Raw genomic sequence first — 42,361 nt, 5'->3', positions numbered from 1 at the left:
CGAAGCTGTTCCATAAGTTCATCCGTGGTAATCCTTTCTTTTTTTAGGTTATCCTCCATGATCTTGCCGTCCTTAATGAGCACTGTTGCTTTGCCGTCGAATAGGTCTCTTGCCGTTTTGCTTTTCAGCTGTAAAAATTCAATCCCTAAAGAAACAACGGTCCAAACAGTCATCGAAACCAAGCCCAGATACCAATTGGACTCCAGATCCAACGAAACGTAAGCTGCAAGGCTGCCGATCGTGATTCCGGTGATATACTCAAACAATGAAAGCTGTGATACCTGTCGTTTACCCAATATCTTCGTTAGGACAAAAAGAACCCCCATAGACAATAACGTTCGCAAAGCGATTTCTACCCAATCCGGCATAATATCACCATTCCTTTCCAATCACATTAATCGACAAAAGTTAATATGTCCCTATTCCATTATTTTCATGCATTTCCATTTGAAAATTTTTCTAACGTATGCTTTTGTTGCGAGACGGAAATATTAATTTCGGTATTGGGAGAATGTAAGCATCTATTCCTATTACCCCTGAAACATTATCCTATCCTAAGGTAAAGGAGGTGACATTCCGTGACAGTTGCTTCTCAAGTGAAAACGTGCGTAGCATCTTTAAAAAGTGCTCAGGCGAGTCTGGAACAATTTGCTTTGGAAACACAAAATCAAGAAGCAAAATCGCTCTTTACGAATGCGGCCCAACAAACCCAACAAATCGTGCAGGACATGGCTTGTCTGTTTTCATCGGTGAACAGATTAGAAAAGAGATCAAACCCTACAAGTTGAGTAGGGTTTGATCTCTTTTCGCCACTATTCTTTTGTTTAGACAGCTAACCTTCTAGTCCCTGGGCAGCCGTTGAACCGCTAAAAAAACGAGAAGTATCACACCCATATATCCAAACAGCGGATAAAGATAAGTAAGTAAGGAGGTGAAACCGGCTTGACTAATCAAAAAACTAGCAAGTAATATGCCGAGAACTAACCAACTTTTAGGAAGATGATATAGACTTTGGATTTGACGAGAAATTCCGAAGACATTGCCTATCAATGTGGTGAATATTTCTCCATAGATTACGAGCAAAAACAATACATGAAAAAACTGCCCGAAATCTCGAATAATCTCGGCCATCGGAATATCGTATTGAAGAATCTCGGGCATCTTTGAGCTCATTGCAAAATGGCTGACAAGAAGCATAAAACCAAGACCAATGCCTCCCCAAAACCCTCCCCATTTTAATGCGCTTTCGTCATCCACCTCACTCCCTAGAGGAACCATAACGGCTAAAATAAAAGCAAAATTCAATCCTGCATACACAAACGGACTCACGAACCACTTCAAATTGTACAGTTGTTGGTTCTGCCAACCGACTATATCAAAAATATTGTCTATTCTGACAACCTTTACGACAAGGAGAATAGTGAAAAAAAGCATCATGGGAACGACTAACGAGTTTACGAACATAATTCCGCTGATTTCCTTCGTCATCACCAGATAACACAAAATGATGCTGATGATAATACCCAGTTGATAGGGTAGACGGAGTTGTTCTTCGAAAATGGTACCGGTACCTGAAAGCATCACGGCCGTTACCCCAAATAGAATAATAAAAGTCAAGGCATTTGCGACTTTGCCGAAACTCTTGCCAAACAGATAAACATTAAACTCCTGATATGAAAATGCTTTGATATGGTGAGCTAGAATCATCATTTTAGTGCCGATCCATACAAAAAGAAAGGTGCTGCATAAAATGCCTAATACCCCATAGGCTCCGTATACCGTGAAAAACTGCATAATCGACTGTCCTGAGGCAAATCCGGCTCCCACCACGGTTCCCGTATATGTCGCGGCGATTTGTATTATCATATTTGTTTTTTTCTTCATATTTCACCCATGTCCTGGTAGAGAATAGAATCATTAAATTCTATGCTTAAAAAAATTGCTTATTCCAAAAGGAACTCGTTGTCAGCCGTTATGACGAGAAACGATAGTGGTCCGGTAGATCATCAATTAACAAACTTGAGTCTTTAACAATGACATGGTAAATATGCAGCTCATGAATCTGGGCATGATTTTTGGAATCGGTAAACTTATGGTTTTGGCCTTTATTTATCTACCGAGGATGAATCTGTGCAATCAACGCCCCGCTTGGCGATGCTCGAAGCCAGCAGATATAGCCCGACATAGATCGGAAATGAATAGATATTGCTTCCAGTGAATGGAATGATATAAATCAGCCATTTGTGAGATCGGCTCGGCCACAAAAGCGGAAAAACCCCCAAATAGGAGAGCCTTTATCAGCGGGTTCCGGCTTGTACTGGTTTAAGAACATCACTGTGGCGGGAAGAAGTGAAAAATTCCTTGGAAAAATGGCCGACATGAACGGTAGGACTTCCCTGTGATAATGCCAGAGTCCCATGGCAATCCCAAGCTGGTTCGGCCATGATGACACGATAATCATCGTAAACCCGGATAGTAGAAACTGTCCCGTAGCCCTCTTATCCCGAAATCCGATTCAAAATAGCCAGGAGTTCGAATCGATCGAAGAGCTTGCTGAGATGTCTGTCCAACGTCTTGTCGACTTCTTGGTGCAGCACGGCAGGAACCGTTTCGAAAATCCTGAAGCGGTCGCCAAGCCTTGCAGAAAGCCGCTCGCTCTTCGTATCGATTGCCCCAAGCGATGGCGGACTCTTTCAATCTCGCTATGGCTTCGAGTATCCCGTTCCTGCAGGCCAACATAATGAGGACGCATCCTTTTCGATTCCTGTGAATACGGTCATTATATTCAGCAACTTCTGAACAGGCAATCCCGCCAGAAGTTGGACGTTACCTTTCAGCGGAAACACAATACTGTCCACAAAGCAATGGCTAAATGGAAACTCATCCCTCTCCTTGACATTTGTTGGCGTTTTTCAATTATAGCGGTTGATTCTTAATGCAGACAGGTTTTGAACAAAATTGTTTCAGTCCATCCCAGTTGCCCCAGATGCAATTTTTGCATCGATTCGGTTGTCTTGGGGCAGAGGTAGTCCGGTTTTCAACGCTTGTACTGGATGTTGGTGACATGCAGGTATCCACCTTTCCAAATTTATGCAAACAGCATTTAAGTTGTCCAGAAACGAATTATCCTATTCCGCCAAGCAGCAATCCGCATCGTGAAAGTTCCACTTTGATCCAATCTACTCCAGCCCCCGCATACAAATATCAAAGACCGGATCTGTCCATATTGGACAACAGCCGGGCTTTGGTCCTATTTCGCAGGATAAGTTGTCTTCGAAAATTATACTTTGAATTTTCCAACTAACGCGCGAAGCGAGCAAAGCAATCACTTTCTCTCCGGCGACTTGAATTTCAGTTTTTCCTGCTAGTCCGGGTTATCGGCGACAAGTCCGAACAGAGCGTCATAGTACGTCTGCCAGTTTTAATTCCCGTTATTATAAGGATCCAAATATTGCGCTTCTCCGATTATCACAAAACCACGCTGGCCCGTTTCCATATCGACAAGATCTTATTCGATGGATTGAGCCAGGCTGTGTACTTCCATATCATGATTCGTAATAAACTCGGTTTCCTTCTGGAATGCAGCCATCTGCATCCGGTTTGCCCAGAAAGCGAGGGACAAAAATCCGAAAGGCGCTGAAATCGAATACAAACTGACCGGACGCACAGGGGGGGACATCACGGTTTCCTCCCGGTTACGCGCATCCGTTGCAACGTCTTCAAATAAGCTGGCCTTGTACGCATTTTGGATAGCGGCAAACGAAGCACTGTATCTTTCCAGTCGCTAGCAAAAAACGGGCTAAGTGGTTGCAAGTACGGCTGCCCGAGCGAAGTCAGTCCATGCAGGTGGATGCAGAACCAGATCAAACCAAGACCGATACCCCACATGCCAAGCCATGCCGCCAGAATCAACAGTGAAAATTGAAGAAGCTTGCTCGCATTTGTCATTAAATAATTGGGAACGAGAAAGGAGGCATGGCGGAAATGGCGATTACAATCACCATCACGTTGCTTGCGATTCCCGCCTCCACGGCTGCTTGACCGATGACAATACCGCCTACGATGCCGAGTGTTTGGCTGGATTTGGTGGGCATGCGCAAACTGGCTTCCTTTAATATTTCCAGAGTCAGCAGCATGAGCAGCGCCTCCCAGAACGGTGGATATGGAATTTCACTCCGTGATTACATCAGAAGAAATAGCATCTCCAAAGGAACCACCTGATAATGATGAACCGTCACCGCTACGTAAGCCGGGGTCAAAAACAAAGCAATTACAAACGCGACAAAACGAAGTCCCCGCAGGAAGGTGCTTACCAACCAGCGATGTACATAGTCTTCTGGGGATTGAAACAAATTAAGCTCAAGCTTTTGTCCAACTGCTCGGTTAGGCTGTCTTTAGGGCCGTACACAATCGATTCCTGCTCGGAAGAATCGATGGCGCGGCCCAACTGATTCTGCTTTTTGATTGCACAAACGTTCCCGATTTCATCAAAAACAAGGATTCCTCCTTGCAAGATGAGCTCTTCGGTTTGCTGCAGCGTCGTTACGTCCACCCGATCTTCGGAAATCACCTTTTGTCCTGCTTGTTCGTCCGGGGCGTGCAAAAGGGGAAGCACGATGTCGCTTTCGACCTGATTTTGATCCACAAAGGAACGGATGTAGAACAGCTTGACTTTCCGCCCTCCCGCATCCAACTCATGCACTTGTGCATCGTGAATATCGTGAAACAATTGCTGCACGTGCTGCGGAGACAAGTTACCTGCAGGAGGTTGGGTATCGGCTTCTTTTGGCGTATCGCTTTTGTCTTGCTTTTTAAACCAACCGATCCAACGCATCGTCTCCCTGCCTTTCGCGTTCAGTCCATGTATTATTTTTCCCGATATAACAAAAAACATGCTTCGCAGTTCCGGGTTGTTGGCAGTCTTGAGATTATGAGTCGGTTCGTGAAAAAACCACCGATTTTACTACCGGTGGCTTGAATCGTGAACATTTTGCGAACACTGCTTCTCCCAGTTGTTGCAGAAGTCCTCATACACTTTCTCAACCTTGCTGTCGGATATCATGTGCCTGGCTAAAAAGTCGTACCAGAACTGATCGAAAGACAAGGGCATCCGGGTTCCATATTGGGAACGAAGGGTTACATAACGGTCCCAGATTTTGATTCGGAATGCTGCCAATTCATCACATCGCTCCACGTCGGTTCGCCTTTAAGCGGCGCTGGTGTCGCTGGATATTTCTGACGTTTTCGCTCTTTCTTCGGCCAGCTTTTGAAATTGTTTCGCTCTTTCCAGATGGAAAGCACGCAATTGGTCGTGATATTGAGCCATTTTCATGTGCCAGTCGTGCATTTGCCTGACATAAGCGGCGTGGTCATGCGTAAACATGGGCATTGCCTGTTTAGTAAACTGCATTCGAAACCATTCCTCCTTGGGTAGGTGAAGTTTGAACTTACAGCAACAGTCTATAGCAGACGTGTAGAAGCGACAACGGCATCCGCCCGGTTTCCAGTAATTTTTATCGGGTTGTTTGTCTAGACGCGGATGGAAACACAACCTCCCGTTCTTCAGCATAGGCTAAAAGGAAACCGAGATCGAGGAGGAGATTTCAACGTGTATGCTTATCCAAATGGAATGTACAGGGAAACGGCAAATTCCACATTATCTACAGTAACTTTGGTTGACCCGTATTTTTATCACACCTTGCGCTCGCTTCAAGGAAAGCCGGTGGTTATTGAAACGTTTCGAGGTCCTGTTCGGGGTACGATAACCGACGTGAGACCGGATCATGTTGGGCTGCAAACAGACAGTGCTTCTTTCTTCTTACGTACGCAGCAAATGATCTGGGTTATGCCTTCTTAGCGCTCCGGCGCGGCATGAGACAAACGTCCCCTGTCATAAAGATAATAAGAACCATCAATTTGGTAAGGGGATGATGTCCGCCATGTTCAAGCGCATCAATTTATTGCCCATTGCATTGCCTGTTCCCAAACATCCGGACGCCAACGCCGCGGCGGCCGTACAGGAACTATTAGGCGGCCGTTTCGGGGAGATGTCTACGTTGAATAATTATTTGGTTCAATCTTCGAATTTTCGTAGCAAGAGAAAGTTGAAGCCCTTCTATGAACTTGTGGCTAGCATTACAGCGGAGGAAGTCGGCCATGTGGAGTTGGTGATGAATTCCATCAATTTATGTTTGTCTGGTTCCACGTTCCCCGCAGATCCGGATGCGGCGCCTCTGCGCAACGGGGTTGACAAACGCAATACCTACCATTTTATTGCATCAGCTCAAACCTCGTTGCCCGGCGATTCGATGGGCAAAGCATGGAACGGTGATTATGTCTTTAACAGCGGCAATCTGGTACTTGATCTGCTGCATAACTTTTTTCTCGAATGCGGCGCCCGCACCCATAAGATGCGCGTGTACGAGATGACAGATCATCCTGTCGCCCGCGAAATGACGGGTTACTTGCTGGTCCGCGGGGGAGTTCATGTGCTTGCTTACGCGAAGGCGCTCGAAATCATGACCGGAGTCGACTTAAAAAAAATGCTCCCTATTCCCAATCTTGAGAATCGGGCATTTGATGCGACCCGCAAATACGAAGAACAGGGAATTCATCGAAAGTTATATACGTTTAGCGATTCAGACTATGAAGATATCGCTCAAATCTGGAAAGGATCCCACCCTTCCGACGGAGAGCGATTGGAAGTCGTCAGAGGAGTTCCCCAAGGAGGGGAAGTGCCCGATCTTGAAGAAGTGCCGGAAGAATTTGCCCCTGGCATCTCGAATGAGGATTTTATGCAGATTGCCCAACGGCTGCAAAAGCTCGCCGGATTGTAAGGTGTTGCGTTCCTATACGGGTAAGGGTTGCTGCTTATATGGCATGTATACGAAACCTTTATTTATGTTTATTTCTATTAGCCGTGCGCGACTCCCAGCGTGCGGCTCGTCACATGGTGGCGGTCAAGCACAAGCCTTTATTTGAATGGTTTCAATTGCCTATCCCTTAGTTCTTGAATTTTATTTTCTAAATATTCGATGCGAGATTTTAGTTGTGCTTTCTCTATGACATGTTTTCTGCATATTTCCAGAAGTTTCTCGTTCTTTTCCTTCTCATTCTGAAGCGCCTGCTTAACTTTTTCATACCGATTCTCAAGCAATCTTTTGCCGCTTGGTCTGGTTGACGTTTCGATTGCAGTAGCTGCAATTTCTTCTGCCCCTTTTTCAATTTCCATCTGCAGCAAAATGGCTTGATCACAGCGTTCCTTAAGATCAGGACGATTATAGATCGTCTTTCGCTCAATGCCAGCTTTTTTAGCAATCGCTGATATGGACAGTTTTTTCTTTCCTTTTCGGAGGTTTGTTATTGCTTGTTCGATACGCTCCAGTGTAACGAGTTTATTTTCTTTAGAAGGGTCACTCATGCCATTCCCTCCCATTCGCTTGGTGTGATATTGTAATCTGAATGATTATCAATTCCGGAATAATTCACCTGGGTTTCCAACTCATCAATAATTCCTACGAGGTATTTTTCAATTGTCTTTAACTTGTTCTCATAAGGACCTCCAGCAGGTGCAGATGCCAATTCGCTACGAATTTTTTTCAACCGGCCTTTATGAACTTCAAGAAAGTCCGGAGTAGTCAAAAAATTGCGGCATCCTAAACATACCCCGTCGCCTTCACAAGGTTCATTTCGCATTGGATGGTGAAGACAAAGTCCATGTGACAAAATTTGAATCTTATGCGCTTTACGCAATTTATCAACTTGTTCGATGGTCTTTCCTTTGAATGGGTTAATTACTTTAAGTTTTTCTTTTATTTGAAGAGCCTGCTTACCAACAAGAACTGCGCCTTCATTGAATACTTTCGCGAACTTGTTCCTTACATCCTCTTGAAGCAGGTGTGTATAGTGCTGTGTACCTCTAATGGACTTGTGATTTAACAATTCCCGTATGGTTTCCAGAGAGGCCCCGCCTTTTAAAGCATACGTAGCGCAAGCGTGGCGGAATGTATGAGATGAAAAATCAGCAATATCTCCATTTTTATATCGGAGATTGTGTTTTTGAAGCCAGGGTCTTAGAAAATTCTTTGACCAATTTGCATGGGAAACTATACCCACGGGATATCCTTTGACATTACGTATTCGATTAAGAAATAAATACGGTAAGCCCGATTCTTTTCTTAACGGATCCGTGTATTTTTCAACTTTCGTAATGGCTTGTACGACAAGGGCATTCGCTGGTTTATACACCCTCGTAGGTTCGGCTTGCAGTTTACCGGTGTTGTATACTAATTTAGTTTCTCCGCCAATTGGCTCAATGGAGGCATTATACATCGTAATGATTTCGCTAATGCGAAGTCCAAGCTGCAATCCAACTACTACGCTAGCTGCAACAAGTATATTTTCGTCCATATCTAAATCACTTACTGCTTTACGCAATATCTGATCGATCAACTGTTCGTCCGAAATTTTATCAATGTTTACTTGCTCTGCTTGCTTGGCATCCTTCTTTAACGCTTTGTTATTAATAATGAGCTCATTGTACATACCCTGAACAAATCGAACATCTTTTGGAACATCCCAGCCTTTAATATTTCCCTTTAATAAGATTTCTTTTAACGCCAATGCACTTTTCTTGATTGAAACAGAACTTATTAACTGACCGCTTGTCTCGCTTTTCGCTTCAGGCAAATACGTAAAATACATCTCCAATAAAATCTGATCAATTTCTGAAAACGACTCCACTTCCGGCGCATATTCTTTTATAAATTTAGAAAATCGAACAACACCGTCTAAATTTCGTTTGGCAGTTGAAAACTTGCCCGTGGTTAACTCATGATGCATAAACCATTTTATTACTTCTAGCATTTTGGGCTTATCAACAACAAATTCAAAATCAATCATAAGCCTCTTGCCAGACAAATGCTCTACATTAATAAATCCGTTAAAATCCCATACATTGTCTGAGAATTTACTATTACCGCAACGGAAATCTGATTGGGTTATTAGGGGGTTGTAATCAAACAATTGAAGCTTTATACTTTCAACCACTCTGCATCGCCTCCAAACGCCCTATAATCGTTTCTAAGGCGTATTCAACAGTCTCAAGATGATGTGTCGTCCCGATATACTCCTGAGCCATATATGCCTCTCTGTTGGCTCTGAGACGATCCAAATGGTCTTTATGAATTGGTAAGTGTTCGGGAGTCGTGATAAACTTAGGACAGATCACGCACATATTAAATTTAGAGCATATCTTGCCCTCATTATTTATCGGCTTCTGACAAGCCCCATCAGGCAATGAAGCAGACAATAGCGTTTCCGTGTCGAGATTCTTTCCTTGACCAAGTTCCTTCTCATTGATTTCCTTGACTATCATGCCAATAAATCCAAGCTTTTTATATTCGCTTTCAACTTTTGGATTTTGGACTTTTGCATATAAGCTTGTGGAGTGCAATGATTCGTGACCTAGATATTCTTGAATTTCAAACATGCTCATGCCCTTATTTAGCATGTCCGTTCCAAGCGTATGCCTAAATGCGTGAAAGGTTAATGGGTATAATTCGCCATTGTTATCTCTGATATCATACTTTTTGACAAACCGATAAAGTTTATCTCGAAATATTTTTTGGAGCAGTCTGGCGTACCGTATATTCCGTTTTTGCCAGTAAAGACAAATGTAGTTTGTTGCAAGTTCTTTCCTGGCCACTTCTGAGTATTGTTCAAGTAGTTGAACTGCCCGTTTGACTCGATTTGATACGGGGATATATCTGTCAGCCTTATTTTTCGGAGAGAAAACATACAATACGGGTTTTCCTGTAAAATCTTCAGTTATACAACCCTCGGTTAGGTCCAAAACCTCTGAAAGCCTTATTCCCGAATCGATGCCGATCTCCACAATAGACTTCAAGAGGATGTTATTCTCCTTTTTTAAAGCTATTTCAATCTGTTCCATTACATTATCGGGTATATACCTTGTCCTTAAAACATCATCTTGCTTCAGTGCTTGGTACTCATCTCCATCAAAAACCTGTCCCTCCGGAAAACCATCATACTCAAAAAACTGCCCATGTTCTACTACCCATTTTAGTGCAGACATAGCAACCGATCTTGTAGAGTTTGCTAAATGAATCTGTTGTAAATAATAAATATACATTTGAGTAATTTGGTGCGATAAATCGGCATAATCCATAATTTTCAAGTTGTATTCTTTCAGGAATTCAAAGAACCGTTTCAATGAATAATTATATCGATACAGTGTTTCGACGCTCGGCTTCCCTAGACTCATGCATTCAATTGTTATTTGCTTATGTATTTTCTTGAACCATTTATTTGGCAAATATGAAAATTCAAAAGATAATTTATCACCATAACTCGATTGATACGGAACCTCCCATCTATCAGTTTTTGTATCAACTGTTGAAATATACGCTCTACTCAATTCAACTCCGCGCTCCTTCTCTGACGCATGAAGCTTTCATATGCCGTTGTTTTCGCTTCAAGCGACAAATGTTGATACTTACTCGTAGACTTAACATCATTATGACCTAACCTATCTTGGACATAACGCATATCAAATCCCGATTCGGTGAGTTCGGTTCCATGGGTGTGCCTAAGCATGTGAGGAGTGCATTTAATACCCACTTGTTCAGATAGCTTATTGAAGAGCTTTGTTATCGTATCGCGGATCATATATTGGCCAGGGCTGGTTTCATGATTCACAAATATCGTAAGATGTTTTCCATCATCAGGGCGATGATACAAGATATAATCCTCTATGGCAAAGACAATATCTCTGCTGACGGGTATTTCCCTTTCTAGTGATTTGATGTTGTGGTCTTTATGGTATAGTGGATCATGCTCTTTTACCTTTATAACCCCAACTTTTGTTTGAATCTCATAATCACCTATACGAAGACCTAATGCCTCACTAATCCGGCAACCCGTTTCATAAAGAAATCTGAACAATAACTGATTTCGGGCATTTAAGCTCTCATCTGACTGTAACATCTCAAGTCCTTGATAGAGCTTTTCAACCTGTTCCCGAGTCAAACGCTTACCCTTAACTGATTTTTTCTCTTTAACTCGGAAGAAATTAAAACCCATATCTTTACGACTAACTTTCTGAACTAGGAAATGTCTGTTTTTTGAATCATCTTTATAAGTTAATGGGTTCTCCGTCACAAAGCCCCCAATCACTTCATAAAATCGATAAAATGAGGCTATTGTTGCCATATACTTATTCTTTGTCTTTGCAGATTTCTCTTTGTCCGTCTTTCCGACTTTCGTTTTCAAATACTCAAGCCAAGAAAACATATCCGCTTTCCTAACCTCGTAAAATTTAAGCCCCACTTCGTTTAACCAAGTGAAATATTCCTTTAAGTCTCTACTATAACCTTCGATTGTGTTCTCAGAGTGCCCCTTCTCTTCTAAATAGTGAAGAAACAATGTTATTTCCTCGACAATGTTGTAGTCCTCATCCACAACTACTACATTTCGTTTTCCGGCCTCATTGAGAGTTTTTTCAATTTTCAGATTACCCATATTCATCACCACCAAGATCAATACTATATGATGTTCAGCCAATGTTTTCCCACTTTAACCGAACTTGAGTGTATATATCATCCATCATCTATTATTATGGAGCTAATTGTCAATTATCATAGTTGAGTTCCGGACTAAACTCAAGAAACAAAAGGAACGATTCGCATATGCAATGCTCTTCCGCCGCGGGTACAATGAACTCTTTTGTGCTGCCATAGAAAAAGGTGTGTTGCCATAAGGCCAACACACCTTTTTCCTAGATATTATCCGTTGTGTACGGAAGCAACGCTACCGCCCTAGCACGTTTAATTGCAACTGTTAAAGCACGTTGATATTTTGCGCTTGTTCCAGTCACACGGCGAGGAAGAATCTTCCCCCGTTCACTAATGAACTTTTTAAGAACTTCCGTATTTTTGTAATCAATATGAGTAATTTTATTGACTGTAAAGTAGCAAACTTTTCTACGTTTACCTTTGCCACCTCTACGTGGAGCAAACTTTCTTTCGCCACGTTCTTCGTCATTTCTTTGTGCAAATGCCATTGTTATACTCTCGTTCCTTTCATTATGCATATTGGTCAAACGTAATAAGCTTTCTCTGGCTATCCCCTAGTTCAAAGTTGGGTGTGGATAAGTCTTACGACTTACCCACACCCAACTTCTCACTACGGGGCTGCACCCACATCTTGAAATAAGGATGGTCATCATCACTAGACTACATTGACTGTCATAACGTATTACACACTTTACTCAACATCATGCGATCTTAATAAACCGTGGATGCTGGTCGTAAATGAAGATTACCATTACACAGTTAAAATGCTTTAAAACCCCTTGTTTTACTGAGGTCTTAAAGCATTTTCTTGCTCTCAGATGTTACGCTCTCTAAAAAGGCAAATCATCATCCGAAATATCAATTGGTTTTCCTTCGTCGGAAAAAGGATCCTGATTGTTGTTTCGCGAGTAGTTATTGTTCCCGCGGTTTCCGCCACTGCTATTGCTGTTGCTTCCTCCGCTAAACGATGATTCCTCACGATTTCCTCCGCCACCGCTTGTTTCACGGTTTGACTCCAAGAAGCGAACATTATCGGCAATGACTTCGGTGACGTATACACGCTTACCTTCGTTATTCTCGTAATTCCGCACTTGAATGCGCCCTTCTACAGCCGTCAGACGGCCTTTACGCAGATAGTTTGCACAAGTCTCCGCAAGCTGTCTCCAGGTCACGACCGGAATGAAATCCGCTTCGCGCTCCCCGCCTTGTCCGGTAAACGGACGATCGACAGCAAGTGTAAATTGCGTTACAGCAACACCTGAAGGAGTATATCGCAGCTCGGGATCCTTAGTCAGTCGGCCAATCAAAATGACACGGTTCAACAATCCAATCCCCTCCTTAGAACGAAATCAATTACAAAGTTTATTTACGTATTAAGCAACGTCGTTCGTGATGAGATAACGAATAACTTCGTCAGAAATCTTCATGAGACGCTCAAGCTCAGCTACAACTTCAGGTGTTGCGTTGAAGTTTACCAGAACGTAGACGCCATCACGGAATTTCTTGATCTCATACGCAAGACGGCGTTTACCCATTACGTCATGCTTTGTAATTTCTCCGCCGTTGGAGATGATGCCTTGGAATTTATCGACTGCAGCTTGAACAGCTTCTTGTTCAATGTCAGGACGAATAATGTACATCACTTCATATTTGCGCATATGTTTCACCTCCTTATGGACTTCGGCCCTCAATCTCTGTTGAGAGCAAGGAGCGAGTCTAACTCGCACCATAATACTATATCAGAACGGGTGATCGGATGCAAGTTTCTTTTCGGTGCTGAATCTGTGCCCTTCCCTTTATTCCCGCGCCTTTCTCACTTTCCCTGCAATGATTTAGGGTCCAATGGCGCATGATAATACATGCAGTCCATCCATCATAATGAGGAGGAATTCCACAATGGGAGAACAGTCCGAATTTCGTGCGGGTGATAAAGCTCCAAACAACGGTATTTATATGGAAGTGGGTGTCAGAGACCACATCATGGGGATCGAAAACCCTCGTCAAATTAAAATGAGCAAAGGCGATACCTTTCCCGAAACCCAAAATGATGATCGTGTATGGTTAAACAAGCGCCGAGTGCAGCCTAAGTAATCAAATCGCCTGAATGGATCAACAGCCTAGAAGAGCTTTGCACATGTGCCTACAGCATCTTGTGTACAGGGAGATGTCAGAACATTGCTTGAAAACTGTCAGCTAATCCATGAAAACTAAACATTTAATGTTGGGATTTTCATCCAGTGAAATTCGCATGTATACAAACCGACCTTTATGCGCACATTATAATCAGGCGGTGCATGAGAGAGGTGTGGTTCCGTTGAACGTTGCAGCAGAACGACGCATGAGGTTTCTGATCGTCACACGGATTGCAAGCTGAGGAAATGAGCCGAATGCTTGACCGCTTGGACAAGTGAAGCTATTGACAAGGTTCGCAGAAGTGCTGATAAAATGATTCCAATTCACAAGCACCGCCTACCCAGAAAGAAGGGCCCAATCGGGCCCTTCTTTTTTCGTTCAAAGCTCGGGACCTTTGCTCATGCTTGTAGCAACGAAAAACACCCCCACAGATCGTCTGCATGAGGGTGTTTTATTCAAGGGCGCTTTACAGCTTAACGCCTAACTTATGTATCAAACATCGTTTATATCCATAACAGCGGAACTTTCAACGATTGGTGGCGGAAAGGGTGGGATTCGAACCCACGCACGCCTTGCGACGCCTAGCTGATTTCGAGTCAGCCCCCTTGGGCCTCTTGGGTACCTTTCCACAGCAGAATTGATTATATCATGGAAACGTTATCTGGTCAATAGCTTGTCGATCTCACTGTTCCTTGGATTTCAATGACCGCTTGGAACGCTTAGGAGAGGAGATATTACGGTGTATCTCCCGCCCCTTCCGTCTCCTGAGCCGAACGCAAAACCTTCTTCATATTCTTCTCAAACTTTACACGGGGAATCAACACGCTATGCTGACACTTGGTACATTTGATCCGAATATCCATCCCCATGCGAATAATCTCCATCTCATTATTTCCACAGGGATGAGGCTTCTTCATCTGAACGATATCCCCTAACTGAAATACCTTGCGCTCCATGGCTATCGCTCCCTTTTACTTCTCTATTACTTCTTCTATCTATTATATATCATTGGATAACCGGTTAGATCAAGCCTGAACGCGTTCTTGTCCCATATCCCGTGCTTCAATAGCCTGTTTGATATCCGTAAATATCTGGCGCTCCACATACTCTCTTGCATTGGGATTGCATTCCGCCACTATACGAACAACATATTCAGAAGTATTCAATGACTGGATTCCTAATACATCCGGTGTCCGCTGGACCTCTGGGCGTCGGTCCATGATTCCCGTAAGAGCCGACTGAATTAGCGTAATCGTATCCTTCACCTGCTGGTCGTTCTTTACGGGCAAATCTACAATGGCTAATGAATTGGAAAGGGAGTAATTCGTGACGCTGGTAATCATTCCGTTCGGAATAATATAGGTCTCTCCATTCAATCCTTTAACTCGCGATGTGCGAAGTCCGATCATTTCAACAGTTCCCCGGTACTCACCACTCTTGATTACGTCGCCTACTGCAAACTGATCCTCGAATATAATGAAGAATCCGGTAATAACATCCTTCACTAAACTCTGTGCACCAAAACCTATGGCAAGGCCAAGTACCCCGGCACCGGCTAACAGTGGCCCTAACTCGAAGTTGAACTCTGAGAGAATGATCAAAATCATAACAAAGTTGCACACAACAGAGGTTACATTTTTTAGCAACTCCCCTACCGTGACAAACCGTCTTGAGTTCACTTGAATTCGGCTCTTCTCCTGCCTAAGGATAAACTGATCAATCATCTTATACACAACTCGTATCACGAGACGCGTCAGAATAAAAATGATAATGACCCGAATGCCGGATGACAGGATATTCATCCACATCTCTTCATTCGTTAACCATCTCCATATCTGATCCTTCAAACCCTCAGCCTCCTCAGCCAATGTCTCTAAATTCACATCCCCAGATAAGTAACTAAAGCCCCTCATCCCTGATGTCCTCCCCTTACTCTTCGATGTTGATATACTTCTCGTTGTTATCCAACGCAAAGATACCCCGGATCTCCACATGCTCCTGTCGGATGATCGCTTGAACATCATTTAACGCATCAGGCGGGAATTGAATCGATAATGCACAGCCAGCCGTAATCTCTTTTGGTGTAGGAAAAAGATCAATTTCGATATCCGCGTACTCCAGCAGCATTTCTGCACGCAGCGCCTGCTGGGTGGAATCAAATGCGATCAACATCGCGCCTTCCACTGCCCCGTCCCCCTCCATCATGGCTATCATTTTCTCTAATTTCTTCTCATCATCATTCCCAATGATTAAGAGTTTTATATAAACCTTTTCATAGATCAAGTATATTCATATACCTCATTCTGCCCAGGCACATTCCTTATCCTGAGAACATTCTTCTGTCCGAGTTGAATTTAAATCACATTTTAAGCGAATCCCAAAGTATAAAAACAGTCTTTCATCCATATACTGATACTACCAAATGCAGACGAAAGGAAGATTCTATGAACCGTCTATCTAAAATCACGTCTCGCCCGGAGGCTTCCAGCTTAAAAATACCACACACGGACCCTAATATCCATTCTGCTATTATACATCGCTTGCTCTTCCATCTATCTGACGCCCGTATTCAGCATCGTCCGCTTGTCATTGTCTGCATCGGTACCGACCGTTCTACCGGCGATTGTCTGGGACCCCTTGTCGGCACCTCGCTTGCACGCTACAACAGTCCCCTGTTTCATCTCTATGGCACGCTGGACGAGCCTGTCCACGCCATGAATCTGAAGGATACACTAACGGCGATATATGAAAAATTCGACAACCCTTTTGTGATCGGCATTGATGCGTGTCTGGGGCAATCATCAAGTGTAGGCTCTATTCAGATATCCGATGGCCCTCTAAAGCCCGGAGCTGGCGTACATAAAGAATTACCGCCGGTCGGCGATATCCACGTAACGGGCATCGTCAATGTCGGCGGCTTTATGGAATACTTCGTATTGCAGAACACTCGCTTAAGCTTGGTCATGCGGTTGTCCGATATTATTGCAACCTGCCTATTTGCAGGCATTAAAGAGTGGAACCGTTCGACCCTTCTTGCAGCGCAAGAGTGACGGCCTCTTTTTCTTCCGGAGACAATGGATATTTGGACTGCCCATCCTTCAGTGGTTTAGCGTACACATAGGAGCTCTCCCGGTTATGCAGACCGGTCAGCACAATCCCTTCCTCTTGTTCACTGAGAATAGCCAGGGAGAAGCTCATTTCGTTCCCCCGCTCGCCAAACGCATTGTATCGTACGATACCAACCTTGGACTTCATACCTTTCAAACTGCCGCTGATCGTATCCAGCATTTTTTGATGATGGGCATGGCCCTCTTCAATCTCATCCATTTGGATTTTCAGTTGGACCAACAGCGATTCGATATCTTCTACCCCACTGCCTGCCATCATCGCATCATAACGACGCTTCATTTTACGCAGTTTTGTCCCTTGAACAATTAAAGTTACCCATAAGATCAAGATGATCATGACCATTCCGACGACAAACCAATGAAGCTGCTCCATGATCAATTCATTTAATTCAGACATGCTTTCTTCCTTCCTCTTCTCCATCTTGATCTATTTGATTATCTATGAATTTCTGCAATCGCCTTTCGCATGAGCTCTACCTCGTCACGGCTAGTAGATATCCCCACACTCGCTCTGACTGCACCTGTCTGTTCCGTGCCTGATGCCATATGAGCAAGCGGTGTGCAATGATAACCAGCACGCACGGCAATCCCATATTCCCGGTCCAGTCGAAAAGCTAACTCGGACGCGCTGTATCGCTCTGACACAAAAGCTACGATACCTGTCCTCGCTTGACCAAGTGCAGGACCTAATATACGAAGGCCTCCTACCTCTTGCAGACCCTCAATCATATATTGGGTTAGCTCCCATTCGTGTTGGTAAATATGCTGCGGTGTCCATTCAAGCACCTTCTTCACACCCGCTTGCAGTCCCGCATGTCCAATCGTGTTAGGCGTCCCTGCCTCATATCGATCCGGACGTACCGTCGGCTGTTCAATAGCCTCTGATTGACTCCCTGTGCCTCCATGCAGTAATGGTTCCAGATCAATATCAGGCGAGATATACAACCCACCTGTTCCTTGCGGCCCCAGAAGCCCTTTATGCCCCGGAAAAGCCAACATACCTACATGCATCGTCTCGACATGAATATCCAGCATACCGGCACTCTGGGCAGCATCTACGAGCAGTACAGCCCCTTTTTTCTTCACCAGTTCTCCGATTTCAACGAGAGGAATGATTGAACCAAGAAGGTTGGAGCTGTGACTACACACAACAAGCCTAGTATTAGAACGAAAAGCTCCCTCTATTAGTTGCACATCAAGCTGACCTTCCTCATCGACAGGAATATAGTCTACTTGTACCCCTCGGGTGCGTTTCAAATACTCTAACGGTCTTCGCACTGAATTATGTTCAATCATGGTAGCAATCACATGATCGCCTTCACGCAAATACCCTTTGATCGCTAAGTTCAACGCTTCTGTTGTATTCGATGTCAGCGCAATATCATTAGGATTCTTTACCCCAAACAAGTCTGCGAGCGTCCTCCGTGTTCCATAGAGCACACGGGAAGCTTTCACCGCCATCCGGTGACTCCCACGTCCCGGGTTTGCAGCCGCCTCTTCCATCGCCTTTCTCATCGCCTCAAATACTTCAGGCGGCTTTGGCCACGAAGTGGCTGCATGATCCAGATAAACGATCGGGTCCATGATATTTCACCTTCATCTTTGCCGTATTGGTGTCTCTTAACAGGATATGTTCAAATATCTTCAAGTTCGGAGTATCAAGGCTATGGCTTCATGTTTAGTTAAATAAAGACATATCTCATTCCCCTTACAGGAACGTCGACATGTCTTTGGTTTTTAATCGCACTCATTTGCTGTTCAACCATTTGTGTCTCAACCCATTACGCATGATAGTTTCTTCTTCAACAGCACTACGGCTCTTTATTGAAGAAGTTCCAACAACCGCTCCAGGTCCTGTTTACTATAGTAATTAAGCTCAATTTTCCCTTTATCCTTATTGTGCTTAATTTTGACCGTAGTTTTAAAACGTTCTCTTAGATCCTCTTCCAGATGATCGATATAAGGATCTCTATTCTTAACCTTAGGCTTTGCTTTATCCGTTGGTTTGCGATCCAGATTCTTAACCGCTTCCTCTAATTCACGGACACTCCACTCTTGCTCCACACACTGTTTTGCCAACTGTTTAACAAGAATGGGATCCTTAATTCCAACGATCGCCCGGGCATGTCCCATAGATAATGTTCCACGTGAAACATTGTCCTTCACTTCTTCAGGTAGAGAAAGCAATCGCAAAAAGTTAGCGATGTGTGAACGAGACTTCCCCACCTTCAATGACAGCTCTTCTTGCGTTAAGGAAAATTGTTCCATCAAGCCTTGGTAAGCTACAGCAATCTCCATGGCGTTCAGGTTCTCCCGCTGCAGGTTCTCGATCAGGGCAATTTCCATGACTTGTTGATCGCTAAATGATCGAACCACTGCCGGTATCGTTGCTTTGCCGCAATATTGGGACGCCCGGAATCTGCGCTCCCCGGCAATAATCTCATACCCTTTCAGCACACTGCGGACGATAATCGGTTGGATAACTCCATGCTGGCGGATCGATTCCGCCAATTCCTGGATAGCCTCATCGTTAAATGTCTTGCGCGGCTGATACGGATTCGCTCGCAATTGACTAAACGGAATTTCCACTACCTTGTCATCATCATGAATAGACAAAGATGGAATAAGCGCATCCAGCCCTTTTCCCAATCGTTTACTCATACGAGATCACTTCCTTTGCCAGCTCCAAGTATACTTCCGCTCCCTTAGATCGAGGATCATAAGTAATGATCGACTGTCCATGAGATGGTGCTTCACTCAAACGAATATTTCTAGGAATAATCGTTCTGTACACTTTTTCCTGAAAATACTTTTTCACTTCTTCAATCACCTGAATGCCCAAGTTCGTGCGCGCATCCAGCATCGTCAACAATACACCTTCAATCTTAAGCGATGTATTCAGATGTTTCTGAACAAGGCGAACCGTATTCAGCAGCTGACTCAGACCCTCGAGTGCGTAGTATTCACATTGAATCGGGATGATCACGGAATCGGCTGCGGTCAATGAATTAATCGTTAAAATGCCAAGCGATGGAGGACAATCAATCAAAATATAATCATACTGGGGTTTGACTAATTGAAGTGATTTCTTCAATCGTACTTCACGAGATATCGTAGGAACAAGCTCAATCTCAGCACCAGCCAATTGAATGGTTGCCGGAATGATGTCCAGGCCTTCGATGTTAGTCCCACAGATGGCGTCCTTCGGGTGTACTTCATTGATGATAATATCGTAAATGCAATTTGCAACATCGGCTTTATTAATGCCAACCCCACTCGTCGTGTTACCTTGGGGGTCAATATCCACCAAAAGCACCCGTTTGCCAAGCGAAGCCAATCCAGCTCCCAGATTGACGGAAGTCGTCGTTTTGCCGACACCGCCCTTTTGATTTGCTATGGCAATTATCTTTGACACTCATTTCACCTCAATGTAGGAAGACTCTTCTAAGTAGTCGCAATAGATGATATACAGCATAGGCTGTATATGTAATAAGCGAGCGATCCCGATGATCTCGGGATGCCCAGGATATAGCGGCGATGAAAATGAGTAATAATAAATTACATGTTTCTCATCTGCAACATCAAACCAAAACCTTTCGTTAAGCAACATAGACCGCTGCAGAGCATTATCTCTTGGTCAACAGAAAAAGCGGTACGATGCATACCGCTTCACACCATATCTTAACGTTTAGGTATTTTTATAACGATTTCATAGTGATCTTCATGATCATTCTCTGTTGTTTTAATAGCCATCCCAGAGCCTGAGACCATATCGATCGATTGGCGGATCGTGTTCAGAGCCAGGCGAACATCCTTGCTGTACGATATACGCTTCGCCTTCTTCATTGTTGTTACTTCTTTATAAAAGGCAATTCGTGCCTCTGTCTGCTTCACATTCAGTTCCTTGGTAATGATCTCGTCCAGCACTTTAAGCTGGGTTTCTTCATTATCCAATGAGAGCAGCGCACGCGCATGGCGTTCCGTCACCTTGCGTTCCATCAATGCCAACTTGACTGCTTCCGGCAGCTGCAGCAAACGAATCTTGTTTGCAATCGTGGACTGGCTTTTGCCTAGCCGCTGTGCCAAGCTCTCTTGTGTCAATTGATGAAGATCAATCAACTTCTGATAAGCCACTGCTTCTTCAATCGAAGTAAGGCCTTCACGCTGCAGATTCTCGATTAACGCAATGGAGGCAGCTTGTGAATCGTTGAACTCCCGAACAATGGCCGGAATCGTGTCCAGACCCAGCTTCTTAACCGCACGCCAGCGGCGTTCCCCTGCAATGATCTCATACATGCCATTTCGGACACGAACGACAATAGGTTGAATGACTCCATGGGTTTTAATTGTCTGAAGTAATTCATCAATCTTCTCGTCATCAAAAATCGTCCGTGGCTGGTATGGGCTGCTGACAACCTCGTTTACCGGGATTTGTTTCACTTCATCCCCTTGGTTCCGCTCTGCCGCTAAGCCAAACAATCTCGAAAATTGTTCTTTCATTCCGTATATTACCACCTAATTTCATGATAGCACGGATAAGCCTCCGAATATCCCGGAATCGGTTATACGATTGGATAACCACAACATGGAGTCATACACGGATTGTACCACCATCCATTGGCGCTAGAATCCACTGTGGTGCCAGGCATTTCCCTGCAAAAACAGATTTCATGCTGATCGGAGAAAGACGCATGTGGTGATCATTGCCGTATTTCTCTGATCAAACCGCTGCATGAAGCGGTTGCTTCTTGAGAGATATAACAGGAGGTTTTATCATGATGCTTACGATCAATCGATATCTCACAAGTGGTATATATGTTTTTCTATTTCGCTTAAGGCCATGATCCCATGGGATGGCATGGTACCTTCCAAAAAACAGCAGCCACAACGATCAAAGTTGTTGACTGCACGAAGCAAGGATGGAAAAGTGACCAAACCAGGATTTATACTCTTTCATCCTATTAAAGAACGGGCAAACCGGCCCTTCTGTCCAAATGGATACTACGATTCTATTCTACCACTTTTTGTCCTATAACTCTATTCTCCAATATCACCTTTTTTCCTTCATTTCTCGTTTGCTTTATACATGATTTGTGCACAGTTCCAAAGTTTTGGCGTCGAAATCATGTTATTGAGCCACATCATCTACCCAGCAGCCTTTCTTGTGATTCTAGATTCAGAATAATTGTAGGATTTGCCAATGGATTAAATCTGTTGAACAACCATTATCATCAAAGTCTAAGTAGAACGAATCTATATTAGTAGTAGATTCACTCGATTGATGCACATCATGGTTCACTGCTCCCTGCAAGTTCCCCTGTCCAGTGCATGAATACGATGGATAGTTGCTGACAAACTTTTTTTGAGATTTCCATCTTCATTATTCAAATTAAATAACATAGTTGATGTTAAAATTAATTTGTCAAAGAGCTTAATGCTTCCATATAGATGCCTAGCTTATAACTCACAGCAAACTTCAAATGTTTCACGTGAAACATTTGAAGTTTATCAGATACATTCACAGCGTGGATGTCCATTCTTATTTAAAAGCTCAGCTTTAATCACCCTGCTCCCTTTAGAGGTAACCTCCGTTCCACTTGATAAAAAAACGCAAAAAGTGAGAGTGCCATCGAGTCGTAAAAAGCTTCTTATGAGATCCTTAAGGGCTTCCTCTCAGTCGGTAATCTGAGATGTATGTTTTCTTGTTTCACCTCTCTAATTAATATAATGACAAACAACAAATCAATTTCTATATATTTCATATGTAAATAAAACTAATATTAACGACCTCCCTTCCCTCTCAAGGCAAATCTACAAAAACAATAAAAAAGAGAAGGACTCCATAGAGTCCTTCTCTTGAATGGTTTGCATGTCTTCTAGCAAAGGTTGTCTCTGCAAGGGAGACCGGCGTGATTGACAGTATCTAGATCGATGGCAAAATGCTTATACGATCGGCGTTTTACTGGCCGTACCCGCCTTACGGGGGTACTTGGAAGGCGTAGCTCCCTTTTTATCGATCACCACGATATGCCGGCCTGATTCCTCTACGGGTAAGGAGAATGAGTGAACCTTGTTCAAAGCCCCTCTCAGCTCTTTCAAGCTGCGAGCAGCCTCGTTCACCTCTTCCGTAGGGTCACTGCCCTTCATCGCTGCGAATCGCCCCCCTACCTTCGTGAAAGGTAGGCAGAACTCGTTCAACACAGCCATGCGAGCAACAGCTCTTGCTGTGACCAAATCGAACCCGTCACGGTACCCCTGCTTGCGAGCAACCTCTTCCGCACGCCCGTGAATCAGTTCAACCCCCGTCAGGCCAATCGTATCCACGACATGCTTCAGAAAGTTAATCCGTTTGTTAAGTGAATCCACAATCGTCAGATGCACATGCGGGAAACATATTTTCAGAGGAATACCCGGGAAGCCAGCACCTGATCCGATATCCGCCAGATTGCCGATTTGGGTCATATCCACATAAAAGGCGAGCGTAATCGAGTCGTAAAAATGCTTCGTATAGACTTGCTCCCGTTCCGTAATTCCAGTTAAATTCATTCTCTCGTTCCACTCCACCAGTATTTCGTAATACATCTCGAACTGCTGGAGCTGTTTCTCATCAATCGTGATCCCGTGCTCTCCGAGCCGGTCAACAAAAGCCTTCTGAATGTCGTCCATTCCTTATCCTTTCGCTGCGGTTACCCGGTTATAATGCTCCAGGTAAACGAGAAGTATCGAAATATCCGCCGGTGTTACGCCGGCAATGCGCGATGCCTGGCCAATGGAGATCGGACGGATCTTGTTCAGCTTCTGCCGAGCTTCCATGGCCAGTCCGTTGATCTCGTCATAAACGATATCCTCCGGAATGCGTTTCTTCTCCATCTTCTGCAGCTTTTCCACATGTCCCAGCTGTTTCTCAATATAACCCGCATATTTGATTTGAATTTCCACTTGCTCTTTCATTTCCTCATCCAGCTCGTATGGAGATGGGGAGAGCGACTCAATCATCGCAAACGTAATTTCCGGACGGCGCAGAATCGTCAGCATATTGCTTCCGTCCACAATGGGTGCTGATCCGGCTGCTTCCAGCATCGCATTTACGTCAACCGGCTTCACCTTCGTTTGGCGAAGACGCTCGATCTCCTGCTCAACGAGCTGCTTCTTCAGCACGAATTTGGCATAACGCTCTTCCGAGATCAGTCCGATATCATGGCCGATTTCGGTAAGACGCAGATCGGCATTATCATGGCGAAGCAGCAGACGGTATTCTGCACGGGAGGTGAGCAAACGATAAGGCTCATTTGTCCCTTTGGTCACCAGGTCATCAATCAGCACTCCAATATAACCCTGGGAGCGATCCAATATAACAGGCTCTTTGCCCTGCACTTTACGTGCCGCATTGATACCCGCCATAATGCCTTGACCTGCTGCCTCTTCATATCCCGAGGTTCCATTGATCTGTCCAGCCGTGAACAGACCCGGCAGTTTTTTCGTTTCCAGAGACGGCCACAGCTGCGTTGGCACCATCGCATCATACTCGATAGCATACCCGTTACGCATCATTTCTACCTTCTCCATTCCGGGAATGGAGCGAAGAACCGCAAGCTGAACATCCTCAGGCATGCTGGTGGATAGCCCTTGCACGTAGTATTCTTTCGTATTTTTACCTTCAGGCTCAAGGAAAATCTGATGCTTCGGCTTGTCGGCAAAACGAACGATTTTGTCTTCGATAGACGGGCAGTAACGTGGTCCAGTACCTTCAATAACACCAGAGAACATCGGTGCGCGGTGAAGGTTGTCATTGATAATCTGGTGCGTATCCACCGACGTATACGTCAACCAGCAAGGAAGCTGCTCATTGTCGGAGGATTTTGTTTCATAAGAGAAGAACTTAGGCTTCTCATCCCCAGGCTGAATTTCGGTCTTGGAGAAATCAATCGTATCCTTATGCACCCGCGGTGGTGTACCTGTCTTGAATCGAACAAGGTCGAAGCCAAGCTCGCGCAGGTTATGCGCAAGTTTTACGGACGGCTGTTGATTGTTCGGACCGCTCTCATACATCAATTCACCCATAATGACTTTACCGCGCAAATACGTACCGGTTGTCAGCACAACCGCTTTCGCACGATATTCCGTACCCGTCTGCGTCACGATCCCCACGCATACGCCATCTTCTACGATGAGCTGATCCACCATACCCTGACGAAGGGTAAGCTTCTCTTCCTTCTCCATCGTCTCTTTCATGGTATGCTGATAAGAAAACTTATCCGCTTGAGCACGCAGCGCGTGGACAGCCGGACCTTTACCTGTATTCAACATTCTCATTTGAATGAAGGTTTTATCGATATTGCGTCCCATTTCTCCGCCCAGTGCGTCGATTTCGCGAACGACATGGCCTTTTGCAGGTCCTCCAATGGACGGGTTACATGGCATAAAAGCAACCATATCCAGGTTAATTGTAACCATCAACGTTTCAGCACCCATTCGTGCAGATGCAAGTGCAGCCTCACAGCCGGCATGTCCTGCACCGACTACAATCACGTCATAAGTGCCACCCATATAACTCATAGCTCACCCTCCTGTTCTAATTGTGTTATATACGTAATCAAAGGGATTCCACCTCGGATTTCCCTGAAAATGTTGAGCTGTTCCTACTATATATAGTAAGGCTTGAAGCTTATTTACCCAAGCAAAACTGTGAAAAAATCTGATCAATGAGCGAATCGCCAACCGCTTCACCCAATATCTCACTTAACTGCTCCCAGGCCATTCTCACATCGATTTGGATCATATCGATCGGAATGAGCTGTTCAGCCGCATCATAAGCATCCTGCAGCGACTGCTTGGATTTCTTCAGCAAAGCAATATGTCGCACATTGCTCACATACGTCAGATCTCCGCCTTCAATCTGGCCGCTGAAGAACAAGTTGGATATGGCCTCTTCCAGACGGTCAATACCCTCTTGCGCCTTCACCGACATCGGAACAATCAATTCATCGGGATAGTATCGATGGAGAATGTCCAGATCGAGATTAGACGGTAAGTCCATTTTATTCATAATGATAATACATTGTCTACCGCGTATTTGTTCCATCAATTCCAATTCGTCCTGATGCAGCGGTTCATTGGCATTCAGCACGAGCAGAATGAGATCCGCTTCGTTAACCGCATGCTTGGATCGTTCAACGCCGATCTGCTCGACCACATCCATCGTTTCTCGGATACCCGCGGTATCAAGCAGCTTCAACGGAATGTTGTTAATGGTGACAAATTCCTCAATCACATCGCGAGTCGTACCGGGTATATCCGTGACAATCGCGCGATTATCCTGGGCCAGCGTGTTCAGAAGCGAAGATTTGCCCACATTGGGGCGACCGATAATAGCTGTCGTAATCCCTTCACGCAGGATTTTCCCTTCTTGCGCGGTCTTCAGCAGCTTATCAATTTCACCCATGACCAGCTGGCTTTTCTCTTTAATGAACTCTGAAGTAAGCGACTCCACATCATGCTCAGGGTAATCGATATTCACTTCGATATGGGCCAGCGTTTCGACCAGGGTATGCCGCAGCTCGTTGATCTTACGGGATAACGTTCCTTCGACCTGCTTGAGCGCAACGGAGAAGGCGCGATCGGATTTCGAGCGAATCAGGTCCATAACGGCTTCCGCCTGGGACAGATCGATCCGGCCGTTTAAGAAAGCCCGCTTCGTAAATTCACCGGGTTCCGCCAAACGGATGTTTAATTGAAGCAACAGATCCATGACGCGTTTTACGGAGATGACCCCGCCATGCGCGCTGATCTCGACGACATCCTCGGTCGTGAATGATCGTGGAGCACGCATCACAGTTACAAGGACCTCTTCGAGGTTTTCTCCCGTTTTTGGATCCACAATATGACCGTAATGAACGGTATGGGAATCCACTTGTGTTAACTTGTTTTTACTTTTGAATATACGCTCCACTTCCGGAACGGAGTCCGGACCGCTGACGCGAATAATCGCAATGCCGCCTTCACCGACAGCTGTTGAAATAGCTGCAATCGTATCACTAAACATCGCTTCCTTCACCTCTTTCTTTGTAAAAAACATCGGAATTACAGCCATACCATGTACAATCCGGCTTCTTCATCTATCAACTTGAAAGGAAAACCTCCAACGGGATCTTCCTCTATAGGTCTCTTTAAAAAACAATGACTCCCTCTTGAAGCTTAAGGAGTCATTGTTTATATATACTCTTCAACTCATTTAGGACGACTTGGGTGTAATGACAACCCGCCGGTTCGGCTCTTCGCCCTTGCTGTACGTCTTCACGGCTCCATGCGACTGGAGTTTAGCGTGAATCACCTTCCGTTCAGCAGCAGGCATAGGCTCAAGCACAATCTCTTTACGGGTCTTCAGTACCCGTCCCGCTAACCGATCCGCCAGATCCTCCAGCGTTTTCTTGCGACGGTCTCGGAAGTTCTCCGCATCCAGTACGATGCGAAGATAGCTGTTGGAATAACGGTTAGCTACGATATTTGCCAGATACTGAAGGGCATCCAGAGTCTGACCTCTACGCCCGATCATCAATCCGAGTCCGGCGCCAGAAATTTGAAGCGTGGTAAAGTCTTTCCCCTTCTCAATCTCAACCGAAATATCTAGCCCCATGGCTTGTCCGGTATCCATAAGAAAGGTGATGGCTTCCTGATAAGGATCCTTGCCTTCAAACGAAGCTGTGGCAGGGTTCTCTATATCACTGCTGACAGCAGGAGGTTCCTGCGCCATAACAGAGGTATTAGAGACCTGAACCACTTTGGCCGGAACGGCTTGCGCGTTTGTAGGAGGTACTTCCTTCACAGATGAATCGCCGCCGGCACCGTCAGGCAGGAGCGTTAGTTCGACTTTCGCTTCCTTGACCCCAAACAGGCCCAGGAATCCTCTTGATGGCTGACTCAATACTTGAACCGATACACGGTCTTGACTTACACCCCATCGGGCCAGCCCTTGTGCGACAGCATCTTCAATGGTTTTTCCTGTTGCGACGATTTTAGTCATCTCGACTTCTTGGCTCCCTTCGAACCTTTTTTCCCGCCTTTGCTGCCACTCTTTTTCCCGCCCTTGTTACCGCTCTTACTCTTCTGACCGTCGGTTGCGCTGGCAACACTTGCCACGACAGCAGCCTTGTCATTGTTGCGGTACAAGAAGTAATTCTGCACGATGGTGTAGAGGTTACTGTAGAACCAGTACAACGGAAGTGCTGAAGGGAACTGGAAGGACATTACAAAGATCAGAATCGGATAAACGAACAGCATGAACTGCATCATCCCCATTTGTGGAGACGGGTTCATCTTCATCATCATTTTCGTTTGGAAATAAGTCGTTGCAGCGGCAAGCACCGGCAAAATAAACAGCTTGTCCGGTTGACCTAATTGCAGCCACAGGAATTCGTGATCACGAAGGAGATTGTTATAGTAAATCGAATGATAGAGTGCGATAAATATCGGCATTTGTACGATCAGCGGCAAACATCCCGCCATCGGATTAACCTTATTCTCCTGGAAGAGCTTCATCGTTTCCATTTGAACTTTTTCAGGTTGATCTTTATATTTCTCGCGAATTTTCTGAATTTCAGGCTGAATGGCCTGCATTGCCTTCGAGCTTCTGACCTGTTTCAGAGTCAGCGGTAAAATCAAGGTACGGACGATAAGCACCATCACGAGTACGGACAATCCGTATTCACCGTTAAACCATGTAGCAAACGTATCAAGTGCCCATGTAAAGTAATAAACAACGTTGCTCTGCCAAAAGCCTCCATTTTTCAAGTCTTCAATGGTACGCGTTTGGTCAGCTCCAGGCGCACAACCTGATATAACGGCCACTGCAAGTATTACAGCGGTGAGGAGGAACCATTTTCCTCGTCTTGTCTTCATGAACGACACTTCAAAACCCCTCTCTTCGCCATTCCATTCCACGGTAAATCATAACATATTTATATGGACAAATAAACACATGGTTCAGCCCCTCTTCGCTTTCAGAAGGGACGATTTCCTCAATACATGAAGCACGCTTTTCTCCAGCTCCTGATAAGACTTATCGAGGGCTCCCTTTCGAACGATAAAAATCAGGTCGATATGCTCGATAATCTGATGCTGATGGTGCCTGACAATCTCTTTAACCAGCCGTCTCATCCGGTTGCGGACAACCGCATTGCCGATCTTTTTGCTGCATGAAACGCCAACGCGAAACTGCTCTACCTCTTTTTTGCGTGACCAGTATACAACAAATTGATGATTGGCGAAGGACTTTCCGTGTCGATATACCCGGCTGAAATCAGCGCGGTTCCGTAAACGAAGTTTTCTATGCACAAGTTTCTCCCGCCCTGCCGTTAATCAAGTTCAATAATCTTAAGCCTCTTTGGCATCTCTTCTATTATAATAGTATAGTCATGCCAAAACCGCGATAAACACTCCAATTGGAATACTTTAAGCCTACTTTAGCTTATATTCTGCCGGTTTCATAAGGAAACTCCTCACACTGCAGGAGATATTACGAAAAAAAGACCACCTCGGTGGTCTTCGTGGCACAATATTACGCGCTCAGTACTTTTCTGCCTTTTTGACGGCGGTTAGCCAATACTTTGCGTCCGTTCTTCGTGCTCATTCTTTTACGGAAGCCATGTACCTTTTTACGTTTGCTTACATTCGGTTTGAAAGTCGGTCTCATGAATTAATGCACCCCCTTACAGGAATATGTCTTACCCATATTTTAAGATCATAACGTCAATCGACGCACTTTCACGGAAGAATAGACCGCGATTTGTTGAACCGACGTCTATGGACGTATCTCTTGTAAACAGACCGCTAAATGGTAGCGGATAATGTTCTCATCTTCACAGAAAATGCCTTTATACATTTAATCACGTTCAGGCCCAAAAGTCAAACCTTACTTGACCTCGGCAAGCACTTAAGTTTTCCACAAGTAGTCATTATTGCTAGTTTTGAATTATCCACATGGGGATAACCTATTTTAAACATTGTGGATGTCATTTTTCGATCCATGTAAGTCCTTTCATCGCTCGCATGCCCCCTTATTTACACAAGAGGTATAAAGGAGTAGTATAAATAATTGAATTTAAGTTGTATACAAGTATACACCTAAGAAGGAGCTGCATTGTTTTATGAAAATAGGCATGATCGGTCTGGGGAAAATGGGCCTCAATCTGGTTCAGAATCTGATTCATCATCAGCATCAGGTCGTAGCTTACGACTTAAATACGGAATTGGTCGATCAAGCTGCCCAATGCGGTGCCGAAGCCGCAGCATCAACTGAATTGCTCGTTGCGAAACTGGATAAACCCCGCATCGTATGGATGATGGTGCCTGCCGGAAATATTGTGGATTCCGTCATTGATTCTCTCACTCCGCTCCTCGAGTCCGGTGATATTCTGATTGACGGCGGCAACTCGCATTATAAAGATTCCAAATCCCGTGCAGCACGTCTAGCAGACCAAGGCATACATTATTTTGATGCCGGCACTTCCGGAGGCATGGAAGGCGCACATCATGGTGGCTGCTTTATGATTGGGGGCAATCGCGACATATTCACCAGCATTGAGCCCCTGTTTAAGGATATGGCTGTCGAGAACGGTTACTTGTATGCCGGTGAAAGCGGCAGCGGCCATTTTCTGAAGATGGTCCATAACGGAATCGAATACGGTATGATGCAATCCATTGCGGAAGGCTTTGAAGTATTGGAAAAAAGCGCATTCGACTTCAACTATGAGGATGTCGCCCGGGTATGGTCCAATGGATCCGTCATTCGCAGCTGGCTCATGGAGCTGACGCAAAACGCATTTTCCAAGGATCCGAAGCTGGATGGCATCAAAGGCGTGATGAAATCGTCCGGCGAAGGAAAGTGGACCGTAGAAACGGCGCTTGAGGTACAAGCCAGCGCACCGGTTATCGCCATGTCGCTGTTTATGCGCTATCGTTCCCTTGACCAAGATACGTTCCACGGCAAAGTCGTTGCAGCGCTGCGTAATGAATTCGGCGGCCATGCGGTTGAGAAGTCGGAATAACGTTGATTCTCTTCTATAACCTGCTGCTTCTTAAGGGCATCATGTCATAGCCTCATCATGGTCCCTTCTCCTTTCGATGTGGTATCATTACCACTAGAGAAAATTAGAATCAGTACGGATTGGAGAATTATGCTATGAAATTTCCCTCAACATGGCTTCAGGGGGCCTCTCTAGGAGAGGCCATCGCCAGTGAACTGAGATTGCAGATTATTAGCGGCATCATCAAGCGCGGAGAAATCCTGTCGGAGAATCGGATTGCAGGTGAATTCGGCACCAGCCGATCTCCTGTGCGGGAAGCAATGAAAACGCTGTCCAGCGAAGGATTGATCCAATTGGAGCGCATGGGCGCCGTTGTCATGGGCTTATCGCTTAAAGAAGTAGAGGAATTATACGATGTTCGTTTCCTTATCGAGAGCTTTGTTCAAGGCCAGGTGTTTGCGAATCCCCAGCCGGAATTAATCCAGCATTTAAAACAAATCGTCGATCGGATGGAGCTTGCAGCCAAACATCAGGACCCGGTTGAATTCTCCTATCAGGATTTGGCTTTTCATGAACGGATCATTACGGAAGCGAACCATAAACGGATTCTTCATCTGTGGAAGAGCATTCGCCCTATCGTAATCACAGTCATGTTAATTACGACCCGTCAGGTGTTTGGTGGCGGAGGCACCAAGATTCGGTATGTCATGGACAAGCATCTTCAGCTAATTGCAGAGATGGAATCCCTGGATCCGGCACGGATCCAAACGGCGGTTCAGCATTACTTCGATGATTCCCGTCAGACGCTTCATCTTAGTTTTCCGGAGGGTTAGCCTTAATCCTCCCTTCCTCCGTCTTACGAAACACTGTGCACGCTCTAAGTTGTCGACAAGTATACAATAGAATTCGCCTATGTTTTGGGTATACTACCGCAGAACAGCTCGATATTAACCATTTCCCAATTCAAAATGGGTAATCTATAGGAGGAAGCAAGATATGAATTCACTATTCGGTCTCAGTCATAATGCTACCTTAATGATCTGGACACTGCTGACGATCGTCTTCCTGATCGTGCTGATTTCCAAATATAAATGGAATCCTTTCGTAACTTTATTGATCTCCGCACTGATTCTTGGTCTATTGACGGGCATGCAGCCTGCGGATGTGATTACTTCGATAACCGGCGGTCTTGGCGGAACGCTAGGAACGATTGCAATCGTTATCGCCCTAGGGACCATGCTTGGAAAAATGATGGCCGAATCCGGCGGCGCTGAACAAATCGCCACCACCCTCGTGGACCGCTTCGGCGAGAAGCGCGTACACTGGGCCATGATGATTGTCGGCTTTATTGTCGGCATTCCCGTATTTTTCGAGGTTGGGGTCATCCTGTTGATTCCCATTGTCTTCACAGTTGCACGCAAAACGAAAATGTCCCTGCTGCACATCGGCATTCCGATTTTGGCCGGATTGTCCACCGTTCACGGTTTGGTACCACCGCATCCTGCTCCAATGATTGCTATTGAAGCATATGATGCCGACCTTGGCATGACGATTCTCTACTCGTTCCTGGTCGGGATCCCGGCAGCGATTCTGGCTGGCCCGGTGTTCGGCAAATTCATCGGCAAACGGATCCGTACTGAACCGCCCGAGGAGCTTGCTGAGCAGTTTTCGAGCAAAGCGGAGCGCGGTTTGCCCGGCTTTGGTATCACGTTGTTTACCATTTTGCTGCCGGTCATTCTGATGCTTATCGGTTCCGCAGCTGATATTATCGATCCGGAATCTACCAGCTTCATTTCCGTGTTCTGCAAATTTATCGGCCATGAAATCATTGCGTTGCTCATTGCTGCGGTCTTCTCCTTCTTCTCGCTTGGATTCGCCCGCGGCTTTAACAAACACGATCTGTCCCGTTTCACCAGCGAATGTCTCGCTCCAATTGCTACGATCATTCTGATCATCGGCGCAGGCGGCGCTTTCAAGCAGGTTCTGATCAACAGCGGCGTCGGCAATGCCATCGCCGAAATTGCAACCGGTGCAAATATCAACGTGATCCTGTTTGCATGGCTTGTCGCGGCACTCATTCGGATCGCAACAGGTTCTGCAACCGTAGCCATGACAACCGCCGCAGGAATCGTTGCTCCTGTGCTCGCGATGACCCCCGGGGCCAACGTTGAGCTAGTGGTGCTCGCTACCGGAGCAGGCTCCATCGTACTGTCCCACGTGAACGATGCCGGCTTCTGGATGGTAAAAGAATTCTTTAACATGACGGTAGCCCAGACGCTGAAGTCCTGGACCGTGATGGAGACGATCCTGTCCCTGACCGGACTCGTGTTGGCTCTCGTTCTCAATGTAATTGTATAATGTAGCAATAAGACACATGGGGGCTCCTTGGAATGCTGATATGTTAAGCAGCGAACCGGGTGCCCTTACGTAGAAAGAAGGTATGTCTCATGAGTACTCAGAACTATATGATCGGTGTCGATATCGGAACAACCAGCACCAAGGCCGTCCTTTTCAAAGAGAATGGTGAGGTTGTAGCCAAAGCCGGCGGTGAATATCCGTTGCTCACCCCTACTCCGTCTACGGCGGAGCAAGATCCGGAGCAAATTTTTCAGACCGTCATTTCCTCTGTTCAAGGGATCATGACACAGAGCGGGATAGATCCTGCTCAAGTTCTATTCGTTTCTTTCAGCGCGGCCATGCACAGCGTCATCGCCGTAGATAGCCAAGGCACTCCGTTGACTCGCTGCATTACATGGGCAGACAACCGCAGTGCAGCCTGGTCCGCGAAGCTCAAAAAAGAACTCGGCGGCATGGAGCTGTACCTTAGAACCGGAACTCCGATCCATCCGATGTCACCTGTGACCAAGCTGATGTGGATGCGCCATGAGCTGCCCTCCCTCTTTAACCAAGCAGCTAAATTCATTTCGATTAAAGAATATGTTTATTTCAAACTATTCGGCCAATATATTGTAGACCACTCCATTGCCTCCAGTACCGGGATGATGAACCTTGAGGAACTGGCATGGGATCAGCAGGCGCTGGAGCTCGCTGGCATCACGGAGGACCATTTATCTACGATAGTACCAACTACGCATATCATGGAAGGCCTGAAAAGCGAGTATGCCGCAGCCATGGGGCTCTCCACTTCCACACCTTTCGTGCTTGGAGCTGCCGACGGTGTCCTGTCGAATCTCGGCGTGAAGCTACGCATTGACGGAGAAGCACTGGGTAATCGGCGGCGCGGTTAACAACGGCGGCATGATTTTCCGCTGGGTTCGCGATGAATTTGCCGCCTCCGAGGTCGAAACCGCCAAGCGGCTCGGCATCAATTCTTATGATGTACTGACCAAAATCGCGGACCGTATTCCGCCAGGCTCGAACGGACTGCTATTCCACCCGTACCTAACCGGAGAACGCGCACCGTTATGGGATCCGAATGCCCGTGGATCGTTCTTTGGCTTAACCCTGAATCATAAAAAAGAGCATATGATCCGCTCCGTGCTGGAGGGCGTGATCTTTAATATGTATACCGTTCTGCTGGCGATGGAGGAACAAATCGGCCGACCGGCCAAAATTCACGCCACCGGCGGTTTCGCCCGTTCACCGATCTGGCGGCAGATGATGGCGGATATTTTTGACCAGCAGGTGATCGTGCCGGAGAGCTACGAGAGCTCTTGTCTTGGCGCCGTAGTCCTCGGTCTGTACGCTACAGGAAGAGCGGATTCACTCGACATTGTAGAGACGATGGTCGGCGGTACGCATGAACACCAGCCTGTGAAGGAAAGTTCTGATGTTTATAAGGCTCTGCTGCCGATCTTTATCCGCATTTCGCGGAAGCTGGAAGAAGATTATGAAGCCATTACCGAGTTCCAGCGCCGATTCGAGCAGTCGTAAAATTACTATAGAAGGAAAACCTCGATTCGACGAATATTCTTAGAAGAAGACAGACCTCGTGAAGATATTGTTTTTCTTGCGATATCAGGTAGATCATGCTTCAAAGTTGATACTTTCTAAAATCTATTAAAAAACCCCGTTTTCGATGGAGCCGATCCATGGCGAAAACGGGCTTTTTTTGTCATAATGCCTGAGAAAAAAATATCCACAGTGAGAATCCATACCGAAAATTCCCGCTGCCTTACGCATAAAAAAGTAGAAATCGCTGGGCTCCGGATTATCAATCATCAGGTTCGAGGGAGACATATGAAACATAAAGCGTTGAAAAGCCTCATAACGGAAACCGCACCAGGCATAGATCAGCATCACGAGCGCCAATACGAAGAAACCTACTTTAGTCCCTCCATATGAAACACTTTCTTCGAATAATAGCCCTGGGCCCACACGATAATAAGAACCAATGTGGCGGTCAGAGCGAGTAGTACCCCTATTCTTCTCCAATTCATCGACTTCCCTTCCGTCCGCATCCGTGGCTCCCCCGTTCCGAAAAAAAGTCCTCAATTGGGAATCTATCGATTCCAATTGAAGACTATCCACAGCCATTTTTCACCTTTGGTTGATTTATTGGCTGCTAGAACATTCAACCATAAGTTATGAACAGATGGTGGGAGAAGAAAATTCTGCTTGCGAATCGGACAACCTGTGAATAATTTTTTGCGCTTTGAGGCCAATGATGTCGAAGGCTAAACAAATTATAAACAATATATAGTGGTGTGAATAAAAATTATGCACAACGTATTGAATTTGTGGATAAATTAGCGACATACATTGAAAATAAGGCCTTCTTTTGCTATGATGATATTACTTTTGGTTGTGAATATGTGAATGAAGCTATAATATTATCAACAGGCTGTGGATAAAGTTGTGAACAATTTCAATTTATCCATATTTTTTTGTTTCCACAGGAGTTAGTTCTGGGGATAATTAGACATCATTCATTTTCTTTCGACAATTCCACACATGGCTCTAGCCACATTTGGAAGATTTAAAGGAGTGACAGTTTTGGAAAGCCATACTTCCGAATTATGGCAAGAAATATTATCGATCATACAAACCAAGCTGAGTAAACCGAGTTTTGACACTTGGTTTAAAGCTACCAAGGCATTGACCATTACCGATCACTCCGTCGTCATTTCCGCACCGACAACGTTTGCTGTGGAATGGCTGGAGAGCCGATACACCAAGCTGGTTAGTGCAACCGTATTGGAGGTGGTGGGCAAGCAGGTGGATGTCCGCTTCGTCATTGAGGAGGCCAAAGGACACGAACCTGTGCCGCAGCAGATCTCGCCGCCGCTTGAAATATCCGGGGAAGAAATTCAGTCTCATATGCTGAATCCGAAGTATACGTTTGATACCTTTGTCATCGGTTCAGGCAACCGGTTCGCCCATGCTGCCTCGCTCGCTGTTGCCGAAGCTCCGGCTAAGGCGTATAACCCATTGTTCCTATATGGTGGAGTTGGACTTGGAAAAACCCACTTAATGCATGCCATCGGCCACTATATTTTGGAGCACAATCCCAGCAGCAGAGTCGTGTATATTTCCTCCGAGAAATTCACCAACGAGTTCATCAACTCCATTCGGGACAACCGCGCTGAAAGCTTCCGCAACAAGTACCGCAACGTCGATATTCTGCTCATTGACGATATTCAGTTCTTGGCAGGCAAGGAATCGACGCAGGAGGAATTTTTCCATACGTTTAACGCCCTGCACGAAGAGCGGAAGCAGATTATCATATCCAGTGACCGTCCGCCCAAGGAGATTCCGACGCTGGAAGAACGGCTCCGTTCCCGGTTCGAATGGGGATTGATCACCGATATTCAACCGCCGGATCTGGAGACGCGGATTGCCATTCTCCGCAAGAAAGCGAAGGCCGAGAATCTGGATATTCCGAACGAAGCCATGATGTATATCGCCAATCAGATCGATACGAACATTCGTGAACTCGAAGGTGCCTTGATCCGTGTCGTTGCCTATTCCTCCCTGACCAATCAGGACGTAACAACGCATTTGGCAGCCGAAGCCCTGAAGGATATCATCCCGTCCAGCCGGCCGCGAATGATTACGATTCAGGACATCCAGCAGAAGGTCGGCGAGTATTACAACCTCAGGCTGGAAGACTTCAAAGCCCGCAAGCGAACCAAAGCCGTCGCATTTCCGCGGCAAATTGCCATGTACCTGTCCCGCGAATTAACCGACTATTCCCTTCCCAAGATCGGAGAAGCATTCGGAGGCCGGGATCATACCACTGTCATCCATGCCCATGAGAAGATTACCCAATCTCTGAAAAACGACCAGGAGCTGTTTAAAGTGGTCAATAATATTACGGAGAAAATCAAAAATCCAACCTGAACAAGTTCAAAGCCTATGCACAATCTATACACATGTGGATAGGCTTAATTTTATGCCTTTTCTGGGGCTTATCCACATATTCAGTGCCCCTATTACTATTACTAATAATAATTAATAAATAATTTAACCATAAAGAGGGGGATCCTCTTGGCATTCGCCAAGGTGAAAAAACCCCTCTCATTTTTCCGTAAGGAGTGAAATTGATGAAAATCAGCATATTAAAAAATGTATTAAACGAATCCATTCAACACGTATCCAAGGCGATTTCCAGCCGAACTACGATTCCGATCCTCAGCGGCATTAAACTGGATGTCACCTATTCGGGTGTCACACTAACTGCTAGCGATACTGATATTTCCATTCAATCGTTTATTCCTTCGGAAGATGAGAAGCACACCATCGTCCAGGTAGAGCAGCCTGGTAGCGTTGTGCTGCCGGCCAAATTTTTTGTTGAAATCATCAAGAAACTCCCTTCCCAAGAAATCCAGATGGAGGTAAAAGAGAACTTCCATACCTTTATTTCTTCGGGAGCTACGGAAATACAGATGGTGGGCTTGGACCCCGAAGAATTCCCGGTACTGCCTAACATTGAAGACAGCCAAACCGTTTCTTTGCCTGGAGATCTGCTGAAAAACATGATCAAGCAAACGGTATTCTCCATTTCCACCCATGAAACAACGCCTATTTTGACCGGGGTATTATGGAGTCTGAACGATAATGAATTGAAATTTACCGCAACAGACCGTCACAGATTGGCAACTCGCTCTGCACAGCTGGACAATGCACAGGACATTTCGTTCAACAATGTCGTCATTGCGGGTAAAACGCTGAATGAGCTGAGCAAAATTATTCCGGACCAAAATACGCTGGTGGATATCGTTGTGGCCGATAATCAGGTATTATTTAAAATTGACCGTGTTCTGTTCTATTCCCGTATACTGGACGGCATTTATCCCGATACTTCTAGAATTATTCCAACATCGCATAAAACAGAACTCGTTTTGGACACAAAAAAATTAAGCGAATCGATCGACCGCGCCTACCTGCTCTCCAAAGAGGAGAAAACGAACATTGTTCTCCTGCAAACGATGGAACAAGGCGGCATTGAGATCTCTTCCAGCTCCTCCGAGCTTGGTAAAGTGCGTGAAGAATTGGATCTGATCGATTTCAAAGGGGAGCCGCTGCGCATCTCGTTTAACTCCAAATACATGCTGGACGTGCTAAAGGTGGTTGAAAGCGAACAGCTGATGATCGCTTTCATGGGGGTTATGAGCCCGATCATTCTTAAACCGCTCGACGACAGCAAGAGCCAATATATTATTCTGCCGTACCGTACGGCCAATTAAAGTTATCCCCATGTTGATAGGGATGAAAGGACGAGGTCATGAAACAAATATTTATCCACAGTGAATACATCAAGCTGGATCAGTTCTTGAAGCTTTCAGATTGCGTATCCACAGGTGGGATGGCGAAGGCGCTGCTTGCGGAAGGAGCGGTTCTGGTCAACGACGAGAAGGAAGAGCGGCGCGGACGCAAACTGGTTCCCGGCGACATCGTCAAAGTAGAGGATTGCGGGACGTTTCAGGTGGCAGCACAATAGACAGCCTCCCGCAGCCGCTTTGGCGCTAAGCGCGGAAGACGAGGGAGAGGATAAGCTTGTTTGTCAAAAATGTCAGCCTGCAGCATTATCGAAATTACGAGAAGCTGCAGCTTGAGGCGTTTGGCGATGTCAATTTGATCATCGGACGCAATGCCCAAGGAAAGACGAATTTGATGGAGGCGCTCTTCGTGCTTGCTTTAACGAAGAGCCATCGTACCTCCAAGGATCGCGAATTGATTGGATTCGAGCAGTCCAGTGCGCATATATCAGCCGAGATTGATCGCAAGTACGGCCCTTTGAGGCTGGAACTGAGTTTGTCTCAGCAGGGGAAGAAGGCAAAAATCAACGGACTCGAGCAGCGGAAGCTTAGCGATTTCATCGGCTCGCTCAATGTCGTGATGTTTGCGCCCGAGGATCTGGAGATTGTCAAAGGCACGCCGGGGGTTCGCCGCCGGTTTCTTGACATGGAGATCGGGCAGGTCGCGCCAAGCTATCTGTTTCACCTGCAGCAATACCAGAAGGTGCTTGTGCAGCGCAACAATCTGCTGAAGCAATTATGGGGGAAGGGCAGCGCCGAACAAGCGATGCTGGACATTTGGAACAACCAATTGGCAGAACATGGTGTTAAAATCGTCAAGAAGAGGAAACAATTTATAAAAAAGCTGCAAAAGTGGGCTGAGACCATTCATCAGGGAATCACAAACGGTCTGGAAGAGCTCTCTTTACACTACCTTCCGTCCTTTGCTGACGCGGAGGAAGAAGATGAAGCTGTCTTATTTGAGACATTTATGATAAAATTATCACAAATGAAAGAGCAAGAAATACGGCGTGGTATGACATTGGCAGGTCCTCATCGAGATGATCTGGCTTTTTATATTAATGGCAAAGAAGTCCAAACGTATGGATCTCAAGGTCAGCAGCGGACGACGGCGCTATCTTTGAAACTGGCTGAAATCGAGCTGATACAGGAAGAGATCGGTGAATATCCGGTGCTGCTTCTGGATGATGTGCTTTCTGAATTGGATCCGTACCGGCAGACACAATTGATCGAGACATTCCAGAGCAAAGTGCAGACATTCATCACGGCGACGGGCATTGAGAGTTTGAATACCGACAAATTGAAGGGTGCCAGCATTTTTCATGTCCATGACGGACAGGTGGGCTCTTAAGGAGTGATTCCATATGTATATTCATTTGGGCGGAGAGAAGATCATCCGTTCGTCGGAGCTGGTTGGGATTTTTGATATCTCGATAGAGAAATCTTCAAAAATCTCCAAGCAGTTCGTCACGCATGCCCAGCAGCATAAAGTCGTGGAGATGATTGGCGAAGAGGATCCGAAATCCATTGTGGTGACGAAGTCGATCGTTTATTACTCTCCGATCTCCTCTGCAACGCTTAAGAAACGAGCAAATCATTTTGTAGCTCAGGCATAACAGAATCTGTAGAAGTAGGTGAAGGCATGTCTATGAATCAACCGACATATGATGAGAATCAGATTCAGGTACTGGAAGGATTGGAAGCCGTTCGTAAACGTCCCGGGATGTATATCGGGTCTACCAGTGCCAAGGGTTTGCATCATTTGGTATGGGAAGTTGTGGACAATAGTATTGACGAAGCGATGGCGGGAATATGCGACCATATCGAAATCATTGTCCATGAGGATAACAGTGTTACCGTTGTCGATAACGGGCGCGGAATTCCGGTCGGCGAGAACGCCAAGCTGAAGAAGTCGACGCTGGAAGTCGTTATGACCGTCCTTCATGCCGGCGGTAAATTTGGCGGCGGCGGATATAAAGTATCCGGCGGTCTGCATGGTGTTGGTGTCTCGGTCGTGAATGCACTGTCTTCGAAAGTCGTGGTTCAAGTCAAACGTGACGGGCACATCTACCAACAGGAGTATCATCGCGGCGTACCTCAATATGATATCAAGGTCATCGGGGATTCCGACGATACTGGTACAACCGTAACCTTCTTGCCGGATCCGGAGATTTTCACGGAAACAACGGAATATGATTACAACACGCTGCTTACGCGGATTCGTGAGCTGGCGTTCCTGAATAAGGGCATTGCGCTTACGCTGACGGATGAACGTACAGGTGCCTCCGACTATTTCAAATACGAGGGCGGAATCATTGAATACGTTAAGTTCCTGAATGAGAAGAAGGAAGCACTGCACGAAGACCCTATCTATGTTGAGGGATCACGGGATAATATTCAGGTCGAAGTATCGCTCCAGTATAACGACAGCTATACCGAGAATATTTATTCTTTTGCAAATAATATCAACACGCACGAAGGCGGAACGCATGAATCCGGCTTTAAGAGTGCGCTCACTCGGATTATCAATGACTATGCCCGCAAAACGGGATTGATCAAAGATAACACCAACAACTTGTCGGGTGACGATGTGCGTGAGGGATTGACGGCAATCATCTCGGTCAAGGTACCGGAGCCGCAGTTCGAAGGACAAACCAAAACCAAGCTCGGCAACAGTGAAGTCCGCGGTATTGTGGAATCCTTGTTCGCGGAGAAGCTGCAGGAGTTCCTGCAGGAGAATCCGTCAGTTTCCCGTCGGATCCTGGAGAAGGCGCTCCAGGCATCACGTGCTCGTGAAGCGGCGCGTAAAGCCCGCGAGATGACACGCCGGAAGAGTGCGCTTGAAGTCAGCGCATTGCCAGGTAAACTGGCAGACTGCTCTTCCAAGGATGCCTCCATCAGTGAGCTGTACATCGTCGAAGGTGACTCTGCCGGCGGATCCGCCAAGCAGGGACGCGACCGGCATTTCCAAGCCATTTTGCCGCTGCGGGGTAAAATTCTCAACGTGGAAAAGGCGCGGCTTGACCGCATCCTCTCCAATGCGGAGATCCGGGCGATCATTACGGCGCTGGGTACGGGTATTGCGGAAGATTTCGATCTGTCCAAGGCCCGTTATCACAAAATCATTATTATGACTGATGCCGACGTTGACGGCGCGCATATTCGTACCTTGCTGCTGACGTTCTTCTACCGTTACATGCGTAAGCTGGTGGAAGCGGGTTATATCTATATCGCCCAACCGCCGCTCTTCAAGATCGAGCGCAATAAGGTGATCCGTTATGCCGGCAGCGAGAAAGAACGCGACGAGATCATCAAGGAATTCGGTGAGAACGTCAAAATTAACGTGCAGCGTTACAAAGGTCTCGGCGAGATGAATGCCGGACAGCTGTGGGAGACGACGATGGATCCAGAGAGCCGTACCATGCTTCAGGTGACCATCGAAGATGCGATCCTGGCTGATACGTTGTTTGATACCCTGATGGGCGATAACGTTGAACCGCGGCGGGATTTCATTCAAGAGCATGCGAAGTCGGTCCGTAATCTGGACGTATAAAGTTAATAATCCAAAAAGGGGCATCCCAAGGTCTGTGAAGGTGGTCATAGCCCCGTCAAGTAGACATTAAAAAAAGAGATTTTATTAAGCGGCGACTTTTTCCCGAAACTCAATCGGGGAGAGGTCGCCCAGTTTGTTTTGGAAACGTTCCATGTTGTAAAACGAAATATACTCCGTAATTTGGCTCCTTATACTCCGTAATTTGGCTCCT

47 protein-coding genes, 1 tRNA gene and 2 pseudogenes are annotated in these 42,361 nt (G+C 45.8%); 15 read left to right on the top strand and 35 right to left on the bottom strand.

Annotation, left to right across the window (positions count from 1 at the left end; translation table 11 throughout):
- Window positions 1–368: DUF421 domain-containing protein (locus tag ACPV3A_RS32480; RefSeq protein ID WP_426203827.1), on the bottom strand; the 368-nt coding region annotated here is incomplete at its 3' end.
- A 210-nt stretch (window positions 369–578) separates the two neighbouring features.
- Here ACPV3A_RS32480 and ACPV3A_RS32475 point away from each other — a divergent pair.
- Entirely contained in the window at window positions 579–788 is a 210-nt protein-coding gene (locus ACPV3A_RS32475) for a DUF1657 domain-containing protein (RefSeq protein ID WP_426203825.1), read from the top strand.
- A 52-nt stretch (window positions 789–840) separates the two neighbouring features.
- On the opposite strand, the gene ACPV3A_RS32470 is transcribed toward ACPV3A_RS32475, so the two are convergent.
- From ACPV3A_RS32470 to ACPV3A_RS32430, 9 genes and pseudogenes are all read right to left on the bottom strand, one after another.
- Window positions 841–1,884, bottom strand: a complete 1,044-nt coding sequence (locus tag ACPV3A_RS32470) for a YkvI family membrane protein (RefSeq protein ID WP_426203823.1) — start codon at window positions 1,882–1,884, stop codon at window positions 841–843.
- A gap of 349 nt (window positions 1,885–2,233) precedes the next feature.
- Window positions 2,234–2,461, bottom strand: coding sequence for a CBO0543 family protein (locus ACPV3A_RS32465; RefSeq protein ID WP_426203821.1), 228 nt, complete (start codon window positions 2,459–2,461; stop codon window positions 2,234–2,236).
- 54 nt (window positions 2,462–2,515) lie between these two features.
- On the bottom strand, window positions 2,516–2,752 hold the full coding sequence (locus ACPV3A_RS32460; RefSeq protein ID WP_426203819.1) for a hypothetical protein: 237 nt from the start codon (window positions 2,750–2,752) through the stop codon (window positions 2,516–2,518).
- 669 nt (window positions 2,753–3,421) lie between these two features.
- The gene (locus ACPV3A_RS32455; protein ID WP_081494688.1) at window positions 3,422–3,496 is read right to left on the bottom strand and encodes a CHASE3 domain-containing protein; all 75 of its coding nucleotides are present in this window, start codon (window positions 3,494–3,496) and stop codon (window positions 3,422–3,424) included.
- A 12-nt stretch (window positions 3,497–3,508) separates the two neighbouring features.
- Entirely contained in the window at window positions 3,509–3,679 is a 171-nt protein-coding gene (locus tag ACPV3A_RS32450; RefSeq protein WP_007779739.1) for a hypothetical protein, read from the bottom strand.
- Window positions 3,679–4,316: pseudogene (locus ACPV3A_RS32445) on the bottom strand (spore germination protein). The gene ACPV3A_RS32450 and the pseudogene ACPV3A_RS32445 overlap by 1 nt, the downstream one beginning before the upstream one ends.
- Window positions 4,310–4,834, bottom strand: a complete 525-nt coding sequence (locus ACPV3A_RS32440) for a spore germination protein (RefSeq protein WP_035316911.1) — start codon at window positions 4,832–4,834, stop codon at window positions 4,310–4,312. The pseudogene ACPV3A_RS32445 and the gene ACPV3A_RS32440 overlap by 7 nt, the downstream one beginning before the upstream one ends.
- Before the next feature lie 129 nt (window positions 4,835–4,963).
- Window positions 4,964–5,194, bottom strand: a complete 231-nt coding sequence (locus ACPV3A_RS32435; RefSeq protein WP_128630839.1) for a hypothetical protein — start codon at window positions 5,192–5,194, stop codon at window positions 4,964–4,966.
- A 12-nt stretch (window positions 5,195–5,206) separates the two neighbouring features.
- A complete protein-coding gene (locus tag ACPV3A_RS32430; RefSeq protein ID WP_144873228.1) occupies window positions 5,207–5,410 on the bottom strand; it encodes a hypothetical protein in 204 nt (67 codons plus the stop codon).
- 129 nt (window positions 5,411–5,539) lie between these two features.
- On the opposite strand from ACPV3A_RS32430, the gene ACPV3A_RS32425 reads away from it, so the two are divergent.
- Together ACPV3A_RS32425 and ACPV3A_RS32420 are read left to right on the top strand one after the other, a co-directional pair.
- Window positions 5,540–5,857 (top strand): YuzF family protein, encoded by a 318-nt coding sequence (locus ACPV3A_RS32425; protein ID WP_310670640.1) that lies wholly within the window; start codon window positions 5,540–5,542, stop codon window positions 5,855–5,857.
- Window positions 5,858–5,939: 82 nt separating this feature from the next.
- Window positions 5,940–6,836, top strand: coding sequence for a manganese catalase family protein (locus tag ACPV3A_RS32420; protein WP_426203815.1), 897 nt, complete (start codon window positions 5,940–5,942; stop codon window positions 6,834–6,836).
- A gap of 137 nt (window positions 6,837–6,973) precedes the next feature.
- Here the strand turns inward: ACPV3A_RS32420 and ACPV3A_RS32415 are convergent, their stop codons facing one another.
- The 7 genes from ACPV3A_RS32415 to rpsF all read right to left on the bottom strand — a co-directional run bounded on the left by ACPV3A_RS32415 (window position 6,974) and on the right by rpsF (window position 13,252).
- Complete coding sequence (locus ACPV3A_RS32415; protein ID WP_005828377.1) at window positions 6,974–7,420, bottom strand: DUF6262 family protein; 447 nt, start codon at window positions 7,418–7,420, stop codon at window positions 6,974–6,976.
- Complete coding sequence (locus tag ACPV3A_RS32410; protein WP_426203813.1) at window positions 7,417–9,048, bottom strand: tyrosine-type recombinase/integrase; 1,632 nt, start codon at window positions 9,046–9,048, stop codon at window positions 7,417–7,419. Before ACPV3A_RS32410 ends, ACPV3A_RS32415 begins: the two co-directional genes overlap by 4 nt.
- The gene (locus tag ACPV3A_RS32405) at window positions 9,041–10,438 is read right to left on the bottom strand and encodes a tyrosine-type recombinase/integrase (protein ID WP_379265171.1); all 1,398 of its coding nucleotides are present in this window, start codon (window positions 10,436–10,438) and stop codon (window positions 9,041–9,043) included. The genes ACPV3A_RS32410 and ACPV3A_RS32405 overlap by 8 nt, the downstream gene beginning before the upstream one ends.
- Window positions 10,435–11,583, bottom strand: a complete 1,149-nt coding sequence (locus ACPV3A_RS32400) for a tyrosine-type recombinase/integrase (protein ID WP_237716596.1) — start codon at window positions 11,581–11,583, stop codon at window positions 10,435–10,437. Before ACPV3A_RS32400 ends, ACPV3A_RS32405 begins: the two co-directional genes overlap by 4 nt.
- Window positions 11,584–11,797: 214 nt before the next feature.
- Window positions 11,798–12,082: a 30S ribosomal protein S18 gene (gene rpsR, locus ACPV3A_RS32395; RefSeq protein WP_023559051.1), complete on the bottom strand. Its 285-nt coding sequence runs from the start codon at window positions 12,080–12,082 to the stop codon at window positions 11,798–11,800.
- A gap of 342 nt (window positions 12,083–12,424) precedes the next feature.
- The gene (ssb, locus tag ACPV3A_RS32390) at window positions 12,425–12,919 is read right to left on the bottom strand and encodes a single-stranded DNA-binding protein (protein WP_071219337.1); all 495 of its coding nucleotides are present in this window, start codon (window positions 12,917–12,919) and stop codon (window positions 12,425–12,427) included.
- A 48-nt stretch (window positions 12,920–12,967) separates the two neighbouring features.
- Window positions 12,968–13,252: a 30S ribosomal protein S6 gene (rpsF, locus tag ACPV3A_RS32385; RefSeq protein ID WP_009591503.1), complete on the bottom strand. Its 285-nt coding sequence runs from the start codon at window positions 13,250–13,252 to the stop codon at window positions 12,968–12,970.
- A 238-nt stretch (window positions 13,253–13,490) separates the two neighbouring features.
- Here rpsF and ACPV3A_RS32380 point away from each other — a divergent pair, with 238 nt between their 5' ends.
- Window positions 13,491–13,685 carry a YjzC family protein gene (locus tag ACPV3A_RS32380; RefSeq protein ID WP_071219336.1) on the top strand — a complete coding sequence of 65 codons (195 nt, stop codon included), beginning with the start codon at window positions 13,491–13,493 and terminating at the stop codon, window positions 13,683–13,685.
- 579 nt (window positions 13,686–14,264) lie between these two features.
- On the opposite strand, the gene ACPV3A_RS32375 is transcribed toward ACPV3A_RS32380, so the two are convergent.
- The 4 genes from ACPV3A_RS32375 to ACPV3A_RS32360 all read right to left on the bottom strand — a co-directional run bounded on the left by ACPV3A_RS32375 (window position 14,265) and on the right by ACPV3A_RS32360 (window position 15,941).
- Window positions 14,265–14,355, bottom strand: a tRNA-Ser gene (locus ACPV3A_RS32375).
- Window positions 14,356–14,461: 106 nt separating this feature from the next.
- Window positions 14,462–14,683, bottom strand: a complete 222-nt coding sequence (locus ACPV3A_RS32370; protein WP_071219319.1) for a DUF951 domain-containing protein — start codon at window positions 14,681–14,683, stop codon at window positions 14,462–14,464.
- 69 nt (window positions 14,684–14,752) lie between these two features.
- Window positions 14,753–15,640 (bottom strand): mechanosensitive ion channel family protein, encoded by an 888-nt coding sequence (locus tag ACPV3A_RS32365; protein WP_220687050.1) that lies wholly within the window; start codon window positions 15,638–15,640, stop codon window positions 14,753–14,755.
- A gap of 16 nt (window positions 15,641–15,656) precedes the next feature.
- Window positions 15,657–15,941 carry a DUF3343 domain-containing protein gene (locus tag ACPV3A_RS32360; RefSeq protein WP_374198223.1) on the bottom strand — a complete coding sequence of 95 codons (285 nt, stop codon included), beginning with the start codon at window positions 15,939–15,941 and terminating at the stop codon, window positions 15,657–15,659.
- Window positions 15,942–16,171: 230 nt separating this feature from the next.
- On the opposite strand from ACPV3A_RS32360, the gene yyaC reads away from it, so the two are divergent.
- Window positions 16,172–16,777: a spore protease YyaC gene (gene yyaC, locus ACPV3A_RS32355; protein ID WP_194540271.1), complete on the top strand. Its 606-nt coding sequence runs from the start codon at window positions 16,172–16,174 to the stop codon at window positions 16,775–16,777.
- On the opposite strand, the gene ACPV3A_RS32350 is transcribed toward yyaC, so the two are convergent.
- The 12 genes from ACPV3A_RS32350 to rpmH form a co-directional block, all read right to left on the bottom strand.
- Window positions 16,734–17,252 carry a DUF4446 family protein gene (locus ACPV3A_RS32350; RefSeq protein ID WP_426203807.1) on the bottom strand — a complete coding sequence of 173 codons (519 nt, stop codon included), beginning with the start codon at window positions 17,250–17,252 and terminating at the stop codon, window positions 16,734–16,736. The genes yyaC and ACPV3A_RS32350 overlap by 44 nt on opposite strands.
- Window positions 17,253–17,290: 38 nt before the next feature.
- Window positions 17,291–18,439, bottom strand: coding sequence for an aminotransferase class V-fold PLP-dependent enzyme (locus tag ACPV3A_RS32345; RefSeq protein ID WP_426203805.1), 1,149 nt, complete (start codon window positions 18,437–18,439; stop codon window positions 17,291–17,293).
- A gap of 237 nt (window positions 18,440–18,676) precedes the next feature.
- The gene (locus ACPV3A_RS32340) at window positions 18,677–19,516 is read right to left on the bottom strand and encodes a ParB/RepB/Spo0J family partition protein (RefSeq protein ID WP_426203803.1); all 840 of its coding nucleotides are present in this window, start codon (window positions 19,514–19,516) and stop codon (window positions 18,677–18,679) included.
- Window positions 19,509–20,270: a ParA family protein gene (locus ACPV3A_RS32335; protein WP_071219313.1), complete on the bottom strand. Its 762-nt coding sequence runs from the start codon at window positions 20,268–20,270 to the stop codon at window positions 19,509–19,511. Before ACPV3A_RS32335 ends, ACPV3A_RS32340 begins: the two co-directional genes overlap by 8 nt.
- A 266-nt stretch (window positions 20,271–20,536) precedes the next feature.
- On the bottom strand, window positions 20,537–21,355 hold the full coding sequence (noc, locus tag ACPV3A_RS32330) for a nucleoid occlusion protein (RefSeq protein ID WP_194540273.1): 819 nt from the start codon (window positions 21,353–21,355) through the stop codon (window positions 20,537–20,539).
- Between the two features lie 1,443 nt (window positions 21,356–22,798).
- Window positions 22,799–23,521 (bottom strand): 16S rRNA (guanine(527)-N(7))-methyltransferase RsmG, encoded by a 723-nt coding sequence (gene rsmG / locus ACPV3A_RS32325; RefSeq protein WP_426203800.1) that lies wholly within the window; start codon window positions 23,519–23,521, stop codon window positions 22,799–22,801.
- A gap of 3 nt (window positions 23,522–23,524) precedes the next feature.
- A complete protein-coding gene (gene mnmG, locus ACPV3A_RS32320; RefSeq protein WP_113058534.1) occupies window positions 23,525–25,411 on the bottom strand; it encodes a tRNA uridine-5-carboxymethylaminomethyl(34) synthesis enzyme MnmG in 1,887 nt (628 codons plus the stop codon).
- Window positions 25,412–25,520: 109 nt separating this feature from the next.
- Window positions 25,521–26,897 carry a tRNA uridine-5-carboxymethylaminomethyl(34) synthesis GTPase MnmE gene (gene mnmE, locus ACPV3A_RS32315; RefSeq protein ID WP_220687551.1) on the bottom strand — a complete coding sequence of 459 codons (1,377 nt, stop codon included), beginning with the start codon at window positions 26,895–26,897 and terminating at the stop codon, window positions 25,521–25,523.
- A 189-nt stretch (window positions 26,898–27,086) separates the two neighbouring features.
- Window positions 27,087–27,875, bottom strand: coding sequence for an RNA-binding cell elongation regulator Jag/EloR (jag, locus tag ACPV3A_RS32310; protein ID WP_426203798.1), 789 nt, complete (start codon window positions 27,873–27,875; stop codon window positions 27,087–27,089).
- Window positions 27,872–28,759: a YidC/Oxa1 family membrane protein insertase gene (locus ACPV3A_RS32305; RefSeq protein WP_071219308.1), complete on the bottom strand. Its 888-nt coding sequence runs from the start codon at window positions 28,757–28,759 to the stop codon at window positions 27,872–27,874. Before ACPV3A_RS32305 ends, jag begins: the two co-directional genes overlap by 4 nt.
- A 75-nt stretch (window positions 28,760–28,834) precedes the next feature.
- A complete protein-coding gene (rnpA, locus tag ACPV3A_RS32300) occupies window positions 28,835–29,185 on the bottom strand; it encodes a ribonuclease P protein component (RefSeq protein WP_009591465.1) in 351 nt (116 codons plus the stop codon).
- Window positions 29,186–29,408: 223 nt separating this feature from the next.
- Entirely contained in the window at window positions 29,409–29,543 is a 135-nt protein-coding gene (gene rpmH, locus ACPV3A_RS32295; RefSeq protein ID WP_006207379.1) for a 50S ribosomal protein L34, read from the bottom strand.
- A 454-nt stretch (window positions 29,544–29,997) separates the two neighbouring features.
- Here rpmH and gnd point away from each other — a divergent pair, with 454 nt between their 5' ends.
- From gnd to ACPV3A_RS32275, 4 genes and pseudogenes are all read left to right on the top strand, one after another.
- Window positions 29,998–30,897 carry a phosphogluconate dehydrogenase (NAD(+)-dependent, decarboxylating) gene (gnd, locus tag ACPV3A_RS32290; protein ID WP_194540277.1) on the top strand — a complete coding sequence of 300 codons (900 nt, stop codon included), beginning with the start codon at window positions 29,998–30,000 and terminating at the stop codon, window positions 30,895–30,897.
- 134 nt (window positions 30,898–31,031) lie between these two features.
- Window positions 31,032–31,709, top strand: a complete 678-nt coding sequence (locus ACPV3A_RS32285) for a GntR family transcriptional regulator (RefSeq protein ID WP_194540278.1) — start codon at window positions 31,032–31,034, stop codon at window positions 31,707–31,709.
- A 163-nt stretch (window positions 31,710–31,872) separates the two neighbouring features.
- Window positions 31,873–33,234 carry a GntP family permease gene (locus ACPV3A_RS32280; protein ID WP_071219305.1) on the top strand — a complete coding sequence of 454 codons (1,362 nt, stop codon included), beginning with the start codon at window positions 31,873–31,875 and terminating at the stop codon, window positions 33,232–33,234.
- A gap of 89 nt (window positions 33,235–33,323) precedes the next feature.
- Window positions 33,324–34,770, top strand: a pseudogene (locus ACPV3A_RS32275) (FGGY family carbohydrate kinase).
- A gap of 126 nt (window positions 34,771–34,896) precedes the next feature.
- Here the strand turns inward: ACPV3A_RS32275 and ACPV3A_RS32270 are convergent.
- Window positions 34,897–35,367, bottom strand: coding sequence for a hypothetical protein (locus tag ACPV3A_RS32270; RefSeq protein WP_426203794.1), 471 nt, complete (start codon window positions 35,365–35,367; stop codon window positions 34,897–34,899).
- 465 nt (window positions 35,368–35,832) lie between these two features.
- On the opposite strand from ACPV3A_RS32270, the gene dnaA reads away from it, so the two are divergent.
- The 6 genes from dnaA (at window position 35,833) to gyrB (ending at window position 42,150) form a co-directional block, all read left to right on the top strand.
- A complete protein-coding gene (gene dnaA, locus ACPV3A_RS32265) occupies window positions 35,833–37,179 on the top strand; it encodes a chromosomal replication initiator protein DnaA (RefSeq protein ID WP_269468904.1) in 1,347 nt (448 codons plus the stop codon).
- Window positions 37,180–37,382: 203 nt separating this feature from the next.
- The gene (gene dnaN / locus ACPV3A_RS32260) at window positions 37,383–38,525 is read left to right on the top strand and encodes a DNA polymerase III subunit beta (protein ID WP_113058542.1); all 1,143 of its coding nucleotides are present in this window, start codon (window positions 37,383–37,385) and stop codon (window positions 38,523–38,525) included.
- A gap of 38 nt (window positions 38,526–38,563) precedes the next feature.
- Window positions 38,564–38,779, top strand: coding sequence for a S4 domain-containing protein YaaA (gene yaaA, locus ACPV3A_RS32255; protein WP_009591516.1), 216 nt, complete (start codon window positions 38,564–38,566; stop codon window positions 38,777–38,779).
- A 56-nt stretch (window positions 38,780–38,835) separates the two neighbouring features.
- Complete coding sequence (gene recF, locus ACPV3A_RS32250) at window positions 38,836–39,948, top strand: DNA replication/repair protein RecF (RefSeq protein WP_194540282.1); 1,113 nt, start codon at window positions 38,836–38,838, stop codon at window positions 39,946–39,948.
- A gap of 13 nt (window positions 39,949–39,961) precedes the next feature.
- Window positions 39,962–40,213 (top strand): extracellular matrix regulator RemB, encoded by a 252-nt coding sequence (gene remB / locus ACPV3A_RS32245; RefSeq protein WP_071219299.1) that lies wholly within the window; start codon window positions 39,962–39,964, stop codon window positions 40,211–40,213.
- A 26-nt stretch (window positions 40,214–40,239) separates the two neighbouring features.
- Window positions 40,240–42,150, top strand: a complete 1,911-nt coding sequence (gene gyrB / locus ACPV3A_RS32240; protein ID WP_100541344.1) for a DNA topoisomerase (ATP-hydrolyzing) subunit B — start codon at window positions 40,240–40,242, stop codon at window positions 42,148–42,150.
- An 84-nt stretch (window positions 42,151–42,234) separates the two neighbouring features.
- Here the strand turns inward: gyrB and ACPV3A_RS32235 are convergent, their stop codons facing one another.
- Window positions 42,235–42,342, bottom strand: a complete 108-nt coding sequence (locus tag ACPV3A_RS32235; protein ID WP_426203829.1) for an IS3 family transposase — start codon at window positions 42,340–42,342, stop codon at window positions 42,235–42,237.
- Window positions 42,343–42,361 lie beyond the last annotated feature (19 nt).

It is taken from the genome of Paenibacillus sp. Dod16 (assembly GCF_049893405.1).
In the GTDB taxonomy this organism is placed as follows: Bacteria; Bacillota; Bacilli; order Paenibacillales; family Paenibacillaceae; genus Paenibacillus_AQ.
The sequence above is the reverse complement of the archived record's forward strand: the minus strand, read 5'-3'. Positions and strand labels throughout refer to the sequence as shown.

Excerpts from the sequence above, each read along its gene's own strand:
- ACPV3A_RS32470 (WP_426203823.1), bottom strand. The coding sequence starts at position 1,884 with ATGAAGAAAAAAACAAATATGATAATACAAATCGCCGCGACATATACG.
- rsmG (WP_426203800.1), bottom strand. The coding sequence starts at position 23,521 with ATGGACGACATTCAGAAGGCTTTTGTTGACCGGCTCGGAGAGCACGGG.
- mnmE (WP_220687551.1), bottom strand. The coding sequence starts at position 26,897 with ATGTTTAGTGATACGATTGCAGCTATTTCAACAGCTGTCGGTGAAGGC.
- ACPV3A_RS32365 (WP_220687050.1), bottom strand. The coding sequence starts at position 15,640 with ATGAGGGGCTTTAGTTACTTATCTGGGGATGTGAATTTAGAGACATTG.
- gnd (WP_194540277.1), top strand. The coding sequence starts at position 29,998 with ATGAAAATAGGCATGATCGGTCTGGGGAAAATGGGCCTCAATCTGGTT.
- ACPV3A_RS32420 (WP_426203815.1), top strand. The coding sequence starts at position 5,940 with ATGTTCAAGCGCATCAATTTATTGCCCATTGCATTGCCTGTTCCCAAA.
- ACPV3A_RS32430 (WP_144873228.1), bottom strand. The coding sequence starts at position 5,410 with ATGCAGTTTACTAAACAGGCAATGCCCATGTTTACGCATGACCACGCC.
- jag (WP_426203798.1), bottom strand. The coding sequence starts at position 27,875 with ATGACTAAAATCGTCGCAACAGGAAAAACCATTGAAGATGCTGTCGCA.
- noc (WP_194540273.1), bottom strand. The coding sequence starts at position 21,355 with ATGAAAGAACAATTTTCGAGATTGTTTGGCTTAGCGGCAGAGCGGAAC.
- ACPV3A_RS32345 (WP_426203805.1), bottom strand. The coding sequence starts at position 18,439 with ATGGACCCGATCGTTTATCTGGATCATGCAGCCACTTCGTGGCCAAAG.
- ACPV3A_RS32450 (WP_007779739.1), bottom strand. The coding sequence starts at position 3,679 with ATGTCCCCCCCTGTGCGTCCGGTCAGTTTGTATTCGATTTCAGCGCCT.
- yyaC (WP_194540271.1), top strand. The coding sequence starts at position 16,172 with ATGAACCGTCTATCTAAAATCACGTCTCGCCCGGAGGCTTCCAGCTTA.
- ACPV3A_RS32415 (WP_005828377.1), bottom strand. The coding sequence starts at position 7,420 with ATGAGTGACCCTTCTAAAGAAAATAAACTCGTTACACTGGAGCGTATC.
- ACPV3A_RS32370 (WP_071219319.1), bottom strand. The coding sequence starts at position 14,683 with ATGGAGCGCAAGGTATTTCAGTTAGGGGATATCGTTCAGATGAAGAAG.
- ACPV3A_RS32440 (WP_035316911.1), bottom strand. The coding sequence starts at position 4,834 with ATGCGTTGGATCGGTTGGTTTAAAAAGCAAGACAAAAGCGATACGCCA.
- rpsF (WP_009591503.1), bottom strand. The coding sequence starts at position 13,252 with ATGCGCAAATATGAAGTGATGTACATTATTCGTCCTGACATTGAACAA.
- ACPV3A_RS32380 (WP_071219336.1), top strand. The coding sequence starts at position 13,491 with ATGGGAGAACAGTCCGAATTTCGTGCGGGTGATAAAGCTCCAAACAAC.
- rpsR (WP_023559051.1), bottom strand. The coding sequence starts at position 12,082 with ATGGCATTTGCACAAAGAAATGACGAAGAACGTGGCGAAAGAAAGTTT.
- mnmG (WP_113058534.1), bottom strand. The coding sequence starts at position 25,411 with ATGAGTTATATGGGTGGCACTTATGACGTGATTGTAGTCGGTGCAGGA.
- remB (WP_071219299.1), top strand. The coding sequence starts at position 39,962 with ATGTATATTCATTTGGGCGGAGAGAAGATCATCCGTTCGTCGGAGCTG.
- ACPV3A_RS32465 (WP_426203821.1), bottom strand. The coding sequence starts at position 2,461 with ATGATTATCGTGTCATCATGGCCGAACCAGCTTGGGATTGCCATGGGA.
- ACPV3A_RS32425 (WP_310670640.1), top strand. The coding sequence starts at position 5,540 with ATGGAAACACAACCTCCCGTTCTTCAGCATAGGCTAAAAGGAAACCGA.
- ACPV3A_RS32350 (WP_426203807.1), bottom strand. The coding sequence starts at position 17,252 with ATGTCTGAATTAAATGAATTGATCATGGAGCAGCTTCATTGGTTTGTC.
- rpmH (WP_006207379.1), bottom strand. The coding sequence starts at position 29,543 with ATGAGACCGACTTTCAAACCGAATGTAAGCAAACGTAAAAAGGTACAT.
- ACPV3A_RS32285 (WP_194540278.1), top strand. The coding sequence starts at position 31,032 with ATGAAATTTCCCTCAACATGGCTTCAGGGGGCCTCTCTAGGAGAGGCC.
- yaaA (WP_009591516.1), top strand. The coding sequence starts at position 38,564 with ATGAAACAAATATTTATCCACAGTGAATACATCAAGCTGGATCAGTTC.
- gyrB (WP_100541344.1), top strand. The coding sequence starts at position 40,240 with ATGTCTATGAATCAACCGACATATGATGAGAATCAGATTCAGGTACTG.
- ACPV3A_RS32460 (WP_426203819.1), bottom strand. The coding sequence starts at position 2,752 with ATGCGTCCTCATTATGTTGGCCTGCAGGAACGGGATACTCGAAGCCAT.
- dnaN (WP_113058542.1), top strand. The coding sequence starts at position 37,383 with ATGAAAATCAGCATATTAAAAAATGTATTAAACGAATCCATTCAACAC.
- ACPV3A_RS32340 (WP_426203803.1), bottom strand. The coding sequence starts at position 19,516 with ATGAGTAAACGATTGGGAAAAGGGCTGGATGCGCTTATTCCATCTTTG.
- ACPV3A_RS32360 (WP_374198223.1), bottom strand. The coding sequence starts at position 15,941 with ATGATAGCCATGATGGAGGGGGACGGGGCAGTGGAAGGCGCGATGTTG.
- ACPV3A_RS32280 (WP_071219305.1), top strand. The coding sequence starts at position 31,873 with ATGAATTCACTATTCGGTCTCAGTCATAATGCTACCTTAATGATCTGG.